The 57671-nt window shown below is 69.6% G+C and carries 44 protein-coding genes and 2 pseudogenes (2 of these 46 only partly in view); 14 read left to right on the forward strand and 32 right to left on the reverse strand.

Going from position 1 to position 57671, the window contains the following annotated elements:
• The 6 genes from P3H15_RS04045 to P3H15_RS04070 form a co-directional block, all read right to left on the reverse strand.
• A protein-coding gene (locus P3H15_RS04045; protein WP_276136061.1) for a hypothetical protein crosses the window boundary here: on the reverse strand, positions 1–1714 show its 5' portion. It extends 338 nt beyond the left edge of the window; the window shows 1714 of its 2052 coding nt (coding positions 1–1714); the start codon lies at positions 1712–1714; its stop codon lies beyond the left edge, outside the window.
• Positions 1715–1752: 38 nt separating this feature from the next.
• A complete protein-coding gene (locus tag P3H15_RS04050; protein WP_276136062.1) occupies positions 1753–3090 on the reverse strand; it encodes a serine/threonine-protein kinase in 1338 nt (445 codons plus the stop codon).
• A gap of 66 nt (positions 3091–3156) precedes the next feature.
• Complete coding sequence (locus P3H15_RS04055) at positions 3157–3969, reverse strand: IclR family transcriptional regulator (protein WP_206012987.1); 813 nt, start codon at positions 3967–3969, stop codon at positions 3157–3159.
• Positions 3970–4042: 73 nt separating this feature from the next.
• Entirely contained in the window at positions 4043–5263 is a 1221-nt protein-coding gene (locus tag P3H15_RS04060) for a M24 family metallopeptidase (RefSeq protein ID WP_276136063.1), read from the reverse strand.
• A 64-nt stretch (positions 5264–5327) separates the two neighbouring features.
• Positions 5328–6662, reverse strand: a complete 1335-nt coding sequence (locus tag P3H15_RS04065; RefSeq protein ID WP_276136064.1) for an MFS transporter — start codon at positions 6660–6662, stop codon at positions 5328–5330.
• 297 nt (positions 6663–6959) lie between these two features.
• On the reverse strand, positions 6960–8465 hold the full coding sequence (locus P3H15_RS04070; RefSeq protein WP_276136065.1) for a PucR family transcriptional regulator: 1506 nt from the start codon (positions 8463–8465) through the stop codon (positions 6960–6962).
• 108 nt (positions 8466–8573) lie between these two features.
• Here P3H15_RS04070 and P3H15_RS04075 point away from each other — a divergent pair, with 108 nt between their 5' ends.
• From P3H15_RS04075 to P3H15_RS04095, 5 genes and pseudogenes are all read left to right on the forward strand, one after another.
• Positions 8574–10067 carry a cytosine permease gene (locus P3H15_RS04075; protein ID WP_276136066.1) on the forward strand — a complete coding sequence of 498 codons (1494 nt, stop codon included), beginning with the start codon at positions 8574–8576 and terminating at the stop codon, positions 10065–10067.
• A gap of 22 nt (positions 10068–10089) precedes the next feature.
• On the forward strand, positions 10090–11016 hold the full coding sequence (locus tag P3H15_RS04080) for a polysaccharide deacetylase (protein ID WP_276136067.1): 927 nt from the start codon (positions 10090–10092) through the stop codon (positions 11014–11016).
• Between the two features lie 219 nt (positions 11017–11235).
• On the forward strand, positions 11236–11724 hold the full coding sequence (locus P3H15_RS04085; RefSeq protein ID WP_276136068.1) for a pentapeptide repeat-containing protein: 489 nt from the start codon (positions 11236–11238) through the stop codon (positions 11722–11724).
• Between the two features lie 132 nt (positions 11725–11856).
• Positions 11857–12348 (forward strand): DUF4188 domain-containing protein, encoded by a 492-nt coding sequence (locus tag P3H15_RS04090; protein ID WP_276136069.1) that lies wholly within the window; start codon positions 11857–11859, stop codon positions 12346–12348.
• An 18-nt stretch (positions 12349–12366) separates the two neighbouring features.
• Positions 12367–12777 (forward strand): annotated as a pseudogene (locus P3H15_RS04095) (DoxX family membrane protein); the annotation flags it as partial.
• 37 nt (positions 12778–12814) lie between these two features.
• Here the strand turns inward: P3H15_RS04095 and recD are convergent.
• From recD to P3H15_RS04115, 4 genes are all read right to left on the reverse strand, one after another.
• Positions 12815–14683: an exodeoxyribonuclease V subunit alpha gene (gene recD, locus P3H15_RS04100; protein WP_276136071.1), complete on the reverse strand. Its 1869-nt coding sequence runs from the start codon at positions 14681–14683 to the stop codon at positions 12815–12817.
• Complete coding sequence (locus tag P3H15_RS04105) at positions 14680–17982, reverse strand: UvrD-helicase domain-containing protein (protein ID WP_276136072.1); 3303 nt, start codon at positions 17980–17982, stop codon at positions 14680–14682. Before P3H15_RS04105 ends, recD begins: the two co-directional genes overlap by 4 nt.
• Positions 17979–21245, reverse strand: a complete 3267-nt coding sequence (gene recC / locus P3H15_RS04110) for an exodeoxyribonuclease V subunit gamma (RefSeq protein ID WP_276136073.1) — start codon at positions 21243–21245, stop codon at positions 17979–17981. The genes P3H15_RS04105 and recC overlap by 4 nt, the downstream gene beginning before the upstream one ends.
• A 117-nt stretch (positions 21246–21362) precedes the next feature.
• The gene (locus tag P3H15_RS04115) at positions 21363–22460 is read right to left on the reverse strand and encodes a GIY-YIG nuclease family protein (protein WP_276136074.1); all 1098 of its coding nucleotides are present in this window, start codon (positions 22458–22460) and stop codon (positions 21363–21365) included.
• Between the two features lie 135 nt (positions 22461–22595).
• Here P3H15_RS04115 and P3H15_RS04120 point away from each other — a divergent pair, with 135 nt between their 5' ends.
• Positions 22596–22865, forward strand: a complete 270-nt coding sequence (locus P3H15_RS04120) for an ANTAR domain-containing protein (protein ID WP_276136075.1) — start codon at positions 22596–22598, stop codon at positions 22863–22865.
• 113 nt (positions 22866–22978) lie between these two features.
• The gene (locus tag P3H15_RS04125; protein ID WP_276136076.1) at positions 22979–23485 is read left to right on the forward strand and encodes a hypothetical protein; all 507 of its coding nucleotides are present in this window, start codon (positions 22979–22981) and stop codon (positions 23483–23485) included.
• 12 nt (positions 23486–23497) lie between these two features.
• Here the strand turns inward: P3H15_RS04125 and P3H15_RS04130 are convergent, their stop codons facing one another.
• Positions 23498–23770 carry a hypothetical protein gene (locus tag P3H15_RS04130; protein ID WP_072940334.1) on the reverse strand — a complete coding sequence of 91 codons (273 nt, stop codon included), beginning with the start codon at positions 23768–23770 and terminating at the stop codon, positions 23498–23500.
• 129 nt (positions 23771–23899) lie between these two features.
• Between P3H15_RS04130 and P3H15_RS04135 the strand changes: the two genes are divergently transcribed.
• On the forward strand, positions 23900–23983 hold the full coding sequence (locus P3H15_RS04135; protein ID WP_241031662.1) for an Rv1535 domain-containing protein: 84 nt from the start codon (positions 23900–23902) through the stop codon (positions 23981–23983).
• Positions 23984–24030: 47 nt separating this feature from the next.
• Here P3H15_RS04135 and P3H15_RS55470 read toward each other — a convergent pair.
• From P3H15_RS55470 to P3H15_RS04205, 14 genes and pseudogenes are all read right to left on the reverse strand, one after another.
• Positions 24031–27780, reverse strand: a pseudogene (locus tag P3H15_RS55470) (cation-translocating P-type ATPase); the annotation flags it as partial.
• 539 nt (positions 27781–28319) lie between these two features.
• Positions 28320–28643: a hypothetical protein gene (locus P3H15_RS04145; RefSeq protein WP_276136077.1), complete on the reverse strand. Its 324-nt coding sequence runs from the start codon at positions 28641–28643 to the stop codon at positions 28320–28322.
• Positions 28644–28855: 212 nt separating this feature from the next.
• On the reverse strand, positions 28856–30589 hold the full coding sequence (dhaL, locus tag P3H15_RS04150) for a dihydroxyacetone kinase subunit DhaL (protein WP_276136078.1): 1734 nt from the start codon (positions 30587–30589) through the stop codon (positions 28856–28858).
• 9 nt (positions 30590–30598) lie between these two features.
• Positions 30599–32545, reverse strand: coding sequence for an FAD-dependent monooxygenase (locus P3H15_RS04155; RefSeq protein ID WP_276136079.1), 1947 nt, complete (start codon positions 32543–32545; stop codon positions 30599–30601).
• Between the two features lies 1 nt (position 32546).
• On the reverse strand, positions 32547–33860 hold the full coding sequence (locus P3H15_RS04160; RefSeq protein WP_276136080.1) for an MFS transporter: 1314 nt from the start codon (positions 33858–33860) through the stop codon (positions 32547–32549).
• 136 nt (positions 33861–33996) lie between these two features.
• A complete protein-coding gene (locus P3H15_RS04165; protein WP_276136081.1) occupies positions 33997–34908 on the reverse strand; it encodes a LysR substrate-binding domain-containing protein in 912 nt (303 codons plus the stop codon).
• 22 nt (positions 34909–34930) lie between these two features.
• Positions 34931–35758, reverse strand: coding sequence for a sugar phosphate isomerase/epimerase (locus tag P3H15_RS04170; protein ID WP_276136082.1), 828 nt, complete (start codon positions 35756–35758; stop codon positions 34931–34933).
• Positions 35755–37479 (reverse strand): FAD-dependent oxidoreductase, encoded by a 1725-nt coding sequence (locus P3H15_RS04175; RefSeq protein ID WP_276136083.1) that lies wholly within the window; start codon positions 37477–37479, stop codon positions 35755–35757. Before P3H15_RS04175 ends, P3H15_RS04170 begins: the two co-directional genes overlap by 4 nt.
• Positions 37476–38567, reverse strand: a complete 1092-nt coding sequence (locus P3H15_RS04180; protein WP_276136084.1) for a Gfo/Idh/MocA family protein — start codon at positions 38565–38567, stop codon at positions 37476–37478. Before P3H15_RS04180 ends, P3H15_RS04175 begins: the two co-directional genes overlap by 4 nt.
• Positions 38567–39364, reverse strand: a complete 798-nt coding sequence (locus tag P3H15_RS04185; RefSeq protein ID WP_276136085.1) for an aldo/keto reductase — start codon at positions 39362–39364, stop codon at positions 38567–38569. The genes P3H15_RS04180 and P3H15_RS04185 overlap by 1 nt, the downstream gene beginning before the upstream one ends.
• The gene (locus P3H15_RS04190) at positions 39361–41310 is read right to left on the reverse strand and encodes an FAD-dependent oxidoreductase (protein WP_276136086.1); all 1950 of its coding nucleotides are present in this window, start codon (positions 41308–41310) and stop codon (positions 39361–39363) included. The genes P3H15_RS04185 and P3H15_RS04190 overlap by 4 nt, the downstream gene beginning before the upstream one ends.
• Positions 41307–42209, reverse strand: a complete 903-nt coding sequence (locus P3H15_RS04195; RefSeq protein ID WP_276136087.1) for a shikimate dehydrogenase — start codon at positions 42207–42209, stop codon at positions 41307–41309. The genes P3H15_RS04190 and P3H15_RS04195 overlap by 4 nt, the downstream gene beginning before the upstream one ends.
• Positions 42210–42233: 24 nt before the next feature.
• Positions 42234–43598, reverse strand: a complete 1365-nt coding sequence (locus P3H15_RS04200; protein ID WP_072940297.1) for an MFS transporter — start codon at positions 43596–43598, stop codon at positions 42234–42236.
• 151 nt (positions 43599–43749) lie between these two features.
• The gene (locus P3H15_RS04205; protein ID WP_276136088.1) at positions 43750–44643 is read right to left on the reverse strand and encodes a LysR family transcriptional regulator; all 894 of its coding nucleotides are present in this window, start codon (positions 44641–44643) and stop codon (positions 43750–43752) included.
• A gap of 134 nt (positions 44644–44777) precedes the next feature.
• Here P3H15_RS04205 and P3H15_RS04210 point away from each other — a divergent pair, with 134 nt between their 5' ends.
• A complete protein-coding gene (locus tag P3H15_RS04210) occupies positions 44778–45470 on the forward strand; it encodes an SDR family NAD(P)-dependent oxidoreductase (protein WP_276136089.1) in 693 nt (230 codons plus the stop codon).
• A 3-nt stretch (positions 45471–45473) separates the two neighbouring features.
• Here P3H15_RS04210 and P3H15_RS04215 read toward each other — a convergent pair whose 3' ends face one another.
• The 4 genes from P3H15_RS04215 to P3H15_RS04230 form a co-directional block, all read right to left on the reverse strand.
• Positions 45474–46187, reverse strand: a complete 714-nt coding sequence (locus tag P3H15_RS04215) for a maleylpyruvate isomerase family mycothiol-dependent enzyme (RefSeq protein ID WP_276136090.1) — start codon at positions 46185–46187, stop codon at positions 45474–45476.
• Positions 46188–46192: 5 nt separating this feature from the next.
• On the reverse strand, positions 46193–47020 hold the full coding sequence (locus P3H15_RS04220; protein ID WP_276136091.1) for a fumarylacetoacetate hydrolase family protein: 828 nt from the start codon (positions 47018–47020) through the stop codon (positions 46193–46195).
• A gap of 6 nt (positions 47021–47026) precedes the next feature.
• Positions 47027–48106: a cupin domain-containing protein gene (locus tag P3H15_RS04225; RefSeq protein WP_276136092.1), complete on the reverse strand. Its 1080-nt coding sequence runs from the start codon at positions 48104–48106 to the stop codon at positions 47027–47029.
• Positions 48107–48170: 64 nt separating this feature from the next.
• Positions 48171–48977, reverse strand: coding sequence for an IclR family transcriptional regulator (locus tag P3H15_RS04230; RefSeq protein WP_276136093.1), 807 nt, complete (start codon positions 48975–48977; stop codon positions 48171–48173).
• A 48-nt stretch (positions 48978–49025) separates the two neighbouring features.
• On the opposite strand from P3H15_RS04230, the gene P3H15_RS04235 reads away from it, so the two are divergent.
• From P3H15_RS04235 to P3H15_RS04245, 3 genes are all read left to right on the forward strand, one after another.
• Positions 49026–50255 (forward strand): aromatic acid/H+ symport family MFS transporter, encoded by a 1230-nt coding sequence (locus tag P3H15_RS04235; protein ID WP_276136094.1) that lies wholly within the window; start codon positions 49026–49028, stop codon positions 50253–50255.
• A gap of 68 nt (positions 50256–50323) precedes the next feature.
• On the forward strand, positions 50324–51526 hold the full coding sequence (locus P3H15_RS04240; RefSeq protein WP_276136095.1) for an FAD-dependent monooxygenase: 1203 nt from the start codon (positions 50324–50326) through the stop codon (positions 51524–51526).
• A 37-nt stretch (positions 51527–51563) separates the two neighbouring features.
• A complete protein-coding gene (locus P3H15_RS04245) occupies positions 51564–52586 on the forward strand; it encodes a magnesium transporter CorA family protein (RefSeq protein WP_276136096.1) in 1023 nt (340 codons plus the stop codon).
• 5 nt (positions 52587–52591) lie between these two features.
• On the opposite strand, the gene P3H15_RS04250 is transcribed toward P3H15_RS04245, so the two are convergent.
• A complete protein-coding gene (locus P3H15_RS04250; RefSeq protein ID WP_276136097.1) occupies positions 52592–53197 on the reverse strand; it encodes a TetR/AcrR family transcriptional regulator in 606 nt (201 codons plus the stop codon).
• Between the two features lie 83 nt (positions 53198–53280).
• Between P3H15_RS04250 and P3H15_RS04255 the strand changes: the two genes are divergently transcribed.
• Together P3H15_RS04255 and P3H15_RS04260 are read left to right on the forward strand one after the other, a co-directional pair.
• Positions 53281–54216: a patatin-like phospholipase family protein gene (locus P3H15_RS04255; protein ID WP_276136098.1), complete on the forward strand. Its 936-nt coding sequence runs from the start codon at positions 53281–53283 to the stop codon at positions 54214–54216.
• The gene (locus P3H15_RS04260) at positions 54213–55694 is read left to right on the forward strand and encodes an NAD(P)/FAD-dependent oxidoreductase (RefSeq protein ID WP_276136099.1); all 1482 of its coding nucleotides are present in this window, start codon (positions 54213–54215) and stop codon (positions 55692–55694) included. The genes P3H15_RS04255 and P3H15_RS04260 overlap by 4 nt, the downstream gene beginning before the upstream one ends.
• Here P3H15_RS04260 and P3H15_RS04265 read toward each other — a convergent pair.
• Positions 55675–56820 carry an acyl-CoA dehydrogenase family protein gene (locus tag P3H15_RS04265; protein ID WP_276136100.1) on the reverse strand — a complete coding sequence of 382 codons (1146 nt, stop codon included), beginning with the start codon at positions 56818–56820 and terminating at the stop codon, positions 55675–55677. The two genes, P3H15_RS04260 and P3H15_RS04265, sit on opposite strands and share 20 nt — an antisense overlap.
• A gap of 157 nt (positions 56821–56977) precedes the next feature.
• Positions 56978–57671: the 3' portion of an APC family permease gene (locus tag P3H15_RS04270; RefSeq protein ID WP_276136101.1), read on the reverse strand. 761 nt of this gene lie beyond the right edge of the window; 694 of the gene's 1455 nt are visible here — the last part of the coding sequence; the start codon falls outside the window, past its right edge; it ends in the stop codon at positions 56978–56980.

The raw sequence follows: 57671 nt of genomic DNA on the forward strand, positions 1-57671 counted from the left end.
CCGCCTCTTCCTCGAGCTGCGCCGTCGCCAGGTCGAGCCCGTCCGTCGGGGTACGCCGGGTCTCGCGCGTGACGGGCACGAACCCGGGCGCCAGCGGCAGCCCGATCCGCACCCGCTCGTTGTCGACGGCGGCCCGCAGACGCGGCAGGGAGAACGTCTCCGCGGTCCGAACCCCCTCGTCGAGCTGTCGTGCCGCGGCGCCGGGATCGCCACGCAACGCCATGATCCGCGCCCTGAGGCAGTAGTGCCGGATCATGAAATCCGCTGCGCCACCGAGCGCGGCGGGGTCGAACGTCTCGTTGAGCAACTCGTCCGCTTCGTCGATCCGGCCCTGCTCGTAGTGGACTTCGGCGAGAAGCGTGCGCGTGAGCCGCGCATGCTGCGACTGCGTGTTCTCCGCCTCCCGGACCAGCCGGCACGCCTTGCGGTACAGCTCCATCGCACCGCCGACGTCGAGCTGTTCGAATTTCGCGAGCCCGGCAAAACAGTATCCGTACGCGACGGAGTACGGCCCCGTGTTCTGCCGGTGGTACGGGGCCGCCCAGCTCTGCCTGCGGTACGCATCCTCGAACCGGAATTCACACGTGTCCACGAACGTCTCGATGAGAGCGGCCATCGACACCACGAAGGGGTGATACTCCGTGGGACGGGCGAGGCATTCGGCGACGAGCTCGCGCACACCCTCGATGCGGTCGGCGGTCGCCTCGATGTCGGCCTGCAGGACATCCGCTTCCACCCGGAGCTGGGCGGCGTGACTCTCGGACATCTCCCCGGCGTCGATCTGCTCGAGTGCGCGGGTTCGGGCGGCCTGCGCGAGTTCGAGTCGCTGGAGTTCGCAGTTCGCCCATCCGATGGTGAGCTGCAGCCGCGGGCTGGCGGCCACCAGGTCGGCGGGCAGTTTTCCGATCAGGCCGAGCAGCGTCGACATCTGCGACCGATCGAGGAGGTAGAGGTCGTCCTCCTCGAGCAGTTCCACCGCTCGCTGCGGTTCACCGGCCGCGAGGATGTGGTCGACGGCCTCGCCCAGCAGGTGCCGCTCCCGGAACCAGTCGTACGCCCGGCGGTGCAGATCGGTGATGCGCCCGGGGTGATCCCGCTCGAGGCGCTGATGGAGGATCTGGGCGAACAGGTGGTGATAGCGATACCACTGACGGTCGTCCCCCGTCCTGCCGAGGAACAGATCGCGGGCGGCGACCTGCTCGAGTCTCGCCTGCCCGTCCCGCACACCGCCCAGCGCCGACGCCAGGTCGCCGCACACCTTGTCGGGGACCGAGGTGGCGAGCATGAAGTCGAGCATGTCCGGCTCGAGGGCGTCGAGCACGTTCTCGGCGAGATACTCACCGATGGCGTCGGTCCCCGTCCGCAGCTGTTCGATCAGGTTCTCCGGACTCCCGGCTTCCCGCAACGACAACGAGGCCAACTGCAGTGCCGCGATCCAGCCGTCGGTCGATTCCCGGAGTTGCTCGATCTCCGTGTCCTTCAGCGGAACCTGCACCCGGTCCGCCAGGAAGTTCTGTGATTCACCGAAGTCGAAACACAGTTCTTCGGACGCTATTTCGTTGAGTTCGTCGAGCACCCGCATCCGGCTCAGGGGCAGCCCCGACCTGTTCCTGCTCGCGACGACGATCTTCAGGTGGTGACAGCCGTTGTCGAGGAGGAACGTCATCGCCTCGATCGGCCCGGAGTCGGAGATGCGATGCCAGTCGTCGATCACGACGACGAGCGCCTCCGCGCTGTCGTGAAGCCGGTTGATCAGCGACGTGAGGACGAACCGTTCGACCGCGTCCCCGTGCTCTTCCAGGGATTGCCCAGGTCGGTGACGACGTCCGGGCGGACCCGCCGGATCGCCTCGACCAGATGGGAGAGGAACCACACCACGTTGTTGTCGTCCCGGTCCACGGTCAGCCACGCGACCGCGGTCCCGGCCTCGACCAGGTCGTCGCGCCACTGGGCGACGAGACTGCTCTTGCCGAACCCGGCAGGCGCGTGGACGAGCGTCAGCCTGCGGTCCCGTCCCGCGTGCAAAGCGGCGAGCAGCCGGCGGCGAGGCACGAGCTGCCGGGTGGTCGTGGGTGGGCGGAACTTCGTCACCGGCGCGGGCGGGGTCGGCGGCGTCCGCACGTTGTACGGGAGCCCGGGGCGCCGGGACGGGGTGGACTCGCCCGCATGATCGTGCGGCTGCTCGGGCGCCCGCTGAATCGGGATGTACATGTCGTCGACGACCACACCGTTGCGCCGCTCGACCGCCCGGAGCTCGTTGCCGAAGTCGGCGGCGCCGCCCGGCCTGTCCTCGACCGCGCGGGCCATGGCATGTTCGACGGCGCTGCACACGTCGTCGGGGATTCCGGCGTCCCGCAGGTCGGGGACCGCCTGCGTGGAGATCCGCAGGAACTGACCGACGACCTGTTCACCGCTCCGGCGCTCGTACGCGGCGTGACCGGTCAGCGCGCAGAACAGGGTGGACCCGAGGCTGTAGACGTCCGACTCGACCGTCGGCGGCCTGCCTTCGAGTACCTCGGGCGCAGTGAACGCCGGGGAGCCGGTGATCGACCCTGCCGTCGTCTCGAATCCACCCGAGACGCGGGCGATGCCGAAGTCGGTCAACTGCGGTTCGTCGTATTCGGTGAGCAGGATGTTCGCCGGTTTGACGTCGCGGTGCAGCATCCCACCGCGGTGCGCGGTCTCGAGGGCGCCGGAGATCTTGATCCCGAGACGCAGCACCTCCTGCCACCCCAGAGGGCCCGAACGACGGATCTGCGCGTCGAGAGAACCGAACGAGTGGTACGGCATGACGAGAAACGGGCGACCGCTCCGGGTGACCCCGACCTGGTAGACCGCGACGATGTTCGGGTGCCCGGACGTCCGGCCCATCGCCCGTTGCTCCCGCACGAACCTCGTCACGTTGTCGGGATCGAGGTTCGACGTCAGGACTTTGACGGCGACCGTGCGATCGAGATCTTCCTGCAGACAGCGATACACGACCCCGAACCCGCCGCGGCCGATTTCCACGGCATCGTCGAACCCTGCCGCTGCCAGCTCCGACGTGATCTCCGGCTGACGCTGGGTTGCCCACGGATCGTCGTTCGCCATCCGCCTGCACCACCTCCGACACGCTCCACCCAGGATAGTCCCCGGGGACACCCGGAGATCCGGTCGTCAGTCGCGCGTCGCGGCAGGTGCACCGAGCCGCGCGGACACCGTGCGGGCCGACTCGGCGACGGTGCGGCCGAGCGAGTCGAGCATGGTGTGGGGAACCCGGAAACGGGGTGCGGACAGCATCACCGCGCCGACGAGGACGCCGCGGTGGTCGTGGACCGGCGCCGAGATGCCGACCTCCTCGATCGACGTCCGGCCGTCGTTGACGGCGTACCCGCGATCGCGGATCTCGCCCAGTTCGTCGAGGTACTCGCCCACGGAGTCCGCGTCGTCCGGCCCCAGCAGCAGCCGCCGTTCGAACAACCGCTCCACCTCGGCGCGCGGCATGTCGGACAGGAAGACCTGGATCGACGAACTCGCATACGTGTCGTATCGGGTGCCGACCGCGGCCGTGTGCTTGACCTGCTTGGGACTCGGAACCTGTTCGACGACGACGGATTCGTGGCCGTTCCACACCATCAGGGCACTCGTCTCCTCGGTCCGGCGCGTCAGGCCTTCGAGTTCGGGCAGCGCCACCCGCCGAACATCGAGGTTCGCCAGCAGCGGCCCGGCCAGGCCGATCACGCCGAGACCGAGCCGATACCGCCCGGTCCCCTCCTCCCGTTCGACGTATCCCGCTTTCTCGAGGGTCGCGAGCATCCGGGACACACTGCTCTTGTGTAGATCGACCTTCCGCGCGATCTCGGTGACACCGAGCACCGGTTCGGTGATCGAGAACGCCTCCAGAACGCGCAGCCCGTTGAGCAGAACCGACGGCGACGGCTTCGTGTCACCGTTCTGATCGCCGAGTTGGTCGACGTCGTCCACACTCATGTCCGCTGCGCTCCTTCGACTCGGCTGTACCTCTGCCGACCCTGCCACACCTGCGGCAGGGTCGGCGTACCGGTCAGACGCCGAGGATGTTGTGTTCGGGTCCGAACGGGAACCGGGTGATGTTCTCCGCGTCGTCCTCGCCGACGACCAGGATGTCGTGTTCACGGTAGCCACCGGCACCGGGCATTCCCTCGGGAACCATGATCATCGGCTCCATCGACACGACCATGCCGGGTTCGAGGACGGTGTCGATGTCCTCGCGCAGCTCGAGGCCCGCCTCGCGCCCGTAGTAGTGCGAGAGCACGCCGAAGGAGTGCCCGTATCCGAACGTGCGGTTCGGCAGCAGACCCTCGGCCTCGTAGATCTCGTTCAGCTCGGCAGCGATGTCCTTGCAGACCGCGCCCGGCTTGATGAGCTCGAGGCCGCGGCGATGGACCTTGACGTTGACCTCCCACAGTCGCAGATGTTCCGCCGACGGCTCACCGTAGAACAGCGTGCGCTCGAGCGCCGTGTAGTAGCCGGCGATCATCGGGAAACAGTTCAGCGACAGGATGTCTCCGCGCTCGACGCGACGGCTGGTGGCCCAGTTGTGGGCACCGTCGGTGTTGATACCCGACTGGAACCACACCCACGTGTCGCGCAGTTCGGCGTGCGGGAAGGTGGCCGCGATCTCCCGGATCATCGCGTTCGACCCGGCGATCGCCACCTCGTACTCCGGGACGCCCTCCGTGACGGCGTCGCGGATGGCCTCGCCGCCGAGGTCGCCGATCCGGGCGCCGTGCTTGATCAGTTCGATCTCCTCGGGCGACTTCACCATGCGCTGACGCATCGTGGCCTTGGCGACGTCGGTGAACGTCACTCCCGGCAGCACCGCGGCGACGCGGGACCGCAGGTCGGGGGTGAGGTGGTCGTCCTCGACACCGAGCATGCCGCGCGAGATGCCCTGGTTCGCCAGCACCTGCTGCACGGCGTACTCGAAGTTGTCGCGGCGCCAGTCGGTGTAGACGACGTTCTCGCCGAACGTGCGCCGCCACGGCATGCCGGCGTCGATGTTGGCGGACACGGTGGTCGAGCTGTCCTGGGTGACAACGAGCGCGTAGGGGCGGCCGAACGCGGTGTAGAGGAAGTCGGAGTAGTAGTTGATGTTGTGGTAGCTGGTGAACAGCACGGCGGCGACCCCGTTGTCCGCCATGTGCTTACGCAGTGCGACGAGCCTGCGGTCCATTTCCACCGGGGAGAACGTGGGAACGACCTTCTCGCCGTTGGGGATGCTCTTCGTGCGCTCCAAGTTCATGATGTTCCTTTCGAATTGCCGGCGGCATCGGGTGATGCCGCATTTCTGTGGGAGGTGCGGGTGGTCAGACGTCGGCCAGGGGTCTACGGGAGGTTTCGCGGGCCATCAGCATCGAGCCCATGGCGACGAGGGCTGCGGCAACGAGGTACCAGGCGGGCGCAAGTGCGCTGCCGGTGATCTCGATCAGCAGGGTGGCGACGAACGGCGCGGTGCCGCCGAACAGGGCATTGGCGGTGTTGAAGCTGAAGGCGAACCCGCTGTAGCGGACCTGGGTGGGGAAGATCTCGGACAGGAAGGTCGGGAGCGTGCCGTCGTTCATGGTGAGGAACGCGCACAGCACGATCTGGATGACGACGACACCCACGATCCCGACGGCCCCGAGCACACTGAACAACGGGACGGTGAACACGGCGAAGCAGATCGACGCGCCGATGAGAACTCGCTTGCGGCCGAATCGATCCGAGAGCGCACCCATCCCGAAGATGAACACGATGTAGCAGGCGAGGGCGATCGACGCGGCGACGAACGAGGCCGTGTGCCCGACGTTCAACACCTCCGACAGGTAGGTCGGCATGTAGCTGAGAATCAGGTAGAAGCCGACCGCGTTGAGGCACGTGACTCCGAACGCGATGACGATCGCCCGTCGATGACGGGTGAACAGGATCGACAGCGGCGCGTTGGCCTCCACTTTCTGTTCCATTTCCTGGAACTTCGGGGTGTCCTCGAGCTTCAACCGGATGTAGCGGCCGATCAGACCCATCGGCGCCGCGAGCAGGAACGGCAACCGCCAGCCCCACCCGTTGAGCTGTTCCGTCGAGAGCACCGCGGTGAGCAGTGCCGCGATCAACGATCCGAACAGAAGTCCGGCGGCTGTGGACGCGGGCACCACACTGGTGAACAGGCCGCGCTTGCGGTCCGGGGCGTATTCGGCGAGGAACGCCGAGGCACCCGCGTACTCGCCGGCGGCCGAGAATCCCTGCACCATGCGGACGAGTAGCAGCAGGACCGGCGCGAGGTACCCGATCTGATCGAAGCCGGGGATCAGGCCGATACAGAACGTCGACGCCGACATGATGAGGATCGACAGCGACAACGCGGTGCGGCGGCCGATCTTGTCCCCGAAGTGACCCCAGACGAGGCCGCCGATCGGGCGGATGACGAACGAGATGGCGAACACCGCGAACGTGGCCAGCAGGCCCGTCGTGGGCGCGGCCTCGGGGAAGAAGACCACCGCGATAACCGTTGCGAGATAGCCGTATACGGCGTAATCGAACCACTCGACGAAGTTGCCGACGAAGCTCGCCGCGACGACGCGCCGGAGAACTCGCGGCGAGGGGTTCACCGCGCCGTCCTCGTCCGATTGTGGCGCAACTGAGGGGGAATTGAGGTTTTGGGCCATGCCCACTCCTTCTCGGGGCGTCGGCGCCTGCCGACTGCGACGAATGGCAAGTGTTGCTGTCAGTGCAACTGCGATTCGATTAATGACGATATTGTGCGCACCGTCACATGTCAACGGGGCGCATCGCGACCGCAACCGAATCGGTGTTGCAGAGGATGAATCGGACCTGAAACCGCAGTTAACACGTCACATCGGAGGTCGCGCCACCTCCGTGCGCAATTCCCGGTGAAGTTCACAAGAACGCAACCCTGTTGCAATAGACGATCCGCTGCGTGGGTTCCGCGACCCCGCAGAATGTCAGTTCGCGTCGACCACACCACCGAGGTAGAGGCGCGTCGCGAGGTGCAGGGCAGCGAGCCGCGGCGAACCCGTCGGATCCTCGCCGAGCAGCGCGAAGATCTGCTCGAGCCGCTGGTACAGCGTCTGGCGCTGCACGTGCAGCCGGGCCGCCGCCTCGGTCTTGTTGCACCCGCACTGCAGGTAGACGTCCAACGTGTCGATCAGGCGGCGACCACGTTCCACACCCACCGCGAGCAGCGGCCCGAGAACTTCCCGGACAAATCCGGCCAACAGGGCAGGATCGCCGATCCGCCGGACCAGGCGTTCGAGAACGAGGTCCGCGGCGACCACCACGGTGTCGGCGATGCCCAGGTCGCCCGCGAGCCCGAGCACGAACCGCGCCTCCGCCAGCGTCCCGGGCAATCCGGTCAGACCGGTGACCACCGGCCCCACCGCCACCCGGGCCTGCTCCGCCCGGGACGTCGTGCGCAACGACTCGACCAGTGCGGTGCACGACCCGGACCGGTCGTCGGCACGGACAACGACGATCGCGTGCAACTCGCCGCCGGCCACGGACGACACCGTTCCGGCCGCGTACCGATGCAGCGTCGCGTCGACAGCCGCGAGAGCCACCGGACTGTCGACCGAACGGCCGACGACCCCGACGTACGACACGCCGTCGGCCAGCCCCGCCGCACGGGCCGCCGCGACGAGACGCTCGGGCGCAGGATTCGGCTGGCCGGCGATCCGCAGCAACGCCTGCGCGGCGCGGACCGCGGCCGACGGCGGAAAGGATCGCAGGAGCGAGATCGCCAGCGCTGCTGGCGCTCGCTCGACGATCGCCTCCGCGGTGACGTGATCGGCCGCGTCGTCCGGAGACACCATGAGCGTCGCGACACCGACACCGTGAACCGCTACCGGTACCGAGAACAGCCCCGAATCTGTTGCAGAAGTGACGATCTCGTTCCCGAGGGCCGCGATCACGTCGCCGGCCGCGTCGAGCAGGGTCACGTCGCCGGGCAGGAGTCGCGCGAGCACCGCAAGCAACTCGTCGGGACCGCCACCGCGCGCCAGTTCCTCCGACAACGCGTGCGCGACGGCGTCACCACGACGCAGTCGCTGCACCGATTCGTTGACCAGCAGGCCGTTGATCGCCTCGGCCACCTCGACGAACGGCACGACCCCCCGCAACTCCACCACCGGCAACCCCGCCGCCGACGCCTCCTCGATCAGTTCTGCCGGGACCTGCGGCAGTTGCGCCCCGGTCTCGATGGCCACTCCGGCGACGCGGCGAGCCGACAATTCACGCACGTACCGCCGCAGTCGGTCCGGATCGGCGGATGCAAGCGCGAACCCTGCGGTCAGCAGCAGTTCGCCGCCGCGAAGAAGGTGCGCGATGTCGATGACCTCGCTCGAATGCACCCAGCGCACCGGTTGCGTCAGAAGCTGGGCTCCGACACGAACGACGGGGCGTCCGGCAGCCAGGCTCGGGTGCGCGAGGACGTCGGCTAACGACAGCGACATGACATTCCGTTCGTTGGCAACCCGATTTTATTGGCAAAGTGTAAATGGTGTGATGTGGGTCACGCACCGGAAGATGGGAAGCCCACATGGCCTCACAAAGGGAGTCCGATGGTCAAGAACATTCCCACCGACAGTCCCCACGTCCACAATTTCGAAGAAGTACTGCAACCCATCCCCGAGGAAGCACGCACGACGCGTGTCTCCGGCCAGTTCTGGATCTGGGCGGGGGCGAATATCGCGCCCATCAACTGGGTTCTCGGCGCTCTCGGCATCGGTCTCGGACTCGGTCTCCGCGACACACTCATCGTCCTTGTCGCCGGAAACGTCGTCGGCATGGCACTTTTCGGCGTTTTCGTTCTCATCGGCCAGCGTACCGGCGTCACCGGCATGGTGTTGTCGCGGGCGGCGTTCGGCCGGCGCGGCGCGTATCTGCCGGCCGCAATCCAGGCCTGCCTGGCCGTCGGGTGGTGCGCCGTGAACACCTGGATCGTCCTCGACCTGGTCATGGCACTGCTCGGCAAGTTGGACCTCGTCGACCCACACGAGCGGAACCTGGCCGCGAAGGTCCTCGTCGGCGCGGTCATCATGACGATCCAGGTGACCATCGCGTGGTTCGGGTACCGCGTCATCGCCGCGTTCGAGCGCTGGACGGTTCCCCCGACACTGGCGGTACTGGTTCTGATGTCCGTCGTCGCCTGGTTCCACCTCGACATCGACTGGTCGTACGCCGGGCCCACCGGTGAAGTCCTGCACGGCGGCGCCCGGATCGCGGCCATGTCGACGGTGATGACCGTGATCGGAATCGGCTGGGGAATCACGTGGTTCACCTACGCCTGCGACTACTCCCGGTTCGTGAGCCGGACGGTGTCGCGGCGCAAGCTGTACCTGACCAGCACCCTCGGTCAATTCGTTCCCGTGGTGTGGCTCGGAGTGCTCGGCGCCAGCCTCGCCACGACCAACGGTTCCGTGGATCCGGGTGAGCTGATCGTGTCGAACTTCGGCGCCCTGGCGCTGCCGGTACTCTTCCTCGTCATTCACGGGCCGATCGCCACCAACATCCTCAACATCTACACGTTCTCGGTCGCCGCACAGGCCCTCGACATCAAGGTGCACCGCCGGAAGCTGAACCTGCTGGTCGGCATGTTCGCCCTCGTCGTGGTCGTCTTCTTCATCTTCCAATCGAGCCTGGCCACCGTGCTCGAGACGTGGCTGGCGGCGATCGTGGCCTGGATCGCGAGCTGGGCAGGCATCATGCTCGTCCATTACTTCCGGGTCGAGAAACGACAGATCGACGCACGCCGGCTCTTCGACCCGATCGGATCTCGCCGACTGCCCGACGTCAACTGGACCACGATGGGATGCTTCTTCGCCGGAATCGCCGCGACATGGCTGTTCATGTACGGCGCCACGAGCCTCACACAGGGCTTCGCGGCACGCGCCCTCGGCGGGCTCGACCTGTCCTGGCTGGCAGGTGGCGGAGTCGCCGCCGCCCTCTACGCGGTCCTCGGCCCCCGCGCGCACCGCCCTTACCGCATCACCGGTCAATCCCCGACACGATCGGCCGCGACCACCGACTTCCCCGACGTCCTCACCGGCAACTGAACTCGACACACCAGGAGCACTCGTGAACAACGACTTCACATGGCCGCAGGGCCACACCGCAGCCGCCGCCTTCACTTTCGACGTCGACGCCGAATCCTGTGTCCTCGCCCACGATCCCACCTCGGCGAACCGAATGTCGCTGATGAGCCACCAGTCCTACGGCCCCCGCGTCGGCGTCCCCCGCATTCTGCGACTGCTCGAACGTCAGGGCGTGCGCGCGACGTTCTTCGTGCCGGGATTCACCGCCGAGTGCTACCCCGACACGGTTCGCGCCATCATCGACGGCGGCCACGAGGTCGGACACCACGGGTATCTGCACGAACCCATGAAAGGCCTCGACGCCGCCACCGAGGCACGCTACCTCGACCGGGGACTCGACGCGCTCGAAGAGGTCGCGGGCATCCGTCCCGTCGGCTATCGCGCACCCTGGTGGGAAATGAACTGGCACACACCCGAACTCCTCGCCGAACGAGGTTTCGTCTACGACTCCAGCCTGCTCGACGGCGACGCACCCTACCTGATGGCGACCAGCCCGGAATCGGGGCGGACCCTGATCGAAATTCCCGTCGACTGGGCACTCGACGACTGGGAGCAATACGCGTTCTACCCGGGTGTCACCGGCAGCGGCGTCATCGAAAGTCCCGCCAAGGTCCTCGAGATGTGGACCCTGGAAGCGGAGGCCCAGCACACCGAAGGCGGGTGCTTCGTCCTCACGAACCACCCGTTCATCTCCGGACGGCCCTCCAAAGCAGCAGCACTCGAACGACTCGTCGAAAACGTCAAGGCAATGGACGGAATGTGGGTGACCCCCCTCGGAGAGATCGCCGCCCACGCCCAGCGCGTCTGCACCGAACCCTTCACCCACACCCGATTCGAGATCCCCACCTTCCCCGACGTGCACATCCGACGGACACCCCCGGCACCTGTCGAGGTCCGTTCCGATCGGTGAGGGATGTTCAGGCACCGACCGCTGCACCCGCGGGCGCACCCCTTCTGCGCAGACGCACCCCTTTTCGAGCCCCAGAACGGGTGCGGCTACCGAGAAGGGGTGCGTCTGCGTCGCACGAGGCACGACGTGCCGGTGTCGCCGTTCCCCATGCGCCGCAGGGCGGTCGGCACTAAGTTCGGCGATGACGGTTCGAGGTTCTACGCGAGGGGGCGGTCCGGCATGGGCAGGACACATTTCAGGGCACTGGGCGCGGCCGCGCTGGCCGGAGGTGCCGCACTTTATGCGGGCGCCGGCACGGCCGGGGCGGATGTGCTCACCGAGATCAACGGCTGCAGGATTGTGGCGAATCCGAGCCCCGAGGACCGCACGACCTGCCCGGGAGCCGATCTGAGTTCCGCGAACCTGGCGGGCTTGAACCTGAGCTTCGCCGACCTGGCGGGCGCGAACATGAAGCGGGCGAACCTCACCGGCACCAACTTCGCGGCCGCGGATCTGTCGCACGCCGACCTGAGTGACGCGAACATCACCGGCACGAACTTCACGGACTCGCAGCGCAACGCGGTGATCCTGTACAGCACGGACATCGACCTCTTCGGCACCATCGTCGGGGACCTGAACATCACCACCGAGCCCGAATGGTCCACCGACGCCCACGAGCGCGCGCTCGCCTCGGTCGTGCCGGTGACACCGCAGGTCCCGTTGCCGTAATCCACTCCGCACCATCCACCCGGGTCGCGCTCTGCGCGGTCCGGGTTTTTCGCGCGCCCGCACCCTTGACATTGGATACTGACACTATCCATTATTAGATAGTTCCAATATCCAACCCTTGGGAGGGGTCAGATGACGACGATCGAACCCACCCGTTCGACGCACCACTACGACGGCGAACTGGTGGTCTTCCTGATCGGGATGACCATCAACCGGCCGTGGCGGCCCGACCTGTGGTTGCCCACGCTCGTCGCGATGCCGAGGATGCTGCGCGAACTCTCGGAGGACCCCGATTCGGGTCTGCTGGGTTACCGCCTGACATTCGAGGGGCGCGGACCGACGGTGATTCAGTACTGGAACTCCGTCGACAAGTTGTACGCCTACGCCAGTGACAGTCAGGCGAAGCACCGCCCGGCCTGGGCCGCGTTCAATCGGCGGGCCCGCAAGGCGCCCGGTGCCGTCGGCGTCTGGCACGAGACCTATCCGGTGGACCGCGCCGAGTCGATCTACGTCGGCACACCGGCGATGGGCCTGGCCCGGGCCACCACCCGTGTGCCCGTCGCACGGAAATTCAGCGCCGCCCGCGACCGCCTGTTGCGCAGCGGTCACACCCACGAACACTGATCGACTCAGGAGACCGACATGGAACCCTTGATCGCCCTCGTCGCCGTCACTCTGGCACTGCTCGCCGCGGGCGCGGCCGGTGTGCGCCGGTTCCGGCCGTGGCCTGTCGCCCTGCGGGGTGGACTCGCGGCCATGTTCACACTGACCGGGATGGCCCACTTCTTCGGACTGCGTGCGGAACTCGTCGCCATGGTTCCGCCGTCCCTGCCGAACCCGGGCCTGCTGGTGACCCTGACCGGTCTGCTCGAACTGGCCGGCGCCGCCGGACTGCTGATCCGGCGCACCGCGCCGTGGGCGGCCGGGTGCCTCACCGCCCTGCTGATCCTGATGTTCCCGGCGAACGTGTACGCCGCCGCGGAAGGACTGTCGACGGGACCGTTCGAAGCGCTGATCCCCCGCACACTGCTGCAGGTCGTGTTCCTGTCGGCGACGCTCGCCGTCGCGATCTCGTCCGTCCGGGGCCGGGCTACGGAATCGCCCTCCGCAGCCCACTCGCTCGCAGCACCCGGCGCTGCACTCCCGCCCGCACCGCATCCTCGGTCCCGATGATCCGCACGTGCTTTCGCGCACGGGTGATCGCGGTGTACAGCAATTCGCGGGTCAGCAGCGACGACGCCGCGCCGGGCAGCACCACGGTCACGGTGTCGTACTGGCTGCCCTGGCTGCGGTGAATCGTCATCGCGTACACCGTCTGCACCGCGGACAGATGCGCCGGATGCAACAGGAACGGTTCGCTGCCCCGAACGAATGCGGCGAACAGCTCATCATCGTCCCGACGCACGATCACCCCGGTGTCGCCGTTGTAGATCTTCGTTTCGTGATCATTGGCGGTCACCATCAGCGGCTGGCCCGGATACCAGCGATCCGGGTCCAGTCGCTGCCCCGTCGACTCCCCGATCCACTCCATCGCCTGCCGCGCCCACCGCTGCACGCCGTACGGACCTTCCCGGTGCGCGCACAACAGCCGGTGTTCCTCCGAATGCTGCAGTGCAGCAGCGGCATCGCCGGATTCCGCGGACCCCGTGACCGCGGCGGCCGTCGCCACCACGTCCGCCCGCAGTGCGTCCAGATCTTCGGGTCCGTGGAACGACACCTCCGGGGCACCGCGCGACAGGATCTCCACGACCTCGTCCGGCTCGCCTTCCCGCACCGCGACGGCAAGCTGAGCTATTGCGCCGCCGAAGCGCCGCCCGCGGCTGAGCCGGACCACGCCGCCCCGCAACCTGTCCCGCTCGCCCGCACTCAGGGCGGCTTCGAGCGGGTCGTCGGCGGCGTCGAGGTCGTCGCCGACGATCCTGGCGAGCACCGGATTCTCGGTGCCCGACACCGGCCGGGCCACGAGATCGGCGAGGACCGCGCCCGCGTCGACGGACGTCAGCTGATCCGGGTCCCCGACGAGCACCAACTGCGTGTCCGGGCGGACGGCCTCGAGGAGCCGGCACATCATCGTCAGCGACACCATCGACGTCTCGTCGACCACGATCACGTCGTAGGGCAGGTGGTTGTTCGCGTTGTAACGGAAGCGGCTGCCGCGTCCACGCTGCCAGCCCAGCAGCCGATGGAGTGTCATCGCCTTCAGTTCGGTCGGCAATCCGAGTGCGTCGGCCTGCTCGCGCACCGACTCCTGCAACCGCGCGGCGGCCTTCCCGGTGGGTGCCGCGAGCGCGATACGCCGCCCCGGCCCGGGCTGCCTGGTCAGCAACGCCAGCACCCGGGCGACGGTGTGGGTCTTGCCCGTTCCGGGTCCGCCGACCACCACCGACGTCCATTCGGTGGCCGCGACCGCGGCCGCGATCCGTTGTCGGTCCGGCGACGGAGCCGGCGCCGTCTGGTCGTGCTGGTCGCGGAACAACGCGTCCAGCCCCTCCCGCAGCGACTGCTCGTCGACGAGGGGATACCCGACGGCGCGCTGGTCGAGAACCCGCCGGATGGTGGCTTCCTGCCGGAAGTACCGGTCGAGGTAGAGCAGCCCGCCCTCGGCCGTGTCGACGAGCCGCAGCGGTCGGAGCGGTCCCGCGGGACCACCCGTGACCAGCGGGCTCCGGCGCAGTGCCGCGACGACGGTGTCGTCGTCCGGCCAGGGCAGGGCGTCGAGATCGACCTCGGATTCCTCGTCGACGGTGACGTCCCGGAACCGCGTCAGGTCCAGGCACACCGAGCCGGACCGGACCGCACGCACCGCCAGCGCCGTCGCCAGCACGACGTCTTCCGAGGATTCGCCACCGAGCGCCGACAACCGCAGCGCGACGTGCACGTCCGCGGCGGCCAGCACCCCGGCCTCGTTGAAGATCCGCAGCATCCCCTTGCCGCGCTGCGCCACCTGCACCTCGGTCATCGCGCCGCCTCCGGTGTGGAGGCCGACCCGGACAGCAGGTCGGACAGCTCGGTGATCAGCGCGGCGGGCGGTGCCCAGTCGAAGACTCCGCAGCCCGGTGGTGTGCCGGGCCCGACCATCCCGCGGACGAACAGGTACTGCACACCGCCGAGGTGCACCGCCGGATCGTAGTCCGGCTGCCGCCAGCGCAGATAGCGGTGCAGCGCAACGGAATACAGCAGGGCCTGCAGTGGATAGTGCGCCCGCAGCATTTCCGCGGCCATCCTCTCGCGGGTGTAGTGCGCGGTGGTCAGGTCGCCCTGCGCGAGACGGTTGGTCTTGTAGTCGACCACGACGTACCGCGGTCCGGGCAGACGCAGCACCGCATCGATGCTGCCGGTGAGGTATCCGCGCAGCGGGGTCGGTTCGAGTGTCTGCACGGCGTCGGCGTACGACCGGAGTGGGTCGTCGTCGGGAAGGTGGGTGCGCAGCAGTCTGCCGACGCCGTCGAGCATCACGGTGAGCGACGGCGTGTCGCCGCCGGCGAGGGGCAGTTCGAAGTCGAGTTCCGCCAGCAAGTCTGAGGGTGCCAGGTCGGCGAGTGCCCCCGCGCCGAGCGGAGTGCGCAGCACCGGTACCAGTGCCGCGGCGAGCTGGGCCGGATCGACGTCCGACAGGGTCGACGCGATCACGTCGCGGCAGCACCGCAGGACTTCGTCGTCCAGATCGGGTGCCGCGGTGTCGACGATCTCGAAGACGGCGTGGACCAGCGTGCCGAATGTCGCGCCGCCCGGCAGTTCGTTCATCGTCGACGGCAATCCCGCGGTGACGTCGTCCGGCGCGTGCAGCGGCGGTTCGTCCGGCTCGTCCGTCTTCTCCTCGACCTCCGCTTCACTGCCGACGGCGGGCGCGTCGTGTGCGGACGCCGTCAGCGCCGAATACGACGTGCGACGCCACCTCGTGTCCAGCAGCCGACGGAACCGCGCGGCCTCGAGGTCGCCGTTGGGCTCACGCTGCGGTGTCCAGCCGACGCGCGGGATGGGTTCGGAACCCACCGCCTCGACGGTCACCGTCTCCGGCGCCGCCGTGCCCCAGGCGGACAACCGTTCCGCGACAATAGGATCCTCGGGGACGGTGACCTTCTGCGGGACGTCCCGCTGCCCGGGCTGCCGACCCAGAATCATCCGGTGCAGCGGCGCGCCTGCCGTCGTGAACGCCGGCGCCCACCACAGCACGAGCCCGCACATCGCCCGGGTGACCGCGACGTACAGCAGCCGCAACTCCTCCCCCGCCTCTTCGGCGTCGTGCCGGTTCCTGCGGTCGGCGTAGCCGGGGCTGCCCGGGCCGCCGACGTCGAGGACGCGTCGCCCGCCGTCGTCGTGCAGAAGCAGTTTGCTCGGTTTCGAGATCGTGGCGGCGTCCCACGCGTACGGCAGGTAGACGAGCGGGAATTCGAGGCCCTTGCTGGCGTGGACGGTCGCGATCTGCACCGCCGCGGCGTCGCTGTCGAGCCGTCGGCTGCGGTCCACCCCGCCCGAGGTCGGATCCTTCATGCGTTCGGTGAGCCAGCGGGTGACCGCCGTCAGGCCGAGCGACTGCTCGACGGCGGCACCGTTGAGCAACTGAGCCACGTGCCGCAGATCGGTCAGCGCCCGCTCGCCCGCCGCCAACCGGAGCAGTCTCGCCTCCAGCGCGCCGACCGCGGACAGTCGTTCGAACAGGGCCGCGAACCCGGACTGCGCGAACACCGAGCCGAGCTCCCGGAGCTGCCCGCCGACCTCCGCGACGATGTCATCGCCACGGGCGTCGAGTTCCTCGGCCGTGTGGCCGAGCAGAGGGGTGAGCGCGGCCAGCCGCACCCGGTCGGCGCGGTGCGGCTGCTCGATGGCCTGCAGGATCCAGAGCCACTGCTGCGCAGCGGGAGTGGTGAAGACACTGGCCCCGCCGGCGAGCACGGACGGCACCCCGGCCCGGTCGAGGGCGTCGTGGACCAGGGTGATCTGGGCGTTGGTGCGCACCAGGACCGCGATGTCACCGGGCTCGACGAGTCGGACGCTCCCCCCGACGCACAGTGTCGCGCCGCCGTCGAGGAGGGCCACGACGTCGGCGGCGAGGTCTGCGGCGATCTTCGTCCGGAGCTGCCCCACCGCGGGGTATCCCGACTTGTTGATCGGCCCGGCGCCGGTCCGCGGCAGGTACCGCAGCCGCAGCGGCACCGAGCCCGTCAGGCGCGACTTCGGCCTCGCACCGTCGACGCGGTGCACCACGATCTCGGGATGCCCGAGTGCGGCGCCGCCGTGCAGATAGTCGAGGCCGTCGAGGAGTTCCTGATCGCTTCGCCAGTTGGTGGTCAATTCCTGGTGCCGGTCGGCGGAGCGCACCGCGTCCAGGTAGCTGAGCACCTCGGCGCCGCGGAACGCGTAGATCGCCTGCTTCGGGTCGCCGACGAGCACCAGCGTTCCGCTGTCGTGGAACGTTCGGCGCAGGATGTCCCATTGCAGGGGGTCGGTGTCCTGGAACTCGTCGACGAGCACGACGCTGTAGCGTTCGCGGACCCGCCTGCAGGCCGCCGCACCGTGCTCGGGATCGCTGAGGACGCGGTGGAGGAGCATCGGGAGATCGTCGAAATCCCGCAGCCCCACCGCGCGTTTGCGGCGCGCGACTTCGGCGCGGACCGCCTCGGCGAACGCGACCCGATCTCCGGCCGGGGTGCCCCGCGCATCTTCCGGGGCGAGCACGGCCTGCGGGTCGAAGATGGCGGCGCGGGCAGCGGTGGTGGCCTCGGCGGGTGTGAAGGGCGCGGAGTCGGCGCGACCGTACGCCCGGAGGTACAGGTCGGCGATCGCCTCCGTCGTGAGGTCGTCGGCGGCCTCGACGAGCACCGTGTCGGGGTCGCGTTCACCCGCGATCCCGAGGCCGTCGAGCATGCGCTGGCAGAAGCTGTGGGTGGTGACGATGGTGGCGGCGTCGAAATCCGACAGTGCCTGCAGCAGGCGCCTGCGCCGGAGCGTCACCTCGTCGGCTTCGGCCTCGGCGAGGTGCCGGATCACGTGGTCCACGCTCAGCCGCGCGGTCGCAGGGTCGGCCAATGCGGCTGCGGCGGAACCGAATCGCTCACGGGTGCGTTGCCGCAATTCCTGCGTCGCCGCGCGGCTGAACGTCACCAGCAACAACTGCGACAGGTCGACACCGCCCTCGGCGACGAAGCGGACGGCCAGCCCGACGATCGCGTACGTCTTGCCGGTGCCGGCGCTCGCCTCGAGCACCGTCGTACCCGCCGGCAGCGGACCGAGCAGGTCGAAGCCTCGCGCGCCGGTCACGGCTGCGCCACCGTCTCCGCAGCGAGCAGTGGCGCCCACAGTTGCCGGGCGTAGTTCTCGATCGTCACCGCATCGCCGAGGACGTCGATGCCGGGCGAAGCCCCGTACACGTACGTGATGTGGCGGTCGCGTGCGTCACCGAAATCACTGCCCCATTCCTTCCGGGCCGCCTCGATCGCGTCCTCCATGCTGCTGCCGCCGTGCCGTCGCTCGGCGTAGGCAGCCGACGCGCCCGTGGCGATCGGCAACGGCGCGTGCAACCCGAGATCGCGCAGTTCGACCAGTCGCACGAGTTCCTCCCGCGCGTTCTCCGGCGCCGTCAGGGTCGAGCGCCACGCCGGGCGGCTGTACGAGCCGCGGCCGGTCGTCACGGCCGTCCAGTCGGTGTCGCCGTCGCGGTCGGCGGCCGCGACCGCCAGCAACTGGGCCCACGCGGTGAGGCGGTGTTTCGGACCGAGCCTCGAATACGTGGTGCTCGCGATCACCGATCCGTGCACACCCCCCACGGTGCCGGTGAGGCGCCGTCCGTTGCCGAGATCGACATCGACGTCGACGGTCTCCGCGCGTCCGACGTGCACAGACCCGCTGACCGCGACGAGCGACTCGACCGCGTGCTCGATGTCGCCGAGCACCGACTCCCCCAACTTGAACGGCGGCAACGTGCCCCGGCGCCACTCGGCGGCGCGGAAGTCGGCCGGTTCGGTTCCCGACAGTCGCGCGACGAGCATCCGCTGGCCGAGGTCCCAGCGGGCGAGCGGATCGGGCGCCACGTCCAATGCGTCGGCGAGGTCCTCGTCCACGTCGGGGACCCGCAACCCGAGCCGTTGCCGCAGGAACGCCTGTGTCGGGTGCACCAGGAACGCGACGAGTTCCGCGAGGTCGACGTCCTCCGGCGTCGGCGGCACCAGCGGCGCCGGCAGGAACGCGGGTTCCGGTTCGGGTGGATGCTGCGCGGCGCGGGCACCGGCCAGTGCCGCCCGGTCGAAACTGAACGGACGCTCGGGCCGGAAGTTGCGGGCGTCGAACGGCTGCAACGGATGCCGGGTCACGATGCCGGGGAGGGCATCGCTCCCGACGGTGGCCGCGACCGCGTCGAGCAGTTCGGACAGCGGGATCGCGGGAGGCCGGGTCATGCCGGTGACGGGGTCGGCGCCCGTGTAGAACAGCAGGAGCTTCTCACTGGCGGACATGACGGCGTCGAGCAGCAACTGCCGGTCCTCGCTGCGCGGATCACGTTCGCCGAGAAGAGGATTGCGGGACAGCACGTCGTCGCCGTCCACACTCACGCCCCGCGGGAACACCTCGTCGTCGAGCCCCAGGAGGACGACGACGCGGTGCGGCACCGAGCGCATCGGCACCATCGTGCACACCGTCAGCTCCCCGGTGCGGAAGTTCGCGCGGGTGGGTCGTCCCGCGAGCCGGGTGGCGAGCATGGCGCGCACGTCCGACAGTCGCAGGACCGTGTCGCCGCCGTGCTCCGTCGCCGCCCCCAGTTCCCTTCCGGCCTGCGCCAGTTGCCACGTGTCGGCGGCGCCGACGTCGACGAGCAGGTCCAGCGCCCGGGTGAGCGCGCTCGACCAGTCCGCGACCGACTGTGGCCCGGCGAGCCCGCGCAACGCGACGTCGAGGCGGTCGACGAACTCGGCCAGCCTCCCGGTGAGGTCGATGTCGTTGCTGTCGACGTCGTCGAGCGGGAGAGCCAGGGCGAGCCATTCGCCCGCGGACTCGTCGGCCGCGGCGCCGAGCAGGATGCGGTCGAGTGCGGTGGTGAACGTGTTCTGCGGGAAGTCACCGAGTCCGAACGCCGCGCGCTGCCGCGGCCCGATTCCCCAGCGGGCACCCGTCGCGGACGCCCATTCCCGGATCCGTTCGAGGTCGTCGTCGCCGAACCGGAACCGCCTGCGCACCGGGGCGGCCGCCGACAGGTCCAGAATCTGACTCGCCGTCACCCTCGCGTCGGCGAGTTCGAGGAGGCTGGACACCACGGCGAGCACCGGATTGGTCTGGTGCAGGGCCCGATCAGCGAGGCGGACCCGCAGACGGTGACCGGGGTGCCCGAGCACGTCCTGCCCGAACGCGGCCCGGATCAGCGGCGCGTACGACTCGACGTCGGGGCACATGACGAGCACGTCGCGCGGTTCGAGAGTCGGATCGTCCTCGAAGAGATGCAGAAGGCATTCGCGCAGGACCTCCACCTGACGGGCTGGCCCATGGCACGCGTGGACCTGCACGGACGCGTCGGCGGTGCACTCGGCGAGCGCCGGCGCCCGGTCGTCCCGGACATCTGCCTGCAGGCGCCCCAGCAGAGAGTCGGGCGGCGGGGGTCCCGCGTGGTGGAGGTCCTCGACGTCGAGGCGGGTCAGTCTCGACTCGAGTTCGCGGACGTCCCGCGCCAGGCTCGACAGCAGCGGGTGGGCGACGGACAGGGCGGTGTGGTCGTCGGCGCGCGCGAGGACGCCGTCCGCCGTCGACAACGACGACCACAACGCGGGACTCGGATGCGGAAGCCACAGGTGCACATCACGATTGACGGCCAGGGCGGCGAGAACGGCGATCTGATCGGTCGCGAGGCGCGTCGGACCGAACAGCGACAGCCTGCCGGGGAGGTCGACGCGGCCCGGTTCCTCACGTAACCGGGCGCAGGCGGAGTCGAGGCGCTCGGCGGGCGCGGGGCCGCCGATCCTCACACGCAGCCGCCGCCACAATTCGGCCTGCCACAGCAGGTCGTCGTCGAGTGGGCCGCCCGCACCGTCGGTGTCCCGGCCTGCCGCCCAGTCGACCAGCATCGCCGGCCGCTGCGCGGCGTAACTGCGGAACAGTTCGGTCAGGTGCGAGGCGGTGGCGTAGCGCCTGCCGGGCCGGTGATCGTCCGGGTCGCCGTCGGGGCGGCCGTGCCCGAGGTGTTTCGCGAGGACGGCGCACCAGGGCTCGCCGAGGCAGTCGTCGACGACACCGAGCAGCACCCACAGCACCCGGGACGAATGCCACGGGTCGTCGTCGGCGGCCACTCCGGTGGCCGCGGCCAGGCACTCGTCCACGAGCCGGGCGGGTGACGGGAAGTCGATGTTCGCGGCCACCCCGTCGCCGACGCCGGGCCGGGCACCGAGCGCGGTCGAGAGTCGCTGGGTGAGCCAGCGCTCCACGCCCTTCGCCGGGACGGCGACGACCTCACGCGCGAACGGATCGGACAGCGGGGTCGCGAGCACGTCGCCGAGAGCCGACGCGAGAGTGGTGGAACGCTCGGCGCGATGCAGGACGAGCACGTGGCCTCCCTTCGCTCCCCAACTCCGGTCGGCTCAGACTTACCACACCCCACCGACTCGGGAGGCCACTCCGCAGGTGAGCGGCAAAGTGTGCCGGGGCACGCTTTGCCGCTCACGTCAGCGGCCGGGGCGGGCCTGGGTGAGGTGCGGGACCCAGCCGTGGGTGGGCCACTTCTTCAGGCCGACCTTGGCGGGGACGATCCGCTTGTTCACGAACTGGCTCTCCAGTTCGGTGTCGGACTCGCCCGTGAACCGCCACAGCGCCGCGTCGCCGGGTCGTGCCACCGACGACCACGACCTGGCCCGGTACGCGGCCCGAACGATGTTGTCCGCGAACACGATCACCGGGATGTCGTCGGTGTTGCGGACGGCGGCGCCCGCCGCCCAGGCACCGCGGGACAGTTCGTACACCTCCTCGGACGTCACGCCGCGCCGGGACGCGGCGGGCACCTCGAGGACGACGCAGGGGGTGGGCAGATTCGGCACGGGTTCTGCTGCGTACTGCAACACGAGGTCGTCGACGGGTACGGCCCGCTGCTCGCCCGCGCCGCCGGCGAGGTTGCCGAGCTCGGCGCCCTCGACGAGCCCCAGCGCTCCCACGACTCCACCCCGCACCGCGTCGGCGACGCCGCCGGTGTCCGCGACGCGATGCGCCACGATGTAGTGCTCGACCTCGTGTCCCGAGTCGTAGATCTCCCGGATGCGGGCGATCGTCGCGGCCTTCACCTCGGCGCCGTCGGTCTCCGGATCCTCGAGCGTCTGCCGGTGCTCGTTCTCGGCCAGCGCCTCCCACACGTACCCGTACACCCGGGTGCCCCGTCCGGAGCCGACGTAGAACACCGACCTGTTGCGGGGGTCGAGGAGCGCGTAGACGTAGGTGCCGAGTTCCTCACCCACCCGTTTCGGGAACGGCCGCGGCGCATGGCGGGTCTGATACACCTCTTTCAGGATCAGGCGCAGCGCCGCCAGTTTCAACGCGACGGGGACCCCGCCGTCGATGCCGTCGAACAGTGCGGTGGCGGCGCCCTGCACGGAGGAGAAGGTGTGCCCGATGTGCCGTTCGAGGGACTTCGTGACGTCCGCGAACTGCGCGAACCGCAGCCGCGGGTCGGGGGACGCGTTGTCCAGGTCGTTGGACGCGAGGAAGGTCTGGACCTCGGCATTGTCGAGCCAGCGAGAAGTGATGTCGATCGGGATCGTCCAGACGGTAGCCATGCCCCTACCGTAAGGGAAAACCTCGGTGAAGAACTCGGACGACTAATACACCGGGCGATTCGAACTCTTTCGACGTCGTACCCGGTGCGGGAAGATGGAGTGGTACCCGTTCCGACGCAGGTTGGGAGAACATTCATGACGACGCCCAGCTACTCCACCCGCACGGCGGTCGACATCGCTGTCGGCATCCTCATCGCCTTCCGCGGCTGCTCCGAGAACGACGCGTTCACCGAACTCGCGGAGACGTCCCGGCAGCACAAGGTTGCCCTCGCCCGCACCGCCCGCGCGTTGATCGCGTTCATCCAGACCCATCACGGCGACCTTCCCGCGTCCGACGTCACCGTTGCGGCTCTGCAGTGGAGCCACGCCACTCCGTACCGCGGCGCGTTCGGCACGGCGGCATGATTTCGGGCGAAGTCTGAGAATTCTCTGGCTTCGACGGCGCGACGCTCCGCAAACCTTCAGACTCGATGTGAGACCGAACGACCTGCGCACCGAGATACGAAGAGGTAACTGAGTTGACGATCCGCAAGATCACGGTTGCCGCGGTAGCGATCGCCGCAGCCCTCACGATGTCCGCCTGTGGTTCCGACGAGTCTTCCGGCTCGAGCGGGACCACCACGTCCACGACCACCGCAGCGGCCGAGACCACCGCCGACCTCGTTCTGCCGACAGCCGCCGACCTCAACGCCCTGCTGGCGAAGGGCCTCGACCCGGCCACCCCGCTCGACCAGAAAATCGCCATGGTCGAGGGTTCGGAGCAGGATCCGAACCTGTTCAACCAGGTCGCCGCCGCCGCTCAGCAGGCGGGTGCGCAGGTTCAGGTGCTGGACCCGGTCATCGACAACGGCGACGGCAGCGCCAGCGCGCAGCTGCAGTTGACGATCAACGGCCAAGTGCAGCAGAACACCCTGCCCGCCGTCTTCGTGCCTGGCGAGAACGGGACGTGGAAACTGTCGAAGGCGACGGCCTGCTCGATCGTGGCGATCGCGCAGCTGACGTCACCGGCCTGCCCGCCCGCCTGATCCGGACCCGCGTCACACGCCTTCCAGCGCCTCCCCGATCTCCTGGACGGCCCGGTTGTGCTGATCGGTGATCAGCACGTGTCCTGCTGCGATGGTCAGCGCAACCGGCCATTCGATGATTTCGACGGCGGCGAGCAGGCCGATCGCCGCGAAGAATGCCAGCTGCTCGGGGCGCGGCAGCGGCACCCTGCCGAGGATCGGTAGCTGCACGGCGAAGCTGTGGGCCGCCTGCACCCGCTGGACGGCGTCGCTGTGCGACTGCGCCTCCGACGTTCGTTGGGCCATCGTTCGTCTCCCTTGTGCGTGCCGTTTTCCGGTCAGCCACCTTGACCGTGAACCGTGTCGGGTGTGCTGAGTGCCGTCGCCCAGACCGCTGCCGGTGTCTTCTCCGGTGCCGCGGACCCGTTGACCGGGGTGGTCACCCGGGTACTCACCCCACCGCTCCGGGAGGTGTACGCCGTGCTGCTGCGGGCGGGCGTGATCGAGATCGTCGACTGATCGCCCGCAAGCTTCTCCACCAGCCACGGTGCGAACGCGGCTGCCGCGGTCGCCGCACCCGCGCATCCCAGCGCCTGGGCCCACCCGATCGGTCCGAGCGGGGTGCATCCCAGGAGCTGACTGACCCCGGGCGTACTGACCATCACGGTGAGCGCGGCGAGTGACCCACCCGCGGTGAGGACGACGAGCGGGCTGCGCGAATCGATGAGCGTCTGCCCCAGCTGCGTTCCGACCAGGGCGACCAGCCCGACCGTCGACGCCCGGCGTTGCCTGCCGGTCATGCTCGCCAGCGCCCACGCCGTCGTCGCGCCTGCCGCGGTGGCGGCGCCGCGGATCGCGACGGTCCGCCACAGCGCCGCACTGTCCGGTCCGCGGCCCTCCCCCCGGGTCTGTTCGTTGGGCGGGCTCACCGCGAGTGCGGCTGCCGGCAGGGCGTCGGTGAGCACGTTCACCAGCAGAAGCTGACGCGCGGTGAGCGGTGACCGTCCGGCGATCGCGCTGCCGATCAGGGCGAACGCCACCTCCCCGGCGTTCCCGCCGAGCAGCACTGCCACTCCGGCCTGCACCCGCCGCCACAGCTGACGGCCTTCGTCGAGGGCGTCGCGCAACGCGTCGACGCGGCCGTCGAGGAGCACCACGTCCGCGGCGCTGCGTGCGGGGTCGCTGCCGCGCGAGCTGACGCCGATCCCCACACTGGCGGCCCGGATCGCGGCGGCGTCGTTGGCACCGTCGCCGACCATCGCGCACACGTGACCGACGCGTTCGAGGGTCTGCACGATCTGCACCTTGTGCTCGGGCGTCATCCGGGCGAAGACGACGCACTTCTCGACGGCGTTCTCCTGCCCCCGGTGCGACAGGGTGTCCCATTCGGTGCCGCTGATCACCTGCTCGGACGACACGGGCAGTCCCAGCTCGCGCGTGATGGCGGTGGCCGTGACGGGATGGTCGCCCGTGATCAGCCGGACCCCGACCTGGAGGCGTTCCAGGTCGGGAAGCAGTCCGGCCGCCTCGGGGCGAGGGGTGTCGGCCAGCCCGAGCAGTCCGACGAGTCGCAGCCCGCCGCCGCACAGTTCGTCGAGTACGTCGGCGTCGTCGGCCGCGCGTCGCGACTGGAATGTCGTGACGGTCCGGCGGGCGACGGCGATGACGCGCAACCCGTCCGCGGCCATCCCGAGCACGGTGTCGTGGACGTCGTCGGCGTCGATTCCGGTGCACGCGGCGACCACGACCTCCGGTGCACCCTTCAACGACAGGTGCGTGCCCGACAGCGAGGCGGAGTAGGGCCGCCCGGACCGGAACGGAAGATAGCTGCGGTGCTCGGCCTCCGGTGGCAGCAGGTCCGTTGCGGCGTCGGCGATCGCGACGTCGGTGGCGTGCGCGGCCGGACTGCCGTCGCGGGTGAGGGCGCTGCGGCCCGCGCACCTGAGCACGTCGTCGCGGTCGAAACCCGGCTGCGGAACAGCGGAAACCACCCGTAGGCGGTTCTCGCTGAGGGTGCCCGTCTTGTCGAAGCACACCACGTCGACGCGGCCGAGCGCCTCGACGGACCGCGGCGCCCGCACCAGCGCGCCCGATCTCGTCAGCCTGCGCGCGGCGGCCTGCTGCGCCAGGGTCGCGACGAGCGGCAGCCCCTCCGGAACCGCGGCCACCGCGACCGCGACACCACTGGTGACGGCCTGCCGCAGTCCGGTGCCGCGCAGGAATCCGACGGCCGTCACCAGCGCCCCGCCCCCGACGCTGACGGGCAGAACCCGGTCGGTGAGGCTTCTGAGCTGCGCCTGCAGACCGACATGCGCCGCACTCGCCGGGGTGATCGCACCGGCACGTCCCGCTTCCGTGGCGTCGCCGACGGCGGTGACGATCGCCGTCGCCGTGCCGGTGAGGATCGTGGTGCCCGCGAACACCATGCAGGCACGTTCGCCGATGGGTGCGCCCGGGGTCGGCGACGTCTGCTTGCTCACCGGCAGCGATTCCCCGGTGAGCGAGGATTCGTCGACCTCGACGCCGGGTGCCTCGACGAGCCTGCCGTCGGCGGGCACCACCTCGCCGGGGCAGATCTCGATCACGTCGCCCGGCCGCAACCGCGACGCCTCCACCCGCTCCGTCACCCGGCTGTTCGGGGATCCGGCGACGCGGTGGGCGGGCGGATCCCCCGCCGCCAGCAACCTGGTCAGCAGTCGTTCCGCGTGCAGGCGTTGCACGGCCGACAGCGCGGCGTTACCCGCGAGCACCGATCCCACGAGCACCGCGTCGATCGGCGACCCCAGCAGTGCGCTCGCCGCCGATCCGGTGGCGAGGACAGGGGTCAGCGGATCCGACAGTTCCGTGCGCATCGCCCGCCCGAAGTCCCAGGCCAGGCCGACCGGCCACGCGGTGAACCGCCCGATCACCTCGACCGGGGTCAGCACCAGACGCACCGGGCGGGGCCGGGGCGTCGCGGCGTCCGCGTCGTCGTGCACGGGCAGCAGACGGCGCACCTCCGTCGCCGGCATCTCGTGCCAGGCGTGAACCGGGGCGGCCGGGGGAATTTCGGCCCGCAGCACACTGCGCGCGAGGGAATGTCCCGTCCACAATCCTGCCGCCGCACCGACCGTGACGGGCCCGGGTCCGCGCCCGCGCACTCCCGGCAGCATCACGAGCGCACCGAGCATGGACGCCGCCGTGGCGATCTCGACGCCGCGCCGACTCGCCGTCCGGGCGTCGGGCAGGGACCGCAGCACCCGCCAGACCCCGGCGAGGTCGTCGACCAGCAGGTCCGCACACCACGGCGGCGGGGCGCCGCCGGCGAGAACACCGATGCCGACGTCGGCCGCCGACAGGGCGTGCGGCGCGTGGCGGGCCACCACCGCGACCGTCGCGCCGTTCGCCTGCAACTGCGCGACGGCGTCACGGAGGTCCGCGTCCGGCGATCCGCTCGACGGGAGCAGGTCGTCGAACGCCGAGCGGAGTCCGCCGAGTCCGTCCACGTTCACCGACATCACCTGGGTGCCCGACGTGCGGGCCTGCGCGAGCACTGCCGCCGCGTTCGCGTGGTGGGCGGGCGTCACGAGGACGGCGGAATCCTCGTCCACGGCGGCCGAGCCGACGTCGCCCGGCAGGTCGGCGAGCGCGTGCCAGCCCACCCCGAGCGCGCCGGCCTCGACGGCGGACCGCGCGGCCTCCCACACCCTCGTCCGGTCGGCGTCCCGAACGGAACGGAGTCCGCTCACCCGTAGTTCCGCCGTGTGCAGCACCGACGGATCCACGACCACCGCGTCGACCCGGTCCAGGCGGCGCAGAGCGGCGGGTCGCAGGACCAGCACGGAGTGCCGGTCGGCGAGTCCGCGACCCAGCGTCGCGGCGAAGGCCTCCCGTGCGGTGCGGGCCGCTTTCGGCGCGGCGACCAGGGCCGCGTCCGCCGCGCCCGCGACACTGCGGGTCGCGACCCCCACCGCCGTCGCCTCAGCGAACTGCGCGATCGCCGCCCGGTCGACGTCCCGCTCCACCGGTCCGGACGTGCCGCGCACGCGGGCACGGCTGGCCGAGTCGTCCGCGGGGTCCCGGGCCAGTTCGGGTTCCCGGCGGTGCCACACCCGCCGGCCGGACCACGCCTCCGCCGTAATCGCAGACCGCAACGCCACGTCGACGGCGAGAGACGCCGGCGCACGCCGCAGCACGTCGCCGACGGCCTGAGCGGCGGCGAGCAGCAGTTCGGCGGCGTCCGGCCCGAGCCGGTTCTCGACCATGCCGCGCAGTCGCGGCTGATAGTTGACGAACGTGACCGCGGCGGCGGGCACCGCCGCCGGCAGGCTGGGCATCGGAAGCAGCCGGACACCTGCCGCTAGGACCAGGCCCGTCGTCGCGGCGGCCAGGGCAAGTGCCCGTTCGGCGAGTGCGACGTCGTCGCCGGGCAGTTCCCTGGGCCGGTCCCGGACGCCGCCGCGAGCGAGGGGGCGGGCGGCGTCCTCCGCGCGCGCGACCACCCGGCACAGCGCGGTCGCCGACGGTCCGTGGTCGCCGACCGTCACCACCAGCCGGGACAGCGCGCGGTTCAGTTCGGCTCCGTCCACACCGGCGGTCGCCCGGACCGCGCCGAGGACGGACGCGGCCACGTCGGCGCCGCGCGGACCGTCCAGTCCGCGGATCTCGATCCAGGCACGGCCGTGTCCGGAACTCGCGCGGCGGGCCGGGGTTCCGCCCAGCACCTCGGCGGTGATCTGAGTCGTGGTCCGTGCGGTGGTGGCCACCAGATCGGCGGCGACGGCGCCGCCGTAGGACGCCACCCCGAGTCCGATCCCGGCGCCGCGCACCGGCAGGGACGCGACAGCGGAGAGGTATCGACCGAGTCCCACGGCAGCTACTGTGCGGCCGACGTCGGGGCTTCGGTGTCGCGTGAGGTCCGGGACCCCGCGCCGAACTGTCGCAGCACGAGCGCCGCCCCGCCCGCGGTGACCAGCACCGGCCACTCGACCAGTCCCGCCGCGCCGACGGCGGCCAGGGTCAGCGCTGCGGCCGGTGTGGAATGACTTCCGCTCTCCATGCCGGCCCGGGCCCCGCTCGCCGCCCCGCGGACTCCGCCGACCACACCGCCGAGTGCCGCTCCTCCGACCGCGCCGACCGCACTCGTCGTCGCGGTCGCAGCACCTGTCACGGCGTTCACCGCGCCGTCGACGATTCGCATGATGAGCTCCCATCGGCCGTGGCCACTCCCGCCGGGGCACGGCGGATCATGTCTGCGATACCCACCTCAGGGTATTCTCAACCGCCGCGCACCGGAACGGATTTCAGGGAACTCTCAGATACTGTCGAATGCCGTTCTACTCCACAGACATTCGTTCACGCCGGTCGGAGCACCCACTTCTCACCCCGACTGCCGTGCCCCGTGCGCGGTGACTACCCGGCGCTGCGGGCCGCTTCCGCGGCCTCGGCGAAGAACCACGACAGCACGAGGGCGCCGGGGTCCACGACGCCACGCGCCGCCTCGCCGATGTAGCTGGCCCGGCCGCGCCGCGCGGTGATGGCTGCGGTCGCCTCGGCGCCGCGGGCGGCGGCGTCCGCAGCTTCGGCCAGGGCGTCGGCCGGATTCCTGCCCTGCTCGACGGCCGACTCGAGGGCGGTGACGGCGGGGTCGATGGCGTCGATCATCGTCTTGTCCCCGGGTTGCGCCCCGCCGAGTTCCTGAATCGTGTCGAGGCCCGCCCGTGCGGCGGCGGCGATCGCTGTCGTGTCCAGACCCTGCGGTGCGTCGGCGGCCACCCGGTAGAACTGCCGGAACCAGACCCCGAACAGCGCGCCCGACGTGCCGCCCGCGTGACCGAGGTAGGCGTCGGACAGTGACTCGAACACCGTCGCCGGGGAGTAGCGGTCGCGGATCCCGGCGATGTCGACGTGGTCGAGCGCGGCCACCATGTTGGTGCCGAAGTCCCCGTCGCCGGCCCGGCGGTCCAGGTCGGTGAGGTTCGCCTCCTCGGCGAGCACCTTCTCCACGAACGCGCCGATCCACGTCCCCACCGCCGCCCGGCCCAGCGTGTCGGCGGTGCCGGGCACCTCCGTTTCGTCCTCGCGGGAGGCGACATCCGACCGGAACTGCACCGCGGATCGGTCTGTGATGCCGCGGAATTCACCGGCCGGGGCGTTCGGCCATCCCGGTGCGGCGGTCGGTGCGTCCCACAGGTCGAGGAGGTCGTCGTCGCAGCGCACCAGCGTGACGGATGCGCCGTCCATGTCGAGGGCGGTGACGAAACTGCCGACCAGCGACCGCCGGGTCACCACGCCCCGCTCCGCGAGATGGTCGGCGAGTTCAGCGAACAGCAGTTGCAACTCCAGCGGATGGGCCGCGCCGAGGCCGTTGACGATGGCGATCACCGACTCGCCCCGCTGCACGCCGAGCGAGTCGAGCACGGGGTCGGTGAGCCGGCGAACCAGTTCGGCGGCGGGCAGTGCGTCGACCCGGTCGGTTCCGCGTTCGCCGTGGATGCCGATCCCGAGTTCGATCTGCCCCTCCGGCAGGTCGAACGACGGCGAGTCCGACCCGGGGACGGTGCACGCTCGCAACGCCACCGCCATGCTGCGCGAGTTCCGGGCCGTGCGTCGCCCGAACTCCGCGACGGCGGCGAGATCGTCTCCGCGGTCGGCCGAAGCGCCGCAGATCTTCTCGACCGCGATCGTGGCCGCGGTGCCGCGCCGTCCGGGCCCGTCCTCCCGCTCGGATGCGACGTCGTCGTCGACGAGCACGTGCTCGACCGTGATGCCGTCCTCTGCCGCCAGGTCACCGGCGATGCGGAAGTTGAGGACGTCGCCGGTGTAGTTCTTCACGATGTGCACGACCCCGCCGCCGGCGTCGACGGCCCGGGTGGCGGCCCGCACCTGCAGCGCGTTGGGCGAGCTGAAGATCAGGCCGGGGCAGGCTCCGGTGAGCATCCCCCGGCCGACGAACCCGGCGTGCAGCGGTTCGTGCCCGGACCCACCGCCGGACAGCAACGCGACCTGCCCGGACGGCAACGGCTCCCGGCGGGTGAGATAGCCCGGTTCCGGATGCCATTCGAGGTCGTCGGTGGTGGCGACGGCCCCGCGGAGTGCGTCGACGACGAAGGTCTTGGGTGAGTTCAGGAACTGTGCGCGCGCCATGCCCCCAGGCTAAGCGCCCGCATGTGAGTGCCGTGGCGTGCCGGAGCACACTTTGCCGCTCACGTGGGAGGCGGCGGCGAGCGCTTCCTCGAACTCCCGCCTGCCCGACTGCGATCCGAGCAGCAACGCGAGCCGGGTCAGGAAGCCCTCCCGGTCCGAGTCCCCCGCCTGGTCCAGCGCCTCCGACAGTCCCGTCCACACGTTCTCGCGCAGCAGTTCCTGCGGCGTCGCAGTCGTCTCCGTGTGCGCGGGGACGACACCGTGCACGGGGGCGGTCGCCGCCCGCAGGTGCGCGGGCACGTCGACGAGCAGCGACAGGTCGCGGACCCGGCACAGGACGAGTCCGTCCGGACGGATCACGAAGCATTCACCCGCGGACGCGCCGAGGGCCGTCGTGAGCGCGCCGTCGGGGTCGTCGAGGACCGTCAGGTCGTCCGCCGTGTCCACCGCCACACCCGGCGCCGGGACGACGACCGCGCGCACCGACTCGGGCGCCAGCGCCATCGACATCGCGGCGGCGTGGGCGGCGACGACGTCGGCACCGGCGGCGTCGACCCCGATGCCCAGCACCGCGAAACCCGTTCCGCGGACGCGGTTCAGCGAAGACTCCACCGATCCCCCGGCGGTGACGACGCGAACGCGGCGGTCCTCCATCGGATCCCCGGGCAGCACACCGGTCGTCCCCTCGGCCACCGGCCAGGTGAGCGGCGACAGGTGCGCGTGCGTGGCGCTCGACTGCCGCGGGTTGATGAGGTGACCGAACTCCGGGCGGGTCGTGGCCAGCGCCAGTACGGCGTCACGGGTGGTGCGGTAGCCGTGGCTGCCGGGCGACATGATGAGCGTCGACTTGCCCGCGTTGTCGACGTTCTGTTGCCAGGCGCCGCGCCGCTCGGCCGAATATGCCTGCAGCAGTGCGTGGTCCGCCGTTCCGTTGACGACGGCGGCCAGAGTCCAGGCGAGGGTCTCGGCGTCCTCCATCCCGGAGTTCAGCCCGCGGACGCCGAAGATCGGAACCAGGTGGGCGGCGTCGCCGGCGAACAGGATCCGGCCGTGCGTGAAGTCGTCCAGCGCGAGCGCGTGCGCGCGGTAGAAGCCGTGCCATTCGAGGGTCCACGGCACGTCGTTCTCGAGCCAGTCGAGGTGCCGCGTGATCCGGTCGCGGATGCGGTCTTCCTGCGTCTCGAGTTCGGCGTCGTCGTAACTGTCGAGTTGGTAGTCGATGCGCCAGATGTCGCGGGGCTGCCGATGCATGATGATCGTCGAGCCGGGGTTGCTCGGCGGGTCGAACCACACCATCCGCTCGGCGGGCAGCGCCGATTCCCAATGGATGTCGGCGATGACGTAACTGCCCTCATAACTGTTCCCCTGCAACCGGATTCCCGCCAGTTCGCGCATCCGGCTGCGACCGCCGTCGGCGGCGACGACCCATCGTGCGCGGAGCCGGCGCACGCCGAACGCGGTGTCGACGTCGAGGGTCACGTCCTCGTCCGACCGCAGGACCCCGGCGACGCTCGACGACCAGTGGAACGTGATCAGCGGGTGCGCGAGCAGGGTGTCGGTCATGATCTGCTCGATCTCGGACTGCGACACGTTGACCATGGGCCCGCGGACGTCGTGCTCGCCGTGCGCCATCTCGAAGTGCAGCACCTGCTCGTCGCGGTAGAAGCTGCGCCCTCCCACCCACGGGAGCACGATCTTCTCGAGTTCGGGTCCGAACCCGAGCCGGGCCGCGACCTCGAGGCTGTGCCGGGAGATACAGATGGCGCGGCTGCCGAACGACACCTGGTCGGCGGCCTCGAGCACGGTGACGGGGATGCCGCGCTGCGCGAGGCCGAGCGCGACGCCCATGCCGACCGGGCCTGCGCCCACGACGACGACGGGCAGGGCCTCGTCGGTCTCACTGGTCGTCGCGAACTCCGTCGCCGCGTATTTCTGTGGCTGAAAGTAGGTGGACATGTCAGGAGGCCTCCGCATTTCGTGCGATCGTGTTCGTTTCCGGCAGCATCAGGATCGAGCCCAGGCTGACGACGGCGATCACCACGAAGTACGCGCTGATCGCGACGGAGGTCCCGAAGGCCCCGAACAGCCACGTCGCCAGGAACGGTGCGAGCCCGCCGCCGAGGATGGCGCCGATCTGGTAGCCGAGCGACGCACCGCTGTAGCGGATGTGGGCGGGGAAGAGTTCCGCGAACAGTGCCGACTGCGGCCCGGCGGTGGTGCCGAGCACCGCGGCCATCACGATCATCGCGAGCAGCATGACGGGAATCGACGCCGTGTCGATGAGGGGGAAGAACACCGCCGCGACGATCACCAGCGCGACCGAACTCCACGTGTACACCCGGCGCCGGCCGAGGACGTCGGACTTCCAGGCCGACACCGCCATGCCCGCCATCCAGACCGGGCACGCGACGATCAGCAGGGTGAGCATCGTGGCGCGGCTGTAGCCGAGTTCCTCGGTGCCGTACGTCAGGACGTACACCATGAACACGTAGGCGATGCCGTTGGTCGCGACGAACGTGCCCGCCGCGAGCAGCACCGTCCGCCAGTTCCTGGTCAGCACCTCGACGATCGGCATCTTCACGATCGTGTCGCTCTCCTTGGCCTCCGCGAACGCCGGGGACTCGAACACGCCGAGCCGAATCCACATCGCGACGCCGACGAGCACGGCGCTCATCAGGAACGGCACCCGCCAGCCCCACGTCTGGAACGCGTCGTCGGACAGCAGCTGGGTGACGGCGAGGAACACGACGTTCGCCATGATCACTCCCGCCGGAACGCCCATCTGCGGCGCCGCGCCGTACAGTCCGCGCTTGCCTGCCGGGGCGTGCTCGGTGGCCATGAGCACCGCGCCGCCCCATTCGCCGCCGACGCCGATGCCCTGCACGAACCGCAACGCGACCAGCAGGATGGGCGCGGCCACCCCGATGGCCTCGAAGTTCGGGAGCAGTCCGATGCCGACGGTCGCGGCGCCCATCATGGTCAACGACAGCACCAGCATCGACTTGCGCCCGATGCGGTCACCGAAGTGACCCATGACGACGCCGCCGATGGGGCGGGCGATGAAGCCGACCGCGAACGTGGCGAAGGCGGCGAGGGTTCCGGCGAACGTCGACGCGCCCGGGAAGAACTGCGGTCCGATCACCAGGGCCGCGGCGGTGCCGTAGATGAAGAAGTCGTACCACTCGATCGCGGTACCGACGAAGCTCGACAGGACTGCCCTACGCGCTTCCTTGTGGGACACCGCCGGTGTCGCCTCGGTGATTGCCGTCATCGTCTGCCTTCCCGGTTCTGCTGCGCGCACACTCATCGCGCTACCGGAAAACAATGACCCCACTCACATACGTCTGAAAAGCGGGACTATCCCCGCATGAATTGCAGAAAATCCGTGGAAGGCACGAAGGCGCAGTTCAGGACGTGACGAACCGGATGAACGCCCGCGCCACCCGGCTCAGCGTCGCCTCCTGATGCCACGCGACGACGACGGCCACCGACGCCGGTTTCGGTTCGGCGATCGGTTTCACGACGACGGGCAGGCCCTCGTACGTGACGTCCACGCGGGGCCGTTGCAGCAGCAGCGTCCACCCGAGACCGCGCCCGACGAAGGCCCGCGCCGTCTCGAAGTTCGCGGTCCGGTACGCCACCCGGGGCGCGAACCCGGCCTCCCGGCAGACGTCCATCGCATGGTTGGTGCTCGGCGGCGCGTCCAGCAGCACCATCGGGTGCGCCGCGAGATCCGCGAGGCGTACCGGCCCGTCGGCGCCCGCCAGCGGATGATCCGCCCCGAGCACCACCATCGGCTCGCGGGTCATCAGCGGCACGGTCTGCCAGTCCGGGGGCAGGTCGAGGTCGTAGACGATGGCGACGTCGAGTTCGCCGCCCTCGAGCTGCGTCCGCAGCCGGTTCTGGGTGTCTTCGCGGAACTCCACGGACGCACGCGGGTACTCGGTGGTGAACGCGTACAGCATCGACGGCAGGATGGTCGGGCCGAGCGCCGGGTAGCAGCCGACGGCGATCGGCCCGGCGACGACACCGCCCGCACCGGATGCGTCGGTCTGCAATTCCCCGGCCTGCTGCAACAGGGCGCGCGCCCGCGACAGCACCGCCTCCCCCGTCGGGGTCAGCTGCACACCGCGGGCCCGCCGGCGGACACACAACTGCGCCTTCAACGCCTTCTCCAGGTCCGTCACCGCCGCGGACAACGCCGACTGCGACAGGTGCATCCGCTCGGCCGCACCACTGATGGTCCCGGTCTCCGCCACCGCCACGAACGCCGCCAGCTGGCGCATCGTGTACACGGGGACGTTGTCGGGACGGGGCATGCAAGAACGGTAGCGCGGACGATCAGCGTCCGGTGGCCGCCGGACGCTGCGCGAGCACCTCCCGGGTGGCGGCGACCAGCCGCGCGAGCCACGCGTCCGTGCCGACGGCCCGCCGGAGCGGCTCGTTGGGGAGTTCGACGCTCACCGGCAGGCCTGCGGGCAACGCCGACCAGATGTCGGCGAGCGGGATGCCACCCGCCCCGGGCACGAGGCGCTCCTCGCGCGCCTGCCGGATCAGTTCGGCGTCGTCGGTGGGCGCCGGCACCGCGCCGTCGCACATCTGCGCGTAGTGCAGCCACTCCCGTGGGATCGCCGCGAGGTCGGCCGCAGTGGTGCTCGACCGTCCGACGTGCAGGGCGTCCACCAGAACGCTGCGGGCAAGCCCGTCGGCCTGCGACACGATCTCGACCGCGGCGGTCGCGTCGGGTACCGCCGTCCACGGCATGAACTCGAGGCTCGCGACGATGCCGTAGTTCGCGCACAGTGCCGCGAGCCGGGCGTACGAGTCGGTGAGCCGGGGGCGATCGCGGTCGTCGCCACCGACGAGCACGGCCCTGGCGCCCAGCCGCGCGCCCGCCTCGAGAAGCGGAACGTAGTCCTTCTCGTCGAAATCTGCTCCCAGCCGGATGATTTCGAGGTCGAACACCTCGATCGGCGAATCCTCGAGACGGCGCACCAGCGCGTCGAGTGCGGCCGGGTCGTCGTGCAGCGGGTAGGCGGTGGTGCCTGGTGCGGCGGGCAGCATCCGGATGCCGATGGTGTCGAAGCCGTGTTTCTCGGCGAGGTCCACCTGCTCGAGCGGCGCGGTGTCGAGCACCGTGAGCGCGGCAAGGCCGAGTGGGGCGGTCATCGCAGTTCTCCTGTCGTCGAGGCGAGGCGGCGACCGGTGAGGTAGCCGAAGGTCATGGCCGGGCCGAGGTTGATGCCGCCGGACGGGTAGTGCCCGCCCATGACGCTGGACTGGTCGACGCCGACGGCGAACAGTCCGCCGATCGGCTGGTCGTCGTCGTTCAGCACCCGGGACGTCGAATCGGTGACCAGGCCCGCGAATGTGCCGAAGCTGCCGGGGACCACCTTGACCGCGTAGAACGGGCCTTCTTCGAGTGGCGCGAGCGCCGGGTTGGGCCAGGGGTTGTCGGCGTCCCCGGACCCGACGGTGAACGGTGTGGTGCCACGACCGAATTCGGGGTCGACGCCGTCGCGGGCGCCCTCGTTGAACGCCGCGACCGTCTTCTCCAGGCCGTCCGGGTCGACACCGATCTTCTCGGCCAGTTCGCGGATCGTGCGGCCGCGGGTGAGGTAGCCCGACTTCAGGTATGGCCACGTGGGGATCGGCAGCGGCTTGGCCATGCCGAGCGGGAAGTACCGCAGGTACCGCTGGTCGGCGATCAGCCAGGAGCACACCTCCTCTCCGTCGGGCACCTGCTCGACCATCGCGAGCGTGTAGTCGTGGTAGCCGAGCCCCTCGTTGACGAAGCGTCGTCCGTCCGCGAGAACACCGATGGCGCCGGGCTTTCCGCGGTCGAGGATGTGCGGGAACACGCCCTCCTTGCCGTTGCGGTACCGGATGATCGACACCGGGCAGTACGCGACCGGGGAGGCGACCGAGTCGTCGAGTCGGCCGCCGACCGATTCGCCGAGGGTGATGCCGTCGCCGGTGGTCGTGGACGGGGTCAGCGTCCAGTGCTCGCGTCCGGTGGGGGTGCGGGGGAACAGTTCGCGGCGCCGGTCGAGGTCGTGGGAGAAGCCGCCGGTCGCGAGGACGACGCCGCGTCGTGCGTGCACGGTGTACGCGCCGTCCGGACCCGCCAGCCGGACACCGGTGACGCTGCCCGCGGAGTCGGTGGTCAGTGCGGTGGCCGCCGTGTTCACGCGGATCTCGACGCCGGCGTCGAGCGCCGACCGCAGCAGCCTGCCCACGAGCGCGGTGCCGTTGACCAGTTGCTGCCCGCGACGCTTGGTGGCGAGGTCGAACAGGTGGGTGGACACCCGTTTCGTGCAGTGGAGAAACGCCTTCGCCGACCGGGTCGAGTGCAGGAACGCCTGCAGGTCGGGGCCGGCCATGATGCCCATGCCGAGGAACGACGTCTCGTAGAGCTGACGCCGGAGCAGGGCCGCGACGTCGGGTCCGAGTTTCCGCAGGCTCACCGGTTTCGGCCCGACCGAGCGGTGGCCTGTTCCGGCATCCGGTGTGTCGCCGTGGATGTCGGCGATCTTCGCGCCCGGAACGAACTGCAGCGCCGTCTTCTTCTCGAAGAACTCCACCATCTCGGGCGCGCCGTCGAGCAGAGCGTCGACCTTGGCGGCGTCGAAGTTCTCGCCGAGCCGGTGTTCGAGATACGTGCGCGGCCCCGAGCGGTCCTCGTTCACGCCGTCCGCGTGCGCGAACAGATTCCGCGGCGTCCACATCCAGCCGCCCGACCACGCCGTCGCGCCGCCGCACGTGTCCGCCTTCTCGACGACGAGAACGGACGCTCCCCCGTCGGCGGCGGCGACGGCGGCGGACAGGCCGCCCGCGCCGGAGCCGAGGACGACGACGTCGTAGGCCGGGGTGGAAGGGTCGGGGGTCATGCGTTCTCCTTGGTGGTGACGGGGGCCGGGGCGGGCGTGAGGTCGACGACGCGGCCGGTGCGGGACGACTCGTAGACTGCGGCGACGATCGCGAGCGAGGCGCGGGCGTCGCGTCCGGTGACGGCAGGCGCCCGGCCGGTCAGGACGGCGTCCGCGAAATCCTGCACCTGGAGGGTGTGGAAATCGGCGAGTCCGGCGTTGACCTCGGTGACGTCGAGGTTGGCGCGGACGTCGGAGGTGAAGGGCGCCCGGAACTCGGTGCTGCCCGGCACGGTCCAGATCTCGTTGACCCCCTCCTGTCCTTCCGGGAACTCGAGGACGCTCGCGATCGCACCGGTCTGCCCGATCACGGTGACCCGGTTGCCGAGGTTGTGGTTGGCGCCGGTGGTCGCGGTGACGGTGGCGGTGCCGCCCGACGCGAACGACACGACCGCCGACGCGCTGTCCTCGGTCTCGATGTGCTCGCCGTGCGTGTGGGTGCGGATGAAGCCGCTCACCTGGACGGCCTCGCCCATGAACCACTGCAGCATGTCGATCTGGTGGACGGCCTGCGTCATGAGGACACCGCCGCCGTCGGTGTCCCACCGTCCGCGCCACGCGTCGGCGGAGTAGTACGACGACGGGCGGTGCAGGATCACCGACGCCTCACCGAGCACCGGGACGCCGATCCGGCCGTCGTCGATCGCATCCCGGATGCGGCGGGCGGCGGGCCAGAAGCGGCGCTGGAACAGCACCCCGAACGTGATGCCCGCGCGGTCGGCGGCCTCGATCATCCGGTCGGCGGCGGCGACGTCGACGGCGATCGGCTTTTCGCACAGCACGTGAATGCCCGCCTGCGCGGCCGCGACGACGACCTCCTCGTGAACGGGATGCGGGGTGCACACGGTGCAGGCGTCGAGACCGAGGTCGAGCAGTTCCCCGACCGACCCGACGGACGTCGTGATGCCGTGCGCCGCAGCGAATGTCCGGGCCCGTTCCAGGTCGGGGTCGCAGCACCCGACGACCTCGACGCCGGGCACCTGCTGCAAGGCCCGGGCGTGGTTGCCGGCGATCTTGCCGCAGCCGACGATGCCGATTCGTAGTGCCATCAGAAGTGCTCCTCGGTTTCGACGTCCCGGGCGGCGGACTCGCCGCGGTCGAGACGGTTCAGGGCGTCGACGTCCCCGGCGGTGAGCCGGACGTCGAGGGCGGCCAGGTTCTCGGCCTGACGGGCGGGATCGGCCGACCGGACGACCGGGACGACACCCTGCGCGCGATGCCAGGCCAGGACCACCTGCGCGGGCGAGTGGCCGAGGCGTTCGGCGATCGCGGTGACCGCGGGTGCGCCGAGCACGTCGCCGCGGCCGAGCGGACTCCACGACTGCGTGGCCACCCCGAGTTCGTCGTTCGCGCGGCGGACGGGCAGCCGGGCGAGCGAGGGGTCCATCTGAATCTGGTTGACGGCCGGCGCCTCTCCGGTCTCGGCGACGACGCGGCGCAGGTGCGTGCCCAGGAAGTTGGAGACGCCCACGTGCCGCACCAGCCCGGCATCCCGGCAGGCGAGCATCGCCTCGAACGCGGCGACGTACCTGTCGTGGCGTGGCAGCGGCCAGTGGATGAGGAACAGGTCGAGCCGATCGAGCCCGAGACTCTTCAGGCTGCGTTCGACGGCACCGCGGATGTCGCCCGACACGTGATCGCTCCCCCGCAGTTTGGTGGTGACGAACAGTTCGTCGCGGGGCAGACCGCACTGCGCGAGGGCGGCGCCGACGGCGTCCTCGTTCCCGTAGACGGCGGCCGTGTCGATCAGCCGATAGCCCGCCTCGATGCCGGACAGCACGGCCCGGGTGGCATCCGGACCGATCAGCGGCCAGGTCCCGAGACCGAGGGGCGGAATCGCCATCATGCGCTGATCACCTCGCGGGCGTCGGCGGCCGCCGTGATCTTCGCGGCAACGTCGGCCGCGGTCACCAGAGCGGCATGGATGGAGCCGCCGTCGCCGCTCGCGTCGCCGACCGGGTGGACGCCGAGTCGTGGTGCCAGTCCCCTCAGCGCGGTGAGCAGGTCGGCGCGGGGCTCGACGCCGTGCGAGATCAGCAGTTCACCGGGAGCGTCGACCACCCGCTCCTCGCCGCCCGTCGAGATCACCACCCGGTCCTCCTCGATCCGCGTCACGATCGACGACAGATGGGTGGTGAGGTTCTCGCTCGCCGCGAGCCGCGGCAGCAGCACGATCTTTCCGCGCCGGCCGACGTCGTGGGCGATCGTCTCCTGCGGGCCGATCATGACGACTTTCGTGCCGTGCTGGAGCAGGTCGTCGGCGACCGCGGCCGCTTCCCGGTCGGCGCCGAAGATCGTGATCGCCTCGGGGGCCGGGTCACCGGATGCCAGGTACTCCCGGACGTCACGGACCCTGCGGGTGCCGGCCCCGGGGAGGTCGACCGCGGGCCCGCGTCCGCCGGTCGCGAGCACGATGGCGTCGAAATCGAGCGCGGCCAGTGCGGCGGCGTCGACCCGCGTGCCGGTGTGGCAGGCGACGTCGAGGTCGGCGAGTTCGGCGAGGTACCAGTCGACGATCCGCGAATACTCGGGATACTCGTGGAGCCGGGACGCCAGCGCGAAATCCCCACCGAGGCTGTCACGTTCGTCGTAGAGGTCCACCCGGTGCCCGGCGACGGCGAGGTCGCGGGCGGCCGCCATGCCGGACGGTCCGGCCCCGACCACCGCGACGCGCACCGGCACGTCCGCCGGCGTCGACGGCTGCTCGAGTTCGCGGCCCACCCACGGGTTGACCGAGCACGGGACGGGTCCGGCGGCGAGGCTGTCGATGCAGTAGTTGCAGGCGATGCACGGCCGGTACCGGCCGCCGTTCAGCGCGCGGGACGGGAAGTCCGGGTCGGCGTGCAGGGTGCGGGCCATGCTGACGAAGTCGGCCTGCCCGGATTCGATGATCTGCGCGGCGATCTCTGGTGAGCTGATCCGGCCCGCGACGCCGACCGGGATGTCGAAGTCTCGCGTGTACTGCCGGGAGTAGGGGGCGAGGAGGCCGCGCGGCCACTCGCCGGGCTGGATGATCCACTGCCCCGATTCGTAGTTGCCCGCGGAGACGTCGAGGAAGTCGAGCCGGTCGGTGTCGATCGCGTCGATGCGGGCGCGCGTCGTCTCGGCGTCGAGTCCGCCGTCGATCGCCTCGAACGCCGAGAAGCGCAGTCCGAGAGCGATTCCCGGGGCCATGGTGCGGACGGCGTCGATGACGCGGTTGACGAACAGCGTCGGGTCGGCCCACTCGTCGTCGCGGCGGTTGTACGCCGGCGACAGGAATTGGTGGATGAGGTAGCCGTGACCGCCGTGCAACGAGATGACGTCGATTCCGGCCTGCTGACAGCGCGCGGCGGCCTCGCCGAAGCATTCGACGATGTGGTCGATGTCGTCGCCGTCGAGTTGCTCGGGCATCTCACCGCCGACCACCGCGCACGGGATCGGTGACGGTGCGACAGGGACGAATCCGCTAACGGCGCCCTGCGCGGTGCGGCCGCCGTGGTTGAGTTCGACACCCACCAGCGCGCCCTGCGCGTGGATCGCGTCGGCCAGCTTCGCGATGCCGGGGATGCGTTCGTCGACGTCGACGCCCATCTGCCGGATGCGGCCCTTGCCGTCGGCGCGCACGTAGCTGGCCTCGGTGAACACGAGAGCCGCGCCGCCCGCCGCACGGCGTTCGAGATACGCGATGTACTCGTCGGTCATCGTGCCGTCGACCTCGCAGTAGTTGCGTTCCATCGGGGCCGACACGAAGCGGTTGCGCAGTCGCACGTTGCCCAGGTCGAGGGGCGCGGCGAACGGGTGCGCGGTCATCGGGACTCCTCCAGGGCGATCGGGGCGGACTGCTCGGCGAGCAGGTCGCCGAGGTGGCGCCGCATGCGGTCGGGGTCGGGGGTGACCCCGGTGAGGAGGGCGAACGTGTCGGCCGCCTGCGCGACGAGCATCTGGCCGCCGTCGAGGACTGCGCAGCCGAGAGCGATTGCCGCCAGCACGAGTTCGGTGCGCAGCGGGCGGTAGACGATGTCGGCGACCCACAGCCCGGGATGGAGCGCGCCGGTGTCGAACGGCGTTCCCGGATACCCGACCATGCCGATCGGGGACGCGTTGACGACGCCGTCGCAGTGCGCCAGGTTCGCTTCGATCGCGTCGAGTCCGATGGCCGTGACCGTCGTCTGCGGGAACGCGGCCTCGAGGCGCGCGCAGACGTCCGCGGCACGGGACGGGTCGAGGTCGGCGATCCGCAGGTCCCGCACCCCGGCGGCGGCGAGCGCGTAGGCGACGGCCGAACCGGCACCGCCGGCGCCGGCGAGAACGACGCGTCCGAGCGCGGCGTCGGGCAGTCCGCGGCGCAGCGCGGCGAGGAACCCGCTGTGGTCGGTGTTGTGCCCGATCAGCCGGCCGTCGCGGACGACGACGGTGTTGACGGCACCAAGAAGACGCGCGTTGTCGGACAATTCGTCGAGGGATTCGGCGACCGCCTGCTTGCACGGGTGGGTGATGTTGAACCCGGTGCAGCCTGCCGCGACGGCACTTCGCAGCGTGCCACCGGACCCGTCGACGGGGATGCCCTGCGCGGCGATGTCGATCAGGTCGTAGCGGTAGTCGGTGAGGCCGAGGGCGGCGGCCTCGTGTTCGTGCAGCGCCGGGGACAGGGACGTGGCGATCCCTGCCCCGACGAGGCGGATCCGGTGCCGGGTGGATTCGGGGTACATGAAGATCTCCTGCAGAGGTGTCGGTCAGGCGTCGTTGCGGACGAGCGCCTGCTCCCGCGTGCCGGCCGTCGTCGCGTCGGGTTCGCCCAACTGCTCGGTGGGGGTGCGGTAGGTCTCGGGACCGGTGAGCGCGGCGGCCGAGGACAGCAGGGCGAAGCCCAGGCACATCCAGGCGACCGGGGTCCAGTTCGCGGTGTCGCCCGCCGACAGCCACTGCGCGATGGCCGGGGTGAAACCGGCGACCAGCAGGCCCAGCATGAGGCTCACGGCCATTCCGGTGTATCGGACCTTGGCGGGGAACTGCTCGGGGAAGTACGCGGGGTACACGCCGTTGGGCATCGCGTAGAACAGGCCGATCAGGACGATGCCGGCCGCGAACACCATGGGTGCACTGCCGGTTCCGATGGCGTGGAAGAACACGAACACCATGCCTGCGGCGCCGACGGCGCCCGTCACGAACACCGGCTTGCGGCCGATCCGGTCGGCGAGGATGCCGAACAGCGGCTGGGTGAGCACCGCGACGAAATTGGCGGTGGCGATGGCCCACAGCATGGTGGAGCGTTCGAGCCCGGCGACCTGCACGGCGTACGCCAGCGCGAAGACGTTGACGATCGTGTTGATCATCGCGAACGTCGCGCTGAGGCTGATGCGGATCACGGTGCGCCAGTGTGAGCGGAACATCTCGACGACGGGAATGCCTGCCGTGTCGTCCTGTTCCTTCAGTTCCTCGAAGACTTCCGGCTCGTCGAGCTTGCGACGCAGCCACACCGCGACGCCCGTCACGACGATGCTCAGCAGGAACGGCACCCGCCAGCCCCACGAGTAGAGCGCGTCGTCCGGCAGGGCCGCCACGGGAATGAACACCAGGCTCGAGATGACGATGCCGAACATGATGCCGCTCATGGTGAACGAGGTGAAGAATGCGCGGCGACCGTCGGGCGCGTGCTCGAGGGTCAACGCGGAAGATCCGGGAGATTCTCCGCCTGCGGACAGGCCCTGCAGCAACCGCAGGAGCACCAGGATGATGGGCGCGGCCATTCCGATCTGCTCGTACGTGGGAAGGCAGCCGACCACGACCGTCGCGATGCCCATGAGGAGCAGACAGGCCAGCAGGGAATTCTTGCGGCCGTATCGATCGCCGAGGTGCCCCCACAGCACGGCGCCGAGCGGACGCGCGATGTACGCGACGCCGAGCGTGCCGATCGACAGCAACGTCGCCGTCGCTCCTCCGCCCGGGAAGAAGATCTTCGGGAAGACGAGCGCTGCCGCGGACCCGTAGATGAAGAAGTCGTAGTACTCGAGCGTGCTGCCGAGGAATCCCGAGACGGCGGCCCGGCGGGCGTTCTCGTTCGGTTGTCCCCCGGTGTCGCGAGTAGACGTGCTTGCCATGGTGTTCCTTTCGTCCCAGGATCCGGTGTCGCCGCGAGGCGTCTTCGGAGGTGACTCACCTCACACGAAGTTCCGGACCGTGACGAGCGTGTCATGGCGGACTATGCGCAGTCCAGCGCAAAAAAAGTCTTAGATATAGATTGAAAACGTCCTAATCGGGAGTCGGCAGGATCTCCTCCGACACCGCGAGCGCCACCCGGAGCGCCTCGGAGACACGCCGGGGCGACCAGGCGAGGCCGTGGTTCATGTAGATGGGCTCGCCGGTGAGGGGAACGAACACCGTGCCCGGGGGCGTGATCGCGGCGATGCCCGACGTCATCAGCGCCACGCCGACACCCGTCGCCACCAGCATCAGGATCATGTACGGATCGGTGATCTCCTGGACAACGCGGGGACGGAACCCCGCATCGACGCAGGCGCGCATCGCCACCTCCTGCAACGCCGAACCGGCCGACAGCGGCGTCGTCACGAACCCGTCCTCGGCGAGGTCGCGCAGGTCGATCTCCCGCTCCGACGCGAGCGGGTGATCCGCCGGCAGCACGGCACCGAACGGCTCCCGGCGGATCAGCCGCGTCGACACCGAAGCCGTCTCGACGGGAAGTCCGACGAACGCGAGATCGAGTGCGCCACTGTCCAGTTGAGTGATGGCGTCGCGGGTCATGATTCGCCCGACGAGGGTGAGTTCGATGTCGGGGTAGCGCTGCCGGAGCGCGCGGGTGAGCGGCGGCAGGGACAGATGGTTGAGCACGCCGGTGAAACCGATCTTGATGCGGCCGTACACACCCCCGGCGGACGCGCGGGTGGCCTGACGCGCGATGTCGACGCTCTCGAGAATGCGGTAGGCGTGCGGCAGGAACGTGTGGCCCGCCGACGTGAGCGCGACGCTGCGGGTGCTCCGCTCGAACAGCGGCACGCCGATGTCCTTCTCGAGTTTGCGCACCGTCTGACTCAGCGGCGACTGCGCCATCTGGAGCCGTGCGGCGGCCCTGCCGAAATGCAGTTCTTCGGCGACGGCGACGAACGCTTGCAGCCAGCGAATCTCCATCGGATTCCCTTCGGCGAGTTTGACGAGTGTGGCTCAGCCCATATATTCCAATTCGTACACAGTGCGAAAAAGATCATTCCGATTTCGCACATAGAACAAGACTAGTGCGCACACAGTCGCGAGGAGAAACCACCATGGTCACGTATCCCGAGGGCGCGACCGCGCTCGTCACCGGCGGAGCGAGCGGAATCGGTGCGGCGTGCGCGAAACGCCTCGCCGACGCCGGGGTCCGCGTCGTCACCGCGGACGTCGCCGCCGGGGCCGACGAACGCCTCGACGTCACCGATGCCGATGCCGTCGAGAACCTCGCCGCACGCCTCGGCCGCGTCGACATCCTCGTCAACAGCGCCGGTGTCGTGGGGCCCTCGGCGCCACTGGTCGACGTCGAACTCGAGGACTGGCGCCGCACGTTCCGCATCAACGTCGAGGGGACGTTCCTCGTGTGCCGCGCGTTCGTGCCCGCCATGACCGGCGCCGGCTGGGGACGGATCGTGAACATGGCGAGCATCGCGGCCAAGGATGGCAATCCCGGGCAGAGCGCCTACTCGGCGTCCAAGGCAGCGGTGATCGCCTTGACGAAATCGCTCGGCAAGGAGGTCGCGAAGACCGGCGTCCTCGCCAATGTGGTCGCCCCGGCGGCGGTGGAGAGCCCGATGAACGCCGGCACCGACCCGGCGATCCTCGCACGCTCGCAGAGTCTCACCCCGATGGCCCGGATGGGACGACCCGAGGAGATCGCCGAACTCGTCGCATGGCTGTCGTCCGAGGCGCTCAGTTTCTCGACCGGTGCCGTCTACGACGCCAGCGGTGGCCGGGCGTCGTACTAGCGCTCACAACCAGTGCGGCGGCTCGGGGATGTCCGGGCCGAGTCCGACGGCGCCGCGTCCGGCGGCCCACCGCACCACTGTGGCGAGGGGCCCGGACACCTTGTCGGCGGCTGGCGAATCTGCCTGCACCGCAACCGGTTCACAGCCGTCGACCGTGAGCACGAGGCCCGCGCCGAGGCCCTTGCGACGCCACATGCCGGTGATGTCGGTGAGCAGCGACTCCAGGACGACGTCGGGGAAGTCGCCGAACCGGCCCCCGTTCCCCAGGTCGACGGCGTGGATCCACACCTCCCGGGTACGCATCCACGCCGTCTCCGACACCGGCACGGTACGGCCCTGCGCGGTCCGCACCTGCGCCTCCCACGCCGCCACCGGCAGGTGCCGCCACTTCTCGTCGAGGCGGGCGACGGTGTGGTCGAACAGGTTCCGCAACGCCGCCGCCGACAGGGTGGCGCCCTCGGCGATCTCCCGGCCCCGCTGCTCGGCCGACTCGTACATCGGGGATTCGATCCCGGTGACCGCCCAGTCCAGCAGCCGGCACAAGGCGGCCGCGTTGTAGCCGACGTGCGCCACCAGGTGCGCGCGCGACCACCCGGACAGCGCCGTCGGCTCGTGCAGTTGCTCGTCGGTCAGCTCGGCGAGACGCTGCGCGAAATACGCCGTGCCGCGGCGGGCGATCAGCAACCGCTCGGCCAGGGGAAGATCGTGGAAACTCACGACCCCTACTTGACGATCGTCTTGTTACGCACCGAACCGAGCCCGTCGATGGTGACCTCGACCGTCTGCCCGTCCTGAATGTAGAGACCGGGCTTGCGGGCGTGCCCGACACCACCCGGGGTTCCGGTGATCACCACGTCACCGGGCTGCAGCGTCACGATGTGCGAGATGTACTCCACCAGCTTGGCCGGGGTGAACACCAGATCGTCCGTCGTGGTGGTCTGCACCACCTGCCCGTCGAGCGTCGTGACGAGCGCGCCACCGAACGTGTAGGAGTCGGCGGTCGTCAGGAACGGCCCGAAACCGCTGGTCTTCTCGAACGTCTTGCCCTGATCCCACTGCAACGTCCGGTACTGGTAGTCGCGCATCGTGTAATCGTTCATCACCGAGTACCCGGCGATGTAGGACTCCGCGTCCGACTCCGACACCTGGTACGCCTGCCTGCCGACGACGAACGCCAATTCCCCCTCCCAGTCCAGCTGGGCGGCGGCGTAGGCGGGGACGATCACGTCGTCGTACGGCCCGGTCAGCGCCTCCCGGAACTTCGCGAACAGGGTTGGGAACTCGGGCAGGTCGCGGCCCATCTCCTTGATGTGGTTGGCGTAGTTCAACCCGACGCAGATGATCTTCCCCGGATTCGGCACCACCGGCGCGTAATCCGCGCCGTCGAGGCTCACGGCGTCACCGGATGCGTTCTCCGCGATCGACTTCCAGTCCGGGTCGGTCAACAGCACGGACAGATCCGGGTAGCCGTCGATGACGGTGGCGGTGGTGTCGTCATCGACGCGAACGGCGACGGTCGCACCGGCGCGGCGCAGGGTGGCAAGCTTCATGAGATTTCAGGCTCCTTCGGAAATGTACGTGCGATGAAAGTGCAGGCGCTCGACGATCGGGGCGTCGGAGAACGCGAACAGGTCGAACTCGGTGCCGGCCTCGATCGACCACTCCGTCCAGGACGGGACCACGATCATGTCGCCCTTGCCGACGGTGCGGGTCTGCCCGCCGAGGACGAACCGGCCCGACCCCTCGAACACCTGGTAGACGGTCGAGCCGACGTCCCGGCGCGGCCTGGTGCGGGCACCGGCCCGCAACCGGTGGAACTCGGCCCGAATCGTGGGCATCACGTCCCCTCCGGTGGTCGGGTTGGTGTAGCGGACCGCGGCATGACCGGGTTCGGTGGTCGCCGCGTACCCCTCGTCCTCCAGCGCCAACTGCTCACGCAGCGCCGCGTCGGTGTGCTCCCACCGGTACGCCGCGATCGGCGAGGACGTCTTCGCGTCCAACCCGACCAGCGGCCGCAGTCCCGGATGCGCCCACAACCGCTCCGACCGGGACACATCCGGGGTCGAATCGTCGGTGACGTTCTCGGAGCCGAACTCGAAGAACCCGGTGTCGGTGTAGTGCACGAACGGAATGTCGAGGCCGTCGATCCACGCCATCGGCTGGTCGGTCTCGTTGTGGTGGCCGTGGAAATGCCAGCCCGGGGTCAGCAGGAAATCGCCGCGGCGCATCGCCACCGGATCCCCGTTGACGACCGTCCACACCCCCTCGCCCTCGACGACGAACCGGAACGCGTTCTGCGCGTGCCGGTGCTCCGGCGCCACCTCCTTCGGCCCCAGATATTGGATCGCCGCCCACAACGTCGGCGTCACATACGGCACACCCCCCAGGCCCGGGTTGGCCAGCGCGATCGCCCGCCGCTCCCCGCCGCGACCGACCGGGACCAGATCCCCCGCCCGCTGCGCCAGCGGGTACAGCGTCGACCACTTCCACACGAACGGCACCGCCCGTGACGTCGGCGTCATCGGCATCAAATCGCCGAGCTGAGTCCACAACGGATTCAGGTGCTCGGCCTCGAAATCGGTGTACAGCTGCTTCAGCGCGGGGTCGTCGTCGACGTGCGGTTCGGTGGCGGTCATGGCATCGACGCTAGGAGTGCCCGCCGCCCCGTCGATACAAGATTCTTGTGTGCAGAATGATCGGTCAGGGTTCGAGGTCCGCGATGTCCACCTCGAGTTCGCGGATCGCGTTCTTGATCTGCGACACCAGCGGGCCCTGCGAGTGCTGACGGAAGCGGGTGATCGGCACGGCCACGGTCAGCGCTCCGACGGCGGTTCGGGCCCGGTTCCGGATGGCGACACCGAATGCGGCGACGCCTTCCTCGGTCTGCTGCACGTTGACGGCGAACCCGACGGCGCGGGCGGCGGACAGTTCCCGGTAGAACTGCTCGAACTCGTCGGCAGGCAGACGGCGGTCGCCCCACTCGCGTTCGTCGTCGGCCAGACCTTCCGGCCGCAGGTACAGCTGCGCGAGAGTGTCCCTCGGTAGCTCCGCCAGCAAAATGCGTCCTCCTGCAGTCAATTCCGCGTCGAGAACCTGCCCCTGACGGTCGCCGACCCGCAAGATTCCCGCCGACTCGGCGGACGACAGGAAGCGGGCCTGGGTGCCGACGCGGATCACGAGGTTGACGGTCTCGCCGCAGAGGATCGCGAGTGCCTCCATGTGGGGCCGGCAGAGGTCGTTGAACTCTCGTGTCCACCCTCGCTGTGCCGGGCCGGCCCCCATCGCCGCCCCGGGGTGGTACCGGCGTTTCTCGTCCTGAACGGCGAACCCCCGATACACCAGCATCGCCATCAGCCGATGCGCGGTCGACGGTGCGATGCCGAGTTCCTCGGCGGCGTCCTTGATCCGCAGCGCTCCGACGTCGCGCAGCATCTGCAGCAGGCGCAGCGCGTTGTCGACGGACTCCAACATGTACGCCGGCTTCTCGATGGTCTTCTTTTTCTGCACAGCAGAACTTTATTGCACGGGTGCTGTGCGCCGCATCACTCTCGATTCATGCCCCTCACCGCCACCACCGCGGCGCCGACGACGAACCGCGTCGGACTGGACCGCACCGCCACGATCGCCGTCGTCGTCTGCTGGCTCTTCGTGGTCTTCGACGGCTACGACCTCATCGTCTACGGCAACGTCATCCCGAGCCTCCAGAACGAATGGGGCATCAGCGCCGCGACCGCGGGCACGCTCGGCAGTCTCGCGTTCCTCGGAATGATGATCGGCGCCGTCCTCGCGGGCCGCCTCTCCGACATCGTGGGCCGCAAGCGGGCGGTGATCGGCTGCGCGATCGTGCTGTCCGTGTTCACCGCGCTGTGCGCGCTGGCGACCGGACCGGTCATGTTCGGCGCATTGCGTCTGATCGCAGGGCTCGGCCTGGGCGGCCTGGTTCCGACGTCCAATGCGCTTGCCGCGGAACTGGTCCCCGCAAGGTGGCGCGCCGCGGTGGCCACGATGATGATGTCCGGGGTTCCCATCGGCGGTTCGATCGCGGCACTGCTCGGCATCCCCGTCATCCCGAACTGGGGCTGGCAGCCGATGTTCGCGTTCGCGCTCGTCCCACTGATCCTGCTGGTGCCGATCGCGTGGCGGACGCTACCCAACCACACTGCGGCGGTGACGTCGACGGAGGTGCGGCCGGCCACGGGCTTCAGCGCACTGCTCGGTACCCGATTCCGTTCCGTCAGCATCATGTTCGCGCTCGCCACGATGGTCACCCTCCTCGCCTGGTACGGCCTCGGCACGTGGCTGCCGAAACTCATGCAGGGTGCCGGCACCGACCTCGGCAGCGCGCTCACGTTCGCCCTCGCACTCAACCTCGGCGCCGTCGTGGGCTCGTTCGTCACCGCGTGGGGCGGCGTCCGCTTCGGCACGATCCCCACCAGCATCGTCGCCGCCCTGCTCGCGGGCCTCGCGCTGCTGACATTGCTCACCTCCCCGCCGGTCGCGCTGGTCTACGTCATCTTCGTGCTCGCCGGCGTCGGGACCCACGGAACCCAGTGCCTCATCATCGCCGCGGTCGCATCCCACTACCCCGACTATCTGCGCGGCACCGCCCTCGGCTGGGCGCTCGGCGTCGGCCGTGTCGGGGCCGTCGCGGCACCACAGATCGGCGGCTTGCTGCTGGCCGCCGGGCTCGGCGCGGATTCCAACTTCATCCTCTTCGGCGTCAGCGCGCTCGTCGCCGCACTGCTGCTCACCGTGATCTGGCGCCGCTTCCCCTCCCCCACGTGAGTGCCGCCGTGTCCCCCGGCACGCTTTGCCACTCACCTGACCCGAACGCTCGAAACGAAGGAACTGTCATGTCGAACCTGCAGGACGCACGCATCATCATCGCCGGAGGCGGGATCGGCGGCGCGGCCAACGCCCTCGCCCTCGCCAGGAAGGGCGCGAACGTCACGCTGTTCGAACGGGCCAGCGAATTCGGCGAGGTCGGTGCCGGACTGCAGGTCGGACCGCACGGCGCCCGCATCCTCGACTCCTGGGGTGTGCTCGACGACGTTCTCTCCCGGGCTTTCCTGCCCAAGAACATCGTGTTCCGCGACGCCGTGACCGCCGAGGTGCTCACGAAGATCGACCTCGGCGCCGAGTTCCGGGCCCGCTACGGCGGGCCGTACTTCGTGACCCACCGCAGCGACCTGCACGCGACGCTCGTCGACGCCGCGCGGGCAGCGGGCGCCGAACTGCACACGGGCGTCACCGTCACCGACGTGGTCACCGACGGCGACCGGGTGCACGTGAGCACCGACGACGGCCGCACCCACGAGGCCGACATCGCCCTCGGCATGGACGGCCTCAAATCCCTTCTGCGGGCGAAGATCTCGGACGACGAACCGGTGTCGTCCGGCTACGCCGCCTACCGCGGCACCACACCGTACGACGAGGTCGACCTCGACGAGGACATCGAGGACGTGGTCGGGTACATCGGACCGGGATGCCACTTCATCCAGTACCCGCTGCGCGGCGGGCAGATGCTCAACCAGGTCGCGGTTTTCGAATCGCCCGGCTACAAGAACGGGGTCGAGAACTGGGGCGGCCCCGAGGAACTCGAGCAGGCCTACGCGCACTGCCACGAGAACGTCCGCCGCGGTATCGACTACCTGTGGAAGGACCGCTGGTGGCCGATGTACGACCGGGAGCCCATCGAGAACTGGGTGGACGGGCGGATGATCCTGCTCGGCGACGCCGCGCACCCCCCGCTGCAGTACCTGGCGTCGGGAGCGGTGATGGCGATCGAGGACGCGAAGTGCCTGGCCGACTACGCCGACGAGGACTTCTCCGCCGGCGGTGGCAACTCCGCGTGGCCGCAGATCCTGAAGGAGGTCAACACCGAACGCGCACCGCGCTGCAATCGCATCCTCACCACCGGACGCATGTGGGGCGAGTTGTGGCACCTCGACGGCACCGCCCGCATCGCACGCAACGAACTGTTCCGCACCCGGGACACGTCGAGCTACAAGTACACCGACTGGCTGTGGGGGTACTCCTCCGATCGCGCGTCATAACCGCCTCCCCGCCCGGAGTGTTCGGCAGACTGGGTGAGTGACCCTCAACCTGGTGCGAACCCGTGTGTGGCGTGATGGCGAGTGCGTGGGCAAGGACTTTCCGCTTGCCGACGTGTCCGAGAAGGTGCGGGACGAGAACGCGCTCGTGTGGGTCGATCTGTGCGACCCCGACCACGAGTGCCTGACCGAGTTGGCGAACGAATTGTCGCTCGATCCGAACGCCATCGAGGATGCCGTCGCCCGCGGTGAGCGACCGAAGGCGACGCGTTACGCCGGCCACGCATTCGTGACCGCGTACGCAACCTGGTTCGACGCCGACGACGTCAGCACGCTCGGCGTCCTCGCCTCACGGCTTCGGCTCAGCCGCGTCTCGGCGTTCGTGCTGTCGAACGGCATCATCACGGTGCGGCGGGACGACCGGTTCGACATGTCGCAGGTGGTGGAGCGCTGGGAGGAGGACCCCGCGCTGCTCACACCGCGTTCGGGCGCACTCGCGCTCCTGCACGGTCTGCTCGACGCCGTCGTGGACGGCCAGTTCGAGACGATCGAGACCATCGACGACGCGATCGAAGCGCTCGAGGAGGGACTGTTCGACGAGTCCGCGCGGACCAAGGAGATTCAGCAGCGCACGTACCGGCTGCGGAAGGAACTGGTGCAACTGCGTCGCGTCGTGCTGCCGATGCGGGAAGTGGTGGGCGCCGTCATCCGCGGGCGCGCCGAATCCGAACACGATCGGTCGCCGGTTCTCGACAGCCTGTACACCGATCTCTACGACCACGTGACGCGTGCCGCCGAGTGGACGGAGTCGTTGCGCGACATGGTGGTGACCGTGTTCGAGACGAATCTGTCGCTGCAGGACGCCCGGCTCAACACCGTCATGAAGAAGCTCACCGGCTGGGCGGCCATCATCGCGGTCCCCACCGCGGTGACGGGGTGGTTCGGTCAGAACGTCCTGTTCCCTGGGGTCGGGCAGGTGTCGGGGACGATCGTCAGCACCGTCGTGATCGTGACGTCCGCGAGCCTGCTGTATGTCTTGTTCCGACGGCGCGACTGGCTCTGACGGATCTAGAGTTCGCTCGGCTGCGACACGGCCAGCAGCACCCGGAGGTTGTCGGTGACCACCCTGGCCGAGATGGTGGGATCGATGGCGCGCTGAATGCCCAGCCCGACACCGAGACTGAGGATGCTGCCGGCCGCGTCCTGCGCGGACACGGGCAGGACGACCCCGAGTGAGTCGGTGAACGATGTCAGCAGCGTGACCGCAATCTCCCGCGCGACACCGAGGGTGGCGGTGAGGGCGTCGCGGAGTTCGGGGTCGTGACGGGACAGCACGATCAGTTCGAATTCCAGCATGGTCCATCCGACGTCGCCGAGTGCCTTCTCCGCCCAGGCCTGGAACGCCTCGAGTCGCTCCTCCATCGTCTCACCGCCGCCGAGCGCCTCCGCGATCTCCTGCCCCTTGGTGGCGTGAATGAGCCCGAGCACCTCGAGGCACAGTTCCTTCTTGTTCTTGAAGTTGGAGTACACCGCCCCCTTGGAGTAGCCGGCCTCGTCGGCCACCTTCTCGAGTGAGGTGGCCGCGTACCCGTCGGCGAGGAAGAGGTCGCGCGCGGTCGCGACGAGATGCGCCCGCGTCCGCGCCTGACTCTCCGACCTGGTCAATCGCGCCATGCCCACCCTTTCTCCGAAGCCCTTGCGAGAATATTCTACTTTTCATATACCGCCGGTATCTGGTTTCTGATAGCTTCCTAGGTATGACTTCGAGTGACACACAACTCAGCCGCGGGCTGGTGATCGGTTGCGGCGGCACGCTCGGCGCAGCCTGGACGGTGGCCGCCCTGGTCGCCGTGAGCGACGCCCTGGGCTGGGACCCGCGCGACGCCGACGTGCTCGTGGGCACGTCCGCGGGCGCCGAACTCGTCACCATGCTGGGCGGCGGGGCCGGCGTCGACGAACTGCTCGCGATGCAACTCGGTGGAGCCACCCATCCGGCACTCGACGGGCATCTCGCCGCCGCACCGGGACGGTTCCCGCCGCTCCCGGCGCCGGGCCTCGGCTCGCCGGGTCTGCTGCGCCGCGGACTGCCGCCCGTCACCGCCGCAAGCGGACTCCTTCCCCGCGGCCGCGGCGACACCGCCTGGCTCGACCGGCTCGCACGGCGGTTCGCCTGCGAGTCCGGCTGGGTTCGCCACCCGGCGACATGGCTGGTGAGCATGGACTACGACACGGGCGAACGCGTCGCATTCGGCTCACCCGGCGCACCGGCCGCGACCCTGCCCGAAGCTCTGCGGGCGTCGTGGGCGATTCCCGGCTGGTTTCCCCCGGTCCCCCTCGACGCCCGGCGGTTCGTCGATGGCGGGGCGGCGTCCACCGCGTCCGCCGACCTCGTGCTGCCCCTCGAACTCGACGAGGTGATCGTGCTGGCACCGATGGCGTCGACCGGCCGCATCCCCGGACGCCGGGCAGCCCGCCTCGAACGCCGGATGCTGCGGAACTGGATGAGTGCGGGCCTGGACGCCGAAGTCGCGAGGCTGGAGGCGGCCGGTACGCGGGTGCTCCGGCTCGACGCGACCGCCGAGGACCTCGCCGTCATGGGCCCGAACTTCATGGACGGCCGGCGCCGGCTCGCCACCCTCGAACATTCCCTCGTCACCACCCGAGCCCAGCTCGCGAACGGAGTCCGCGCATGAACCACTACGACATCCTCATCGTCGGTGCCGGGATCTCCGGCATCGGGGCCGCCATCCGCCTGAAGCAGAGCGGGATCGACAACTTCGCCGTTCTCGAGAAGGGGGACGCGCTGGGCGGGACGTGGCGCGACAACACCTACCCGGGCTGCGCGTGCGACGTCCCCTCGGCCCTGTACTCCTATTCGTTCGCACCGAACCGGGAGTGGTCGCGGTTGTTCGCCGGGCAGGAGGAGATCCGCCGGTACATCGAGCGCACCGCCACCGATCACGGGGTGCCCGCCCACGTGAAGTTCGGAACCGAGATGCAACGCACCGAGTGGAGCGAGCGGACGAGGCGCTGGACGGTGGACACGTCCGCGGGCACGTTCACCGCAAACGCCGTCATCGCCGCCGCCGGGCCGTGGAACGAACCGCTCGTTCCCGCGATTCCCGGTCTCGACACGTTCACCGGCGAGGTCTTCCACTCCTCCCGCTGGAACCACGACTACGACCTCGCAGGCAAACGCGTGGCCGTCGTCGGAACCGGTGCGTCCGCGGTGCAATTCGTCCCGGCCATCCAGCCGAAGGTCGGGGAACTCCATCTGTATCAGCGGACCGCGCAATGGGTGCTGCCGAAGCCCGACCACACGCTGCCCGGCGTCGAGCGCACGATCCTGCGCCGCGTACCGGGTGCGATCCGCGCGTTGCGACGCCTCGAGTACGCGATCATGGAATCTCTCGGACTCGGCTTCCGGCACCCGTGGATCCTGCGGGTGATCCAGCAGATCGGCAAGGCGCAACTGCGTACCCAGGTACGGGATCCCAAGCTGCGCAAGGCGTTGACGCCCGAGTACACGCTCGGCTGCAAGCGGCTGCTGCTGTCCAACACGTACTACCCCGCGCTCACCCGTCCGAACGTCGAGGTGCACGCCACCGCCGTGCAAGCGGTGCGCGGCAACGTCGTCGTCGGCAGCGACGGCGCCGAACGGGAGGTGGACGCCATCATCTTCGGTACCGGCTTCCACATCCTCGACATGCCGATCGGATCCAAGGTGTTCGACGGCGAGGGCCGCAGCCTCGACGATCACTGGAAGGGCAGCCCGCAGGCGTACCTCGGCACGACTGTCGCGGGCTTCCCCAATGCGTTCGTCCTCCTCGGACCGGCCCTGGGCACCGGCCACACGTCGGCGTTCATGATCCTCGAGGCGCAACTCGAATACCTGATCCAGGCCGTCTCCGCGGCCCGGAGCAACGGATGGACAAGGATGGAACCGCGCCGGGACGTGCAGGACGCGTTCAACGCCCAGGTCCAGGAAGCCCTGGCCACCACCGTCTACAACGCCGGCGGCTGCCAGAGTTACTTCCTCGACGTCAACGGCCGCAACAGCTTCAACTGGCCGTGGTCGACCGACCGCATGCGGCAGCGACTCGGCCGGTTCGACGAGGCGGCGTACGACGTGTCGCGTGAGCCGGCGACGGCTACAGCGACTTCGCGATGATTCCCTTCATCACCTCGTTGGCGCCCGCGTAGATCTTCTGGACGCGGGCGTCCTCGTACATCCGGGCGATCAGGTACTCACGCATGTACCCGTACCCGCCGTGCAACTGCACGCACCGGTCGATCACCGCACACTGCTGCTCGGTGAGCCAGTACTTGACCATCGCCGCCTCGGACGGATCCAGTTCCCCGCGCAGGTGCGCCTCGATGCAATGGTCCAGGAACACCGCACACGTGCGGGCGATGGTCTGGCACTCGGCCAACTCGAACGCCGTGTTCTGGAACTCGAACAGACTGTGCCCGAACGCCTGCCGCGACTTCGTGTACGTCACGGTGTCCTCGACCGCACGAGTCATCGCCCCGGACGCCTGCGCACCGATGATCAGCCGCTCCTGCACCAGCTGCGCCATCAACTGCCCGAAACCCTGCCCCTCCGCCCCGAGCAGGTTTGACACCGGCACCCGCACATCGGTGAACGACAACTCCGACGTGTCGGCGCCGTGCTGACCGACCTTGTCCAACACCCGCCCGACGGCGAACCCGGGGCAGTCCCGCAGATCGACGATCAGCAACGCCACCCCCTTGGCGCCGGCCTTCGGGTCGGTCTTGACCGCCAGCACGATCATGTCGGCGGACGCCCCGTTGGTGATGAACGTCTTCGACCCGTTGACGATGTAGTCGTCACCGTCCCGGATGGCGGTGGTCTTGATCGCCTTGAGATCCGAGCCGGCGCCGGGCTCTGTCATGCCGATGGCGCCGAGGATCTCCCCGGTCGCCATCCCCGGCAGCCACGTCTTCTTCTGCTCCTCGGTGCCGTACTCGAGGAGGTAGTGCGCGACGATGCCCGAGTGCACCGAGATGCCGAGCGCGAGGTCGCCGGCATAACCCTGGGCCTCGAACACGGCGAGGTCGTGCGCGAACGTGCCGCCACCACCGCCGTACTCCTCAGGAATCGAGCAGCACAGCAACCCCAGCTCGCCGGCCGCCAGCCACACCTCACGGTCGATGCGATGCTGAGCGTCCCACTTCTCGTGGTGCGCCACCACCTCGCGTTCGAAGAACCCGACCGCGAGCTCGGACAGGGCCCTCACCTCGTCGTCGTGCCAGGCGGGCGTGTGCTTGTTCATGATGTTTCTTTCTCAAATGGTGTCGTTGCGCGGGCTCCGCAGTCGGGAGCCGCGCACGGGGCGTTGGTCGAGGCCTCTGCGTTTACCGGTGGGGCACGGTGTGGTGGCTGGAAGGATGTGTCCTTCCAGCCACCACGGTTTCTCAGACTCGAACTCGTCAGACTTCTTCGACCGCAGCAGGTTGCGGTGCGACTTCTACCGCGGCGCTCGGTGCTCTGCGCTTGGTGATCGCGAAGACGGCAAGGAGGACGACGAGGACGATCAGCACGACCCAAGACATGGCGTTCGCCGGCGAGGGCGGTGGATTGATGACCCCGTTGATGTACATCCACGCGGTCGCCACGGCTCCGAAGACGGATGTACCGATCAGGAAAGGCCGGGACTCGTGCGCCCGGACGGTGAGCACGATGGCGCCGATGGTGATCAGGACGTACGGAAGCACCCACAGGTACACGACCAGTGGTGCGACCGTGTAGTACGCCGACACAACATCTCCCGCGGTGAAGACGAGGGCGGCGACGAGGGCGGCGACGAGGACGAGCCCGGCGACGGACATGACCGCGATGCTGACGAAGGGGCTGTGGTGGCGAGGATGGATCTTGCCCAGCGGAGCAGGCAGGATTCCGTCGCCGGCGAGGGTCATGGCGAATCGCGCACCGTAGTTGATGAAGCCGATGAGTGCGGCGAAGGTGGCGACCGCGAGGACCAGATCACTGGCGGTGGCGACGCCGGAGCCGAGTCCGGCATGCAGCGCCAGCGCCGCGGGTGCCGACATTCCTGCCTCCAGCTCGGCGGATGCCGCCTGCAGTCCTGGGACCTGGAGAACGGTGACCAGGGGAAAGAGGCCGCCG

This window comes from Rhodococcus sp. T2V (assembly GCF_029269925.1).
GTDB lineage: Bacteria > Actinomycetota > Actinomycetes > Mycobacteriales > Mycobacteriaceae > Rhodococcus_F > Rhodococcus_F koreensis.

Bases quoted from the DNA above. Each gene is read 5' to 3' on its own strand.
- P3H15_RS04050 (WP_276136062.1), bottom strand. From the start codon at position 3,090: ATGGCGAACGACGATCCGTGGGCAACCCAGCGTCAGCCGGAGATCACG.
- P3H15_RS04055 (WP_206012987.1), bottom strand. From the start codon at position 3,969: ATGAGTGTGGACGACGTCGACCAACTCGGCGATCAGAACGGTGACACG.
- P3H15_RS04060 (WP_276136063.1), bottom strand. From the start codon at position 5,263: ATGAACTTGGAGCGCACGAAGAGCATCCCCAACGGCGAGAAGGTCGTT.
- P3H15_RS04065 (WP_276136064.1), bottom strand. From the start codon at position 6,662: ATGGCCCAAAACCTCAATTCCCCCTCAGTTGCGCCACAATCGGACGAG.
- P3H15_RS04070 (WP_276136065.1), bottom strand. From the start codon at position 8,465: ATGTCGCTGTCGTTAGCCGACGTCCTCGCGCACCCGAGCCTGGCTGCC.
- P3H15_RS04075 (WP_276136066.1), top strand. From the start codon at position 8,574: ATGGTCAAGAACATTCCCACCGACAGTCCCCACGTCCACAATTTCGAA.
- P3H15_RS04085 (WP_276136068.1), top strand. From the start codon at position 11,236: ATGGGCAGGACACATTTCAGGGCACTGGGCGCGGCCGCGCTGGCCGGA.
- P3H15_RS04090 (WP_276136069.1), top strand. From the start codon at position 11,857: ATGACGACGATCGAACCCACCCGTTCGACGCACCACTACGACGGCGAA.
- recD (WP_276136071.1), bottom strand. From the start codon at position 14,683: ATGACCGAGGTGCAGGTGGCGCAGCGCGGCAAGGGGATGCTGCGGATC.
- P3H15_RS04115 (WP_276136074.1), bottom strand. From the start codon at position 22,460: ATGGCTACCGTCTGGACGATCCCGATCGACATCACTTCTCGCTGGCTC.
- P3H15_RS04120 (WP_276136075.1), top strand. From the start codon at position 22,596: ATGACGACGCCCAGCTACTCCACCCGCACGGCGGTCGACATCGCTGTC.
- P3H15_RS04130 (WP_072940334.1), bottom strand. From the start codon at position 23,770: ATGGCCCAACGAACGTCGGAGGCGCAGTCGCACAGCGACGCCGTCCAG.
- P3H15_RS04145 (WP_276136077.1), bottom strand. From the start codon at position 28,643: ATGCGAATCGTCGACGGCGCGGTGAACGCCGTGACAGGTGCTGCGACC.
- dhaL (WP_276136078.1), bottom strand. From the start codon at position 30,589: ATGGCGCGCGCACAGTTCCTGAACTCACCCAAGACCTTCGTCGTCGAC.
- P3H15_RS04155 (WP_276136079.1), bottom strand. From the start codon at position 32,545: ATGTCCACCTACTTTCAGCCACAGAAATACGCGGCGACGGAGTTCGCG.
- P3H15_RS04160 (WP_276136080.1), bottom strand. From the start codon at position 33,860: ATGACGGCAATCACCGAGGCGACACCGGCGGTGTCCCACAAGGAAGCG.
- P3H15_RS04165 (WP_276136081.1), bottom strand. From the start codon at position 34,908: ATGCCCCGTCCCGACAACGTCCCCGTGTACACGATGCGCCAGCTGGCG.
- P3H15_RS04170 (WP_276136082.1), bottom strand. From the start codon at position 35,758: ATGACCGCCCCACTCGGCCTTGCCGCGCTCACGGTGCTCGACACCGCG.
- P3H15_RS04175 (WP_276136083.1), bottom strand. From the start codon at position 37,479: ATGACCCCCGACCCTTCCACCCCGGCCTACGACGTCGTCGTCCTCGGC.
- P3H15_RS04180 (WP_276136084.1), bottom strand. From the start codon at position 38,567: ATGGCACTACGAATCGGCATCGTCGGCTGCGGCAAGATCGCCGGCAAC.
- P3H15_RS04185 (WP_276136085.1), bottom strand. From the start codon at position 39,364: ATGATGGCGATTCCGCCCCTCGGTCTCGGGACCTGGCCGCTGATCGGT.
- P3H15_RS04190 (WP_276136086.1), bottom strand. From the start codon at position 41,310: ATGACCGCGCACCCGTTCGCCGCGCCCCTCGACCTGGGCAACGTGCGA.
- P3H15_RS04195 (WP_276136087.1), bottom strand. From the start codon at position 42,209: ATGTACCCCGAATCCACCCGGCACCGGATCCGCCTCGTCGGGGCAGGG.
- P3H15_RS04200 (WP_072940297.1), bottom strand. From the start codon at position 43,598: ATGGCAAGCACGTCTACTCGCGACACCGGGGGACAACCGAACGAGAAC.
- P3H15_RS04205 (WP_276136088.1), bottom strand. From the start codon at position 44,643: ATGGAGATTCGCTGGCTGCAAGCGTTCGTCGCCGTCGCCGAAGAACTG.
- P3H15_RS04210 (WP_276136089.1), top strand. From the start codon at position 44,778: ATGGTCACGTATCCCGAGGGCGCGACCGCGCTCGTCACCGGCGGAGCG.
- P3H15_RS04220 (WP_276136091.1), bottom strand. From the start codon at position 47,020: ATGAAGCTTGCCACCCTGCGCCGCGCCGGTGCGACCGTCGCCGTTCGC.
- P3H15_RS04225 (WP_276136092.1), bottom strand. From the start codon at position 48,106: ATGACCGCCACCGAACCGCACGTCGACGACGACCCCGCGCTGAAGCAG.
- P3H15_RS04235 (WP_276136094.1), top strand. From the start codon at position 49,026: ATGCCCCTCACCGCCACCACCGCGGCGCCGACGACGAACCGCGTCGGA.
- P3H15_RS04240 (WP_276136095.1), top strand. From the start codon at position 50,324: ATGTCGAACCTGCAGGACGCACGCATCATCATCGCCGGAGGCGGGATC.
- P3H15_RS04250 (WP_276136097.1), bottom strand. From the start codon at position 53,197: ATGGCGCGATTGACCAGGTCGGAGAGTCAGGCGCGGACGCGGGCGCAT.
- P3H15_RS04255 (WP_276136098.1), top strand. From the start codon at position 53,281: ATGACTTCGAGTGACACACAACTCAGCCGCGGGCTGGTGATCGGTTGC.
- P3H15_RS04260 (WP_276136099.1), top strand. From the start codon at position 54,213: ATGAACCACTACGACATCCTCATCGTCGGTGCCGGGATCTCCGGCATC.
- P3H15_RS04265 (WP_276136100.1), bottom strand. From the start codon at position 56,820: ATGAACAAGCACACGCCCGCCTGGCACGACGACGAGGTGAGGGCCCTG.